At 42.2% G+C, this 57,671-nt stretch carries 62 protein-coding genes (2 of these 62 running past the window's edge); 18 read left to right on the top strand and 44 right to left on the bottom strand.

Features of this window, described 5'->3' with window-relative positions; genetic code table 11:
* Positions 1–267 carry the 5' end (the start) of a methyltransferase domain-containing protein gene (locus tag MORIYA_RS01065; protein WP_112711934.1) on the bottom strand. 1,458 nt of this gene lie to the left of the window's left edge, so 267 of the gene's 1,725 nt are visible here — the first part of the coding sequence; the start codon lies at positions 265–267; its stop codon lies beyond the left edge, outside the window.
* A gap of 94 nt (positions 268–361) precedes the next feature.
* Entirely contained in the window at positions 362–556 is a 195-nt protein-coding gene (locus MORIYA_RS01060; protein WP_112711932.1) for a YwbE family protein, read from the bottom strand.
* Positions 557–793: 237 nt separating this feature from the next.
* Between MORIYA_RS01060 and MORIYA_RS01055 the strand changes: the two genes are divergently transcribed.
* Together MORIYA_RS01055 and MORIYA_RS01050 are read left to right on the top strand one after the other, a co-directional pair.
* Complete coding sequence (locus MORIYA_RS01055) at positions 794–1,777, top strand: hypothetical protein (protein ID WP_112711930.1); 984 nt, start codon at positions 794–796, stop codon at positions 1,775–1,777.
* Entirely contained in the window at positions 1,777–2,169 is a 393-nt protein-coding gene (locus tag MORIYA_RS01050; RefSeq protein WP_112711928.1) for a hypothetical protein, read from the top strand. Before MORIYA_RS01055 ends, MORIYA_RS01050 begins: the two co-directional genes overlap by 1 nt.
* Positions 2,170–2,383: 214 nt before the next feature.
* Here the strand turns inward: MORIYA_RS01050 and MORIYA_RS01045 are convergent, their stop codons facing one another.
* The 11 genes from MORIYA_RS01045 to MORIYA_RS01000 all read right to left on the bottom strand — a co-directional run bounded on the left by MORIYA_RS01045 (position 2,384) and on the right by MORIYA_RS01000 (position 12,503).
* Positions 2,384–3,046, bottom strand: coding sequence for an ABC transporter ATP-binding protein (locus MORIYA_RS01045; protein WP_112711926.1), 663 nt, complete (start codon positions 3,044–3,046; stop codon positions 2,384–2,386).
* Entirely contained in the window at positions 3,043–4,131 is a 1,089-nt protein-coding gene (locus MORIYA_RS01040) for an ABC transporter permease (RefSeq protein ID WP_162629211.1), read from the bottom strand. Before MORIYA_RS01040 ends, MORIYA_RS01045 begins: the two co-directional genes overlap by 4 nt.
* A 114-nt stretch (positions 4,132–4,245) precedes the next feature.
* Entirely contained in the window at positions 4,246–4,722 is a 477-nt protein-coding gene (locus MORIYA_RS01035) for a nitrous oxide reductase accessory protein NosL (protein ID WP_112711922.1), read from the bottom strand.
* Positions 4,638–4,940, bottom strand: a complete 303-nt coding sequence (locus tag MORIYA_RS20690) for a hypothetical protein (protein ID WP_162629210.1) — start codon at positions 4,938–4,940, stop codon at positions 4,638–4,640. The genes MORIYA_RS01035 and MORIYA_RS20690 overlap by 85 nt, the downstream gene beginning before the upstream one ends.
* A 33-nt stretch (positions 4,941–4,973) precedes the next feature.
* On the bottom strand, positions 4,974–5,468 hold the full coding sequence (locus MORIYA_RS01030) for a TlpA family protein disulfide reductase (protein WP_162629209.1): 495 nt from the start codon (positions 5,466–5,468) through the stop codon (positions 4,974–4,976).
* Complete coding sequence (locus tag MORIYA_RS01025) at positions 5,461–6,102, bottom strand: ABC transporter ATP-binding protein (protein ID WP_232011453.1); 642 nt, start codon at positions 6,100–6,102, stop codon at positions 5,461–5,463. Before MORIYA_RS01025 ends, MORIYA_RS01030 begins: the two co-directional genes overlap by 8 nt.
* A gap of 33 nt (positions 6,103–6,135) precedes the next feature.
* Entirely contained in the window at positions 6,136–7,305 is a 1,170-nt protein-coding gene (locus MORIYA_RS01020) for an ABC transporter permease (protein WP_112711916.1), read from the bottom strand.
* Positions 7,295–8,587 (bottom strand): ABC transporter permease, encoded by a 1,293-nt coding sequence (locus tag MORIYA_RS01015; protein ID WP_112711914.1) that lies wholly within the window; start codon positions 8,585–8,587, stop codon positions 7,295–7,297. Before MORIYA_RS01015 ends, MORIYA_RS01020 begins: the two co-directional genes overlap by 11 nt.
* The gene (locus tag MORIYA_RS01010) at positions 8,587–9,984 is read right to left on the bottom strand and encodes a Fe-S-containing protein (protein ID WP_112711912.1); all 1,398 of its coding nucleotides are present in this window, start codon (positions 9,982–9,984) and stop codon (positions 8,587–8,589) included. The genes MORIYA_RS01015 and MORIYA_RS01010 overlap by 1 nt, the downstream gene beginning before the upstream one ends.
* 58 nt (positions 9,985–10,042) lie before the next feature.
* Positions 10,043–10,570, bottom strand: a complete 528-nt coding sequence (locus tag MORIYA_RS01005) for an iron transporter (RefSeq protein WP_112711910.1) — start codon at positions 10,568–10,570, stop codon at positions 10,043–10,045.
* A 34-nt stretch (positions 10,571–10,604) separates the two neighbouring features.
* Positions 10,605–12,503 (bottom strand): FTR1 family iron permease, encoded by a 1,899-nt coding sequence (locus MORIYA_RS01000; RefSeq protein ID WP_232011452.1) that lies wholly within the window; start codon positions 12,501–12,503, stop codon positions 10,605–10,607.
* A 691-nt stretch (positions 12,504–13,194) separates the two neighbouring features.
* Between MORIYA_RS01000 and MORIYA_RS00995 the strand changes: the two genes are divergently transcribed.
* The 5 genes from MORIYA_RS00995 to MORIYA_RS00980 all read left to right on the top strand — a co-directional run bounded on the left by MORIYA_RS00995 (position 13,195) and on the right by MORIYA_RS00980 (position 17,189).
* Entirely contained in the window at positions 13,195–14,706 is a 1,512-nt protein-coding gene (locus MORIYA_RS00995; RefSeq protein WP_112711908.1) for a methyl-accepting chemotaxis protein, read from the top strand.
* Positions 14,707–14,929: 223 nt separating this feature from the next.
* Positions 14,930–15,454, top strand: a complete 525-nt coding sequence (locus MORIYA_RS00990) for a methylated-DNA--[protein]-cysteine S-methyltransferase (RefSeq protein WP_232011451.1) — start codon at positions 14,930–14,932, stop codon at positions 15,452–15,454.
* Positions 15,438–15,851: a hypothetical protein gene (locus MORIYA_RS21155; RefSeq protein WP_232011450.1), complete on the top strand. Its 414-nt coding sequence runs from the start codon at positions 15,438–15,440 to the stop codon at positions 15,849–15,851. The genes MORIYA_RS00990 and MORIYA_RS21155 overlap by 17 nt, the downstream gene beginning before the upstream one ends.
* Before the next feature lie 53 nt (positions 15,852–15,904).
* Positions 15,905–16,051, top strand: a complete 147-nt coding sequence (locus tag MORIYA_RS21150; RefSeq protein WP_232011449.1) for a hypothetical protein — start codon at positions 15,905–15,907, stop codon at positions 16,049–16,051.
* 85 nt (positions 16,052–16,136) lie between these two features.
* On the top strand, positions 16,137–17,189 hold the full coding sequence (locus MORIYA_RS00980) for an aldo/keto reductase (RefSeq protein ID WP_112711906.1): 1,053 nt from the start codon (positions 16,137–16,139) through the stop codon (positions 17,187–17,189).
* Positions 17,190–17,216: 27 nt separating this feature from the next.
* Here the strand turns inward: MORIYA_RS00980 and MORIYA_RS21145 are convergent, their stop codons facing one another.
* Positions 17,217–17,375 carry a hypothetical protein gene (locus MORIYA_RS21145; RefSeq protein WP_232011448.1) on the bottom strand — a complete coding sequence of 53 codons (159 nt, stop codon included), beginning with the start codon at positions 17,373–17,375 and terminating at the stop codon, positions 17,217–17,219.
* Between the two features lie 214 nt (positions 17,376–17,589).
* Between MORIYA_RS21145 and MORIYA_RS00970 the strand changes: the two genes are divergently transcribed.
* From MORIYA_RS00970 to btsR, 3 genes are all read left to right on the top strand, one after another.
* A complete protein-coding gene (locus tag MORIYA_RS00970) occupies positions 17,590–18,045 on the top strand; it encodes a GAF domain-containing protein (protein ID WP_112711904.1) in 456 nt (151 codons plus the stop codon).
* A gap of 385 nt (positions 18,046–18,430) precedes the next feature.
* A complete protein-coding gene (locus tag MORIYA_RS00965; RefSeq protein WP_112711902.1) occupies positions 18,431–20,122 on the top strand; it encodes a sensor histidine kinase in 1,692 nt (563 codons plus the stop codon).
* Between the two features lie 3 nt (positions 20,123–20,125).
* Positions 20,126–20,839: a two-component system response regulator BtsR gene (gene btsR, locus MORIYA_RS00960; protein WP_112711900.1), complete on the top strand. Its 714-nt coding sequence runs from the start codon at positions 20,126–20,128 to the stop codon at positions 20,837–20,839.
* A 456-nt stretch (positions 20,840–21,295) separates the two neighbouring features.
* On the opposite strand, the gene MORIYA_RS00955 is transcribed toward btsR, so the two are convergent.
* Positions 21,296–21,628, bottom strand: a complete 333-nt coding sequence (locus tag MORIYA_RS00955; protein ID WP_112711898.1) for a PBPRA1643 family SWIM/SEC-C metal-binding motif protein — start codon at positions 21,626–21,628, stop codon at positions 21,296–21,298.
* A 596-nt stretch (positions 21,629–22,224) separates the two neighbouring features.
* Here MORIYA_RS00955 and MORIYA_RS00950 point away from each other — a divergent pair.
* Positions 22,225–24,141 (top strand): methyl-accepting chemotaxis protein, encoded by a 1,917-nt coding sequence (locus MORIYA_RS00950; protein ID WP_112711896.1) that lies wholly within the window; start codon positions 22,225–22,227, stop codon positions 24,139–24,141.
* 82 nt (positions 24,142–24,223) lie between these two features.
* Here MORIYA_RS00950 and MORIYA_RS00945 read toward each other — a convergent pair whose 3' ends face one another.
* The 3 genes from MORIYA_RS00945 to MORIYA_RS00935 all read right to left on the bottom strand — a co-directional run bounded on the left by MORIYA_RS00945 (position 24,224) and on the right by MORIYA_RS00935 (position 25,993).
* Positions 24,224–24,622, bottom strand: coding sequence for a hypothetical protein (locus MORIYA_RS00945; protein WP_112711894.1), 399 nt, complete (start codon positions 24,620–24,622; stop codon positions 24,224–24,226).
* Positions 24,623–24,765: 143 nt separating this feature from the next.
* Positions 24,766–25,287 carry a DUF1439 domain-containing protein gene (locus MORIYA_RS00940; RefSeq protein WP_112711892.1) on the bottom strand — a complete coding sequence of 174 codons (522 nt, stop codon included), beginning with the start codon at positions 25,285–25,287 and terminating at the stop codon, positions 24,766–24,768.
* Positions 25,277–25,993: a DNA-3-methyladenine glycosylase I gene (locus MORIYA_RS00935; RefSeq protein ID WP_174216885.1), complete on the bottom strand. Its 717-nt coding sequence runs from the start codon at positions 25,991–25,993 to the stop codon at positions 25,277–25,279. The genes MORIYA_RS00940 and MORIYA_RS00935 overlap by 11 nt, the downstream gene beginning before the upstream one ends.
* Positions 25,994–26,282: 289 nt before the next feature.
* Here MORIYA_RS00935 and MORIYA_RS00930 point away from each other — a divergent pair, with 289 nt between their 5' ends.
* The 4 genes from MORIYA_RS00930 to MORIYA_RS00915 all read left to right on the top strand — a co-directional run bounded on the left by MORIYA_RS00930 (position 26,283) and on the right by MORIYA_RS00915 (position 29,855).
* On the top strand, positions 26,283–27,068 hold the full coding sequence (locus tag MORIYA_RS00930; protein ID WP_112711890.1) for an ABC transporter ATP-binding protein: 786 nt from the start codon (positions 26,283–26,285) through the stop codon (positions 27,066–27,068).
* Between the two features lie 25 nt (positions 27,069–27,093).
* Entirely contained in the window at positions 27,094–28,050 is a 957-nt protein-coding gene (locus tag MORIYA_RS00925; RefSeq protein ID WP_112711888.1) for an ABC transporter substrate-binding protein, read from the top strand.
* Positions 28,051–29,142, top strand: a complete 1,092-nt coding sequence (locus tag MORIYA_RS00920; RefSeq protein WP_112711886.1) for a FecCD family ABC transporter permease — start codon at positions 28,051–28,053, stop codon at positions 29,140–29,142.
* Positions 29,143–29,348: 206 nt separating this feature from the next.
* Positions 29,349–29,855 carry a glycine cleavage system protein R gene (locus MORIYA_RS00915; protein ID WP_112711884.1) on the top strand — a complete coding sequence of 169 codons (507 nt, stop codon included), beginning with the start codon at positions 29,349–29,351 and terminating at the stop codon, positions 29,853–29,855.
* Positions 29,856–29,945: 90 nt separating this feature from the next.
* On the opposite strand, the gene MORIYA_RS00910 is transcribed toward MORIYA_RS00915, so the two are convergent.
* From MORIYA_RS00910 to MORIYA_RS00820, 19 genes are all read right to left on the bottom strand, one after another.
* Positions 29,946–31,169 (bottom strand): beta-ketoacyl-ACP synthase, encoded by a 1,224-nt coding sequence (locus MORIYA_RS00910; RefSeq protein ID WP_112711882.1) that lies wholly within the window; start codon positions 31,167–31,169, stop codon positions 29,946–29,948.
* Positions 31,169–31,894 (bottom strand): 3-oxoacyl-ACP reductase FabG, encoded by a 726-nt coding sequence (gene fabG, locus MORIYA_RS00905; RefSeq protein WP_112711880.1) that lies wholly within the window; start codon positions 31,892–31,894, stop codon positions 31,169–31,171. The genes MORIYA_RS00910 and fabG overlap by 1 nt, the downstream gene beginning before the upstream one ends.
* Positions 31,887–32,348: an ApeP family dehydratase gene (locus MORIYA_RS00900; protein ID WP_112718356.1), complete on the bottom strand. Its 462-nt coding sequence runs from the start codon at positions 32,346–32,348 to the stop codon at positions 31,887–31,889. The genes fabG and MORIYA_RS00900 overlap by 8 nt, the downstream gene beginning before the upstream one ends.
* Positions 32,349–32,362: 14 nt before the next feature.
* Complete coding sequence (locus MORIYA_RS00895) at positions 32,363–33,580, bottom strand: beta-ketoacyl-ACP synthase (RefSeq protein ID WP_112711878.1); 1,218 nt, start codon at positions 33,578–33,580, stop codon at positions 32,363–32,365.
* A complete protein-coding gene (locus tag MORIYA_RS00890) occupies positions 33,577–34,215 on the bottom strand; it encodes a DUF3261 domain-containing protein (protein WP_232011447.1) in 639 nt (212 codons plus the stop codon). Before MORIYA_RS00890 ends, MORIYA_RS00895 begins: the two co-directional genes overlap by 4 nt.
* Complete coding sequence (locus MORIYA_RS00885; protein WP_112711876.1) at positions 34,212–36,692, bottom strand: MMPL family transporter; 2,481 nt, start codon at positions 36,690–36,692, stop codon at positions 34,212–34,214. Before MORIYA_RS00885 ends, MORIYA_RS00890 begins: the two co-directional genes overlap by 4 nt.
* On the bottom strand, positions 36,679–37,332 hold the full coding sequence (locus tag MORIYA_RS00880) for an outer membrane lipoprotein carrier protein LolA (protein WP_112711874.1): 654 nt from the start codon (positions 37,330–37,332) through the stop codon (positions 36,679–36,681). The genes MORIYA_RS00885 and MORIYA_RS00880 overlap by 14 nt, the downstream gene beginning before the upstream one ends.
* On the bottom strand, positions 37,325–37,753 hold the full coding sequence (locus MORIYA_RS00875) for an acyl-CoA thioesterase (protein WP_112711872.1): 429 nt from the start codon (positions 37,751–37,753) through the stop codon (positions 37,325–37,327). Before MORIYA_RS00875 ends, MORIYA_RS00880 begins: the two co-directional genes overlap by 8 nt.
* Positions 37,754–37,798: 45 nt before the next feature.
* Complete coding sequence (locus tag MORIYA_RS00870; protein WP_112711870.1) at positions 37,799–39,346, bottom strand: HAL/PAL/TAL family ammonia-lyase; 1,548 nt, start codon at positions 39,344–39,346, stop codon at positions 37,799–37,801.
* Between the two features lie 13 nt (positions 39,347–39,359).
* Positions 39,360–40,304 carry an LpxL/LpxP family acyltransferase gene (locus MORIYA_RS00865; RefSeq protein ID WP_112711868.1) on the bottom strand — a complete coding sequence of 315 codons (945 nt, stop codon included), beginning with the start codon at positions 40,302–40,304 and terminating at the stop codon, positions 39,360–39,362.
* Between the two features lie 43 nt (positions 40,305–40,347).
* A complete protein-coding gene (locus tag MORIYA_RS00860) occupies positions 40,348–41,085 on the bottom strand; it encodes a glycosyltransferase family 2 protein (protein ID WP_112711866.1) in 738 nt (245 codons plus the stop codon).
* Positions 41,082–41,534, bottom strand: a complete 453-nt coding sequence (locus MORIYA_RS00855) for an ApeI family dehydratase (RefSeq protein WP_112711864.1) — start codon at positions 41,532–41,534, stop codon at positions 41,082–41,084. The genes MORIYA_RS00860 and MORIYA_RS00855 overlap by 4 nt, the downstream gene beginning before the upstream one ends.
* On the bottom strand, positions 41,527–43,008 hold the full coding sequence (locus tag MORIYA_RS00850; protein ID WP_112711862.1) for an AMP-binding protein: 1,482 nt from the start codon (positions 43,006–43,008) through the stop codon (positions 41,527–41,529). The genes MORIYA_RS00855 and MORIYA_RS00850 overlap by 8 nt, the downstream gene beginning before the upstream one ends.
* Positions 43,009–43,011: 3 nt before the next feature.
* Positions 43,012–43,632: a COG4648 family protein gene (locus MORIYA_RS00845; protein WP_112711860.1), complete on the bottom strand. Its 621-nt coding sequence runs from the start codon at positions 43,630–43,632 to the stop codon at positions 43,012–43,014.
* 72 nt (positions 43,633–43,704) lie between these two features.
* Positions 43,705–43,956 carry an acyl carrier protein gene (locus MORIYA_RS00840; RefSeq protein ID WP_112711858.1) on the bottom strand — a complete coding sequence of 84 codons (252 nt, stop codon included), beginning with the start codon at positions 43,954–43,956 and terminating at the stop codon, positions 43,705–43,707.
* A gap of 13 nt (positions 43,957–43,969) precedes the next feature.
* Positions 43,970–44,233 (bottom strand): phosphopantetheine-binding protein, encoded by a 264-nt coding sequence (locus MORIYA_RS00835; protein ID WP_112711856.1) that lies wholly within the window; start codon positions 44,231–44,233, stop codon positions 43,970–43,972.
* Positions 44,226–45,020 carry a lysophospholipid acyltransferase family protein gene (locus tag MORIYA_RS00830; protein ID WP_112711854.1) on the bottom strand — a complete coding sequence of 265 codons (795 nt, stop codon included), beginning with the start codon at positions 45,018–45,020 and terminating at the stop codon, positions 44,226–44,228. The genes MORIYA_RS00835 and MORIYA_RS00830 overlap by 8 nt, the downstream gene beginning before the upstream one ends.
* The gene (locus tag MORIYA_RS00825; protein ID WP_112711852.1) at positions 45,013–45,858 is read right to left on the bottom strand and encodes a beta-ketoacyl synthase chain length factor; all 846 of its coding nucleotides are present in this window, start codon (positions 45,856–45,858) and stop codon (positions 45,013–45,015) included. The genes MORIYA_RS00830 and MORIYA_RS00825 overlap by 8 nt, the downstream gene beginning before the upstream one ends.
* Before the next feature lie 217 nt (positions 45,859–46,075).
* A complete protein-coding gene (locus MORIYA_RS00820) occupies positions 46,076–47,146 on the bottom strand; it encodes a class I SAM-dependent methyltransferase (RefSeq protein WP_112711850.1) in 1,071 nt (356 codons plus the stop codon).
* Positions 47,147–47,583: 437 nt separating this feature from the next.
* Here MORIYA_RS00820 and MORIYA_RS00815 point away from each other — a divergent pair, with 437 nt between their 5' ends.
* A complete protein-coding gene (locus MORIYA_RS00815; protein WP_006030621.1) occupies positions 47,584–47,850 on the top strand; it encodes a hypothetical protein in 267 nt (88 codons plus the stop codon).
* Between the two features lie 140 nt (positions 47,851–47,990).
* Here MORIYA_RS00815 and MORIYA_RS00810 read toward each other — a convergent pair whose 3' ends face one another.
* Positions 47,991–48,632, bottom strand: coding sequence for a hypothetical protein (locus MORIYA_RS00810; protein ID WP_112711848.1), 642 nt, complete (start codon positions 48,630–48,632; stop codon positions 47,991–47,993).
* 173 nt (positions 48,633–48,805) lie between these two features.
* Here MORIYA_RS00810 and MORIYA_RS20685 point away from each other — a divergent pair, with 173 nt between their 5' ends.
* Together MORIYA_RS20685 and hepT are read left to right on the top strand one after the other, a co-directional pair.
* Entirely contained in the window at positions 48,806–49,189 is a 384-nt protein-coding gene (locus MORIYA_RS20685; RefSeq protein WP_162629208.1) for a nucleotidyltransferase domain-containing protein, read from the top strand.
* A 12-nt stretch (positions 49,190–49,201) separates the two neighbouring features.
* Complete coding sequence (gene hepT, locus MORIYA_RS20680; protein ID WP_232011446.1) at positions 49,202–49,624, top strand: type VII toxin-antitoxin system HepT family RNase toxin; 423 nt, start codon at positions 49,202–49,204, stop codon at positions 49,622–49,624.
* Between the two features lie 103 nt (positions 49,625–49,727).
* Here the strand turns inward: hepT and MORIYA_RS00800 are convergent, their stop codons facing one another.
* The 6 genes from MORIYA_RS00800 to nosR form a co-directional block, all read right to left on the bottom strand.
* Positions 49,728–50,222, bottom strand: coding sequence for a nitrous oxide reductase accessory protein NosL (locus MORIYA_RS00800; protein WP_112711846.1), 495 nt, complete (start codon positions 50,220–50,222; stop codon positions 49,728–49,730).
* A 96-nt stretch (positions 50,223–50,318) separates the two neighbouring features.
* Positions 50,319–51,137, bottom strand: a complete 819-nt coding sequence (locus MORIYA_RS00795; protein WP_112711844.1) for an ABC transporter permease — start codon at positions 51,135–51,137, stop codon at positions 50,319–50,321.
* Positions 51,137–52,048 carry an ABC transporter ATP-binding protein gene (locus MORIYA_RS00790; protein ID WP_112711842.1) on the bottom strand — a complete coding sequence of 304 codons (912 nt, stop codon included), beginning with the start codon at positions 52,046–52,048 and terminating at the stop codon, positions 51,137–51,139. The genes MORIYA_RS00795 and MORIYA_RS00790 overlap by 1 nt, the downstream gene beginning before the upstream one ends.
* Complete coding sequence (locus MORIYA_RS00785) at positions 52,045–53,460, bottom strand: nitrous oxide reductase family maturation protein NosD (protein ID WP_112711840.1); 1,416 nt, start codon at positions 53,458–53,460, stop codon at positions 52,045–52,047. The genes MORIYA_RS00790 and MORIYA_RS00785 overlap by 4 nt, the downstream gene beginning before the upstream one ends.
* A 127-nt stretch (positions 53,461–53,587) precedes the next feature.
* Positions 53,588–55,489, bottom strand: coding sequence for a TAT-dependent nitrous-oxide reductase (nosZ, locus tag MORIYA_RS00780; protein WP_112711838.1), 1,902 nt, complete (start codon positions 55,487–55,489; stop codon positions 53,588–53,590).
* Positions 55,490–55,563: 74 nt separating this feature from the next.
* On the bottom strand, positions 55,564–57,671 hold the 3' portion of the coding sequence (nosR, locus tag MORIYA_RS00775; RefSeq protein ID WP_112718352.1) for a transcriptional regulator NosR. Its footprint extends 28 nt past the window's final position; the window shows 2,108 of its 2,136 coding nt (coding positions 29–2,136); its start codon lies off the right edge, out of view — the gene reads right to left on this strand; the stop codon is at positions 55,564–55,566.

Below are 57,671 nucleotides of genomic sequence, written 5' to 3'. Positions count from 1 at the left end.
CAACCCCTGCGTTTGTTGCTGGCCTATTTCGGCTAATAATTTAGCCGGTTCTACAGCAACAATACTAATGTCGTTTACTTGTCCTTGCTCAGCGAGATATCGACTATCACGCCCTGCCCCAGCACCTAAATCGAGAATACGCGCGTTGGGTTTGTTTAAAATTGACGGTAAGAATTCAGACCACGCGGCATGCACTTCTTCGAAGGTTTTTGATAGGTATTGCTCGGCAAGTTGTTGAGCATGATCGTCATAAAAATTGGTGTGCATAGCTAATCTTAACCTCAGATTTGAATGCATGGAGACTGAGGTAGATTAGCATAATCAGTATTCTAAATATATATAGGTAGATCAGTACGTTTGATTAGTCGTTAATCACTTTAACACGCCCAACATCACCACTTTCCAGCCGAACTTTAATACCGTGTGGATGATTAGGTGAATTCGTTAATATGTCTTTCACGATCCCTTCAGTCAAGTTGCCACTGCGTTGATCTTGTTTCAGTACGATTGATACTGCTAAGCCTTTTTTGATATCAGATCTGTTCGTTCCGCTCATGTTTGTTTTCCTATTAAAATCAGTGTTGAATGATACTGGCAGTGAGTTTGCCTTATGGGCCAAGTATGGTCAATATCCAGCAAGTTTTAATCATAGGGTTTCGATACTAGTTACAGCTGAAAAGACTGGTTTTATCATGATATTTTAACCCTGCTCTTCCATATTAACTCTCATCTAAGCTAAACTAATCCCAGCTAATCAAAGGACTTGATTAAACAAGACAAAAAAGGAATTAAAATGAGTACGATATTATTGTGCAACAAGCCAATTAAAGCCGATGCGCTGGCTAGTCAGTGTGGCATCGACAGCAGCATGATCTTTGGCGCACAATGCCGCCAACCATCAATGCTTACTGCTTATACCCCTTACCTTATTGGAACGGATCCATCTAATGCCGCAAAAAGCATGGTTAACCAGCTGACCAATACCGCAAATAATCGAGAACTCACTAATATTGCGCTTTCCTTCGGGGGTGACAATACCCTTGCTATCGCAGACATATCAGCAAAACTACAGGCATTAGGTGTCGGTACTATGGGGGCATCCACCAGCTTTTACGGTAATAGAGTTGGCGGTTTCGCCGATGCAGTTAAAAGCTACCAGGCAGCCTTAATGGAATATCGCCACGTTATCGAGAACAAGGTAACCAATTCTACAATTAAAACCGCAGCCAAACAGAAAGCGATGGCAGCGTTCCAAAAGATGCAGCAAGGCTTTCATCGTGAATTAAAAGCTGTAACAGGTGCGAATAAATCCGCACGCGGCACACCGCTAACCAGTGGCACTCGCGGGACTAACATAGCCAGAAGCAGTCGTAACGTGGCTAAATTAAATATCACCTCACAAATTCAAACCAGTAATTTAGTGAAGTTTAGTCAACATGCTAAGTTCCTAGGTGGTGGCCTTGCTGTAATCGACTTTACTAGCCGTGTCGGTAATATTCACCATAGTTACAAAGCAGGACAAAATTGGGAACGCAAGATGTTCATTGAGTCGAGTAGTTTTTTAGCTGCAACATTTGCAGGTACTGTAGCCGTTGAAGTAGGAAGTGCTGCATTAGCCTTTATCATGGTAGGCACCCCTGTTGGCTGGGTTGGGTTAATTGTTGGCGGCTTAACCGTTGTAGGTGTAGCAGCTGGAACAGCCATGCTAACGAATAGCTTATTCAAAGAAAATAGCGGCGATTTGTACGATGAAATATTAAATTGGATGAATTCATAATGAGCTTATTTTCTACATTACTCGGTATTACTGCTGCATTTGCTTTTGTAGCCTGTATTCTGTATGTCATTTTTGGCCAAGTCACCGTTCGAAAATTAAGAAACAATCCTGAAACCAGAGATAAACTAGGATTTGAATTTGTTAGTGGTTGGGACATCATTAAGGTCGCACAAGCGCTGTCACTGCCGCGTTTTATGACTGATAAATTCAAACAAAGTCCATTATCTGGTTTGTTTGCTGATGCTGATGCATTGCACAAACACACCAACCTTTTTGACCGAATTTTAGCCTTGCTATTTTATTGGTTATTGATGATATCAGGGCTAACCATGATCCTGTTAGTCATACTTGATAGCACCGGATTGTTTAGTTATATAGAATCGCTAACGTAGCTTAAATAGTGCACTTGAGTGCTGGTTGGTTCGATAACTTAGTCAGATGTATACGAAGACTTTCATTAACTGGATCAGCTCTTTATGAAAACAATCACATTACTTGTTGGGATCATGATATTACTGGTTCTTGTATCAATGTTTATGTATCTCATTTTTAGTCAGGTAACGATGCGTAAAATAAATGAAAAAACCAGCATCAGTTTCGAAAATATCAACGCAATTTACCCTGTTCAATATGCAGCACCGTCGCGTCTGGCATCAGGCTTGCAAACAAGGGATCGTGCGTTGCAATAAGCAGTGTCACCCCCTGCTTACTTAACCATTGTAGTAGCTCGATAATAAGAATCGAATTAGCGCGATCAAGATTAGCCGTCGGCTCGTCGGCCAACAACAAGGTTGGCGAGTTCACTAACGACCGCACAATGGCGCAACGCTGCTTTTCACCACCGGATAAATCTTTACCGAACGCATTTTTTTTATGGCTAAGTGACACCAGCTCTAAATACCGATTGATCCGTTGCTCCGCGCCAGTGGTATCTTTAACCGGAACCAATGCCGTACGAATATTTTCCAACACCGTCAACTCATCAAATAAATTAAACTGTTGAAAAATAAAACCTATGGTCTGCTGTCTTAACCTGGAAGCATGATAATCCGGCATCTTGGAAATGGCGGCTTGATTGATCAATACCAGTCCCGAGCAAGGGCGGGTTAATCCGCCGATAATGGCCAGCAGGGTACTTTTTCCGCTGCCGCTGGCACCGGACAGAATACAGGTTTCACCCGCCTTAATGGTTAAACTGATATTATCCAGGATCGGCGCTGAATTTTGGTTATTAGCGGGAGCAAACATGACGTGTTCTAACTGGATCATTTAATCGCCTCACTCGGGGAACTGACCGCGACCTTCCATGCCGGATATAAGGTACTGGCAATAAACGGGATAATGGTAACCAAACAAAGTAAGGCGATATTTGCTATCTCAATGTGCGGCAATAACACAAAATTATTACTTAAATTGTCACCGCCGATAAAAATAGCCAAACAAAGATTACCGGGCACCAAAAATACATACAGATACGCCAGCAACAAACCAAGACTGAATGCCGAAACCGAAATAATCAATGCGGTCAGTAAGCGCCACACAATAATATCGGATATTGACCAGCCTATCGCCCTTAAAATACCGATCTGTTTTTTTTCGGCGCCGCCCTGTGAGCAGGCTTGAATATAAAAAACCATCATAAAACCAAGAAACGCCATCAGGTACAAGCTCAAAAACAGTCTGCCCTGGTATTCAAAAAGATCGAGACCATCAGAGATAATGCGGTTTTTGGTCCGTCCTTCCAAACCTAACAAGGCCAATTTTTCAATGATATTGTCTATTTCGTAAGGGTTGGGCACAATGAGGGTGACATCGGTATATTGATTTTCAGCATAACCCAGTAAGGATTGTGCCAACCCCACATCGACGATCACCGTGTCATTGAGAAACAGCTCAAGACCGGGTTTGAAGGTACGATAGAGTGCAACCTTGGTAAATACCCCGGCCTTATTTTCAAACACAAATTTATCCTGGTAATACTGACGCTCAAATAAAGCCTTTACCTGTTCGTCCACCAACGGGGTAATATTAGCGAGCAGAGCAGCATCAACAAAATCAATGCCGTTAATACTAATTTTATTGCCGCCTAAATAGGCATCGTAAAAACCATAAACACGTCTGGTGACTTTTTTTATCCCCGAGATTAATTCAATTTGTTCTACTTGTGACTCATTGATGACACTATGTCTACCTGCTTGTTCAACACTGACAATAATATCATCTTGATTCTTAATACCCTGCAAAAACGTATATTGCAAAGAACTGGCAGTAAAGATCACCGATGCAATAATAAACACAAACAGTAAATAATAAGCAAAAACTAAAGTGTTTTTACTCGGATTACGTTTCAACATTAAGTATGCAAATGAAAGGAACTTCATTCTACCTCGACAATTGTGTTAGACCTGTGGTTTTGGCGCTTATACTTTTGGTTCTTAGACTGTTGACTCTTATAAACAAAGGTTAATTTATTCGCGGGTTGCTGATGTAAACTGGGCTCTGCATAGCGAATAAAGCCATACTGGGTCGAGAACGCAATATGCGCCGACAGATTCGCCGGCAACTGCAATAGCGGCGCATCTGTACGCCGCATAACAACACCACTTATCCCTATACTCATAAATAGCAAAACAAAAACACCCCATTGCCGCGATGGTCAACAGAAAACGTGTAAGCATCTTGTTTATTTTCAAAGGCGATATATTCAGCCCCATCGGTCCGTTTACATTCGACCCCACCACATAAAAAGCGTGCGTGGCATCAATGCTCTCTTGGGTAAAGTAATCGAGCACGACCACGTGTGTATAGTCACTGGGTTTATAATCATAGCCGTATTTATTCGGGGCTAAATAGAATTTGATCATGTCTTTGACACCATCAAAATAATGCACTTTTTCACCCACTTGCAGCCAGATCGCCCAATGCGGATATTTATAGACAAACATGCCGCAAACCGGACATTTTTCATTTTTCGGTAATGCCCGATGCAGGTTGTGAGTTGACCCATTTTGGTGCGTTTATTCACAATCATCTTATTATCAACATTAAACTCATCATCTGCCGATGCCAATGCCTGCTCGAACCCGGCCAGAGCGGCGGCCGCAACCGGACTAAACATCAGCGGGGTAAATAACACCCACAAGGTTAATAATACTTTATTCATCGAACGCCATTCCTCACTTCGATTTTGGATTAATTACGAATACTTGTTGATTGTGCTACGGATAAATTGCCGTAACGCACGATGACTCATCATGCCCTGAAAGGCATCTCTGACTATGCCCTCTTTATCTATCACAAATGCAGTCGGAGTCCCTATCACCCGGTAACGTTCCTGCGTGATCCCCAGCTGATCCTGCAGCACCGGGAAAGTCAGTTTTGTTTGTTTAACAAGCTCAGCTAAACTATCTAAATCCGTATCTATATTAATCGCAATAATGATTAATGTGTCTGGATTTTCTATTGCCAGAGCCTCTAGAACAGGCATCGCATCCATACAGGCACCGCAGCTACTCGACCAGAACACCAGATATTTTACTGTGTTGGCATAATCACCCCATGCCACCGATTCTCCGTCCAAGGCCACCGCTGCCAGAGAAGGAGCCGGCTGGTCCATCGTCACCACCTCTTCCACACAACCGGATAACAGCACCATGCCAGCAAGTAACATAGCTTGAATAAGGTTACGCACAGATCTGTTCCTCCTTGATGATCCGGCCATGCTGAAGGGTAATGATCCGGTCAGTCTGCCGTCCAAGATCCGGATTATGCGTCACCATAATAATGGTGCGCCCGGCGCGATTTAAATCCTTGAGTAGCGCTAAGACTAATCGCTCATTTTCTTCATCGAGATTACCGGTGGGTTCATCCGCAAAAATAATGGGCGGTTCATTCACCAACGCGCGAGCAATACACACCCGCTGCTGCTCACCACCCGACAACTGCTTGGGTAAATGCGTGACGCGATGTGACATTCCGACACGGTCAAGCACCTCGCGTGCGGCTACTTCATCAACCACACTGTGATAATGCTGAGCCAGCATAATGTTTTCAAGCACGTTTAAGTACGGGATCAAATGAAATTGCTGGAAGATTAGCCCGACCTTGTTGGCTCTAAATTGGCGCTGACTGTCTTCGTCCAGGCTGCCCGCATCCACCCCATCGAGGATCACCTGCCCTTCGGTCGGCACATCCAGACAGGTTAAAATATTCAGTAAGGTGGTTTTTCCCGAGCCGGATGCCCCCATAAATGCAACAAATTCGCCTCGTTTTATTTGAATATTCAAATTATCTAATGCGGTAATATTACCAAATCTCTTGCTCATTGAGCGCGTTTCAATAACAAATTGATTCATCTGTTATTCTCCTTTTAACAAAATAGCGACTTGAACATTAGTGGCCTTTTTCGCAGGAATAATCGCCGCGATCAATGCCGATACCAGTGAGGCCACAACCGTGACCATACAGGCACTAAACCTGAAACTGATACTGGATGAAAACACCGTTTGTCCTAACACCTGCGCTAACACATAACCCAGCACACAACCCAGCACCACCGCAATCGAGGTGATTAACAATGTTTCAATCGTAATTTGCATAATAATTTCTCGGGTGCGGGCGCCGAGGGATTTTTGCAGGGCAAATTCGCGCGAACGCTCCGCGATCATGGCGGTTAGCGTGGTATTCACACATAAGGTGGTCAGCGCAAAGATCATCAGGGCAATAAATGCCATCAAGCCCTTAATTTTGTCCAGCACCTGGCCTTCTGACGCCGATATCTTGCGGATCGCACTGGCACTTAATTGCGGCAGTTCACGATTTATACGCCCGGCAAATGCCTCCACCCGGGTCGATTCATTGACTAAGCTCATTAATATATGCTGGAACTTATCCGGCTTATTCAATAATTTTTGGGCCAGCGATAAATTAACAAATAAATAGTTATCACTGGCATCGCCCGACTCGATAACGCCTTTGATGCGCAGATTAATGTTTTTTTGATCGTGCACAATGGTCACTGTACTGCCAGTAACCACGTCTAATTGTTTAGCCAGGCGGCTACCAATCATGGCATTGCGCTCATCAAAATCTACCGAGACCCATGCCCCCTCGACTTGCCAGTAGGGACTGATCTTTGGTAATACGCTGAAATGCGTTCCCACCAACACTACTTCTCGCAGTGAGGTTCTTACCCGACCAAATAAATAGGGACTGGCCCCAACGATCAAATCATCATCGGCCAGTGCCAGCACCCGATCAAACAATGCAATATCTAACCCGTCATGCTGATTTATGGCGGCACTTCTGACAAAGAAGTTCGCACCATAGGTTCTTAACTCATGACTCATTTTGGCGTTAATATCAAAATACATGGAGGTCAGCGCAAACACCGTGGCCGCGCCCACGATAAGCGCGCCAATCACCACCAGCACACGTTGCTTACGTTGCCATAAGGCCTTAAAAATAAGCGTCCACAAAAATGCGTTTTTGCTATTTCTTGCCAACGCAGTGGTCATATTACTGCCCATGCAACACCTCCACCGGGTATAATTTTGTGATGGCTTTTGCCGGGAAATAACTGCCACCCAGCGCAATCAGTACCGACACCACAATCACAACTGGCACCACTATCCAACTAAATTCCAGCGGGCTGCCAAACAGCGACCAGCCAATGATCCGCGCCAGAATAGCCCCCGCCATACAGCCAAATACAGCGCCGATAACACTGCTGATCATGGCCTCACAATAAAACAGACTATGGATCTCATAATTGCTCGCCCCCAGGGATTTCATTAAGCCAATTTCCGCTGAGCGTTCCAGAATAGTGGTGGTCATCAATGACGCAATCCCCAGACCTGCCGCGACAAATGCCGCGATGGTCACTACCAGTAACAACAACTGCAATTTTTCAATCACCACCCCTTCCGACGCAGCTACCTGCCAGATAGGCTGCACGGATGCACCGGGAATGGCCTCTTCCAGTTGATGGGCGATAGAAGAAACATAAGCCGTGCAATACCATTTATCAAAATCTTCTGCGCTGAGCGCGGCCAGATCTTTCCGGGCGGCTTTCGATAACGCATTTTCCGGTACCGTTAATGCGCTTACTTGCGCCTGTTGTATTTTCCCCGGTAAATTTAGCAATTGTTGCGCTAAGGCCAACGGCACAATAACCGATTGATTTTCCTCACCGCCGGTGGTTAAAATCCCGGTAACCTGCACACGATATTGTCGATCATGATAGGATAGCGTGAGCGGAGTGTTAATGCTCACCCCATATTTAACTGCGATATCTTTTCCTATCAGGACCTGGGTGATGCTCTCATCATTCGGCCAGCTTCCTTCAACCTGCCAATACGGCGCAATAATTTTCATCCCGGTGTGATAATCGGCTTCATCCTCAACCGCTAGCGCCTTATCGAAATAAGTCCCCATCATGGGCATCTGCGACAAGGTTTTATCTGTCAGGATAATATCCACTCTGGCAGTTAATTTTGGCGCAAACCCCATGATATTATTACGCCAGAAAATACCTTTAATATCGCGAAGTGCTGATTCATTCAGAAATGACTGGCCGGACAATGGATTGTAGTTAACCCCGTCAATATTCATGGCAAGGGTTTCACTGGCGCTCTGAATTAAAATATTGGCACCGTAGGCCTTCATCTCGCGGGCCATTTTATCGCCGATATTAATCGATACAGCAAATAACGCGCTCAACAATGCTGCCGACAGAAACAGAGTAAAGACCGCCAACATTTTACGCTTGCGGCCTCGTAACATAGATTGTTTTAAACACAGCAAAAACATTATTTATCTCCTGCGTTATTGCTTACATGCTCAATATATGTCGACGGATCCGCCCGGAAGCGCTCATAATTGTCATCATTAGCAAAAAACCAGGTCTTATCTTGATATTTAAATTGACTGCTGGCTTTGGTATTTAATAATGTTACTTTTGAAACCGGATCGATAACTTCGATTTCCATGATCTGAGAAAAATATTGATAGCCCTTCATCAAGCTGGCTCTGCTGATCCTGACTTCCGTTGCATCCTGACTAAAGGTCATTGGAATGGGATTGCAACCGCCGGCTTTACCAATCGATGGTATAAAAATATGTACCCCACAAGCTAAGCAGATAACCTGGTTACCACTTTGTATGTAACCTGCGTCGCCACATAATAAACAGGCATCAAAAACAACGCCTAACTTAACCCGGTCTTTATACCGGTTAATCACAAAGAAGCGGATCACTTTGCCGTCCGACGCGACCCAGGCAAAACGGTATAATTTACCATTCCCTAAGTTAAGATCTTTTATATTCAGATGTATTTCATTGTCACTGCCTAACTCAACAACGGTCGATTCCGATAACGTCGCCGGTTTTGAGGCAACCAGATCCCAGTACAGGAGTGAAACAACAGCAATAATCAGCGTACACAGCGTTAACCGCAGCAGCCGACGCTGTTGATAATATCGGGCCAGAGCCTGGCGATATGCGATCCCCTGCAGGTCTTTCAGCGGTGTCCGTAACGGAGCCACAAATTTAAAGCGATAATAAAGACTGAATAACAGCATAAATGCGATGGGTATATAGCTCAGAAGATCGGTAAAGTTAATCGTTTTGCTGGCATAAGACAGACGCAGCTTGGTCAGGTCCACAACATGAAGCTTCATCATGGCCAGCAGTAACTCACCGCTTGACGCCATGGCGAGTACCAACAGGATCAACAAACCAAATGTAAACGCCAGCGTGCTATGCAATTTGGCCATCCGGTAGCTGCAGAGCTGACATGACACCAGTATGCCGACCCCGAAAATCAGTGCCGCACAATTTAAAATCAACTCGGTATTTAACACCGAAGCGTTGGTTATTAATGATAAATAAGGTTGTGAGAAAAAGGTAAATCCGGCCAGCGCAAGCAGCACGATCTGCCACAGACCGCACAACATACTTAATACTTTGGGCAGTAACAGCGTCAGCACCATAGCCGCCAACACACAGGCTTCAAGGAGAGAGACAGAGACACGGGCCAGCAATGACGTCGGCATATACAAAGACATCAAAAAGCCGATAACGATACCGAGAGCGGATTGAATGACCACGGCTTTGAGCTTCACCGATGAGGCCCGCGCAGACAGTAACCCGAGTAAAAAAACAAAAATTAGAAATTTATGCAATACACTTGCAGCAAAAAAACTCATACCATCAACCTTCCAGAGCGCCCAGAGATCGGCTGGGCACTCTACTTAGCGAAACCGGTTATTTCAACCCTACATATTTGAAATCATATTTCACGTCAAATGCTTTCCACCAACGACCAACCCCAGTTTCTTTATCGGTATGACGATAAAGACCAGCTTTTGATGGTGGATCAATATGATAAACAACCGTATAGTTACCGATTCCCATCATTTTGACGTTGGCACCATAATGCGTACCGTCAGAGGCGATCATCGGCATAAAGGTACCGGTCTGCTTTTTACCGGTATCATTGTTCGTTAGCGTATACTCAATCGTCAAATAAGGGATCCACTGACCAACACCGAAACCATTTTTATTACCTTTAGTGGCGTGAATGTCGGCTTCTAAGTGGATGTCGGCGAGAGATGGTGCTAATCCCATACCACGCGGTTCCATTAAAATCGGCTGTAAATACACCGCAGCAATTTCCATGTTGTTCATATCAACTGGTTCGCCCGCCGGATATTCCTGAAATGCCATGGCTTGACTTGATGCTACGATTAACGCGCCACCGACTATTGTTTTAATTAAATGGGTATTCACCATTTTTATCTCCTATAATAAATAACTAAAAAAATGATTAACTAGTTGTATCCGATTGTTTTATCTTGTTATATTTTAACGACCAGAGCGCAAGTAGCGCAGCCATAACAATAATAACTTGTGGGATCAGGGTTTCTACATAAGGGAATATGCCCAGTACCGTAATTTGTGGGAATTCACTTATTAATATTGGCTGGAATAGCTTGCCTTCAATTAATTCCAGCATGCCTTTGCCGGCGAAGACGAATGCCATTAAATACAGCAACCCGCCAGTGCAAATAAAGAATGGGCGTAGCGGTAATTTCACCACGGTATAGCGAATTAACAGATACGCTATACCCAGGATCACGCAACCGACAGCAAAACCGGCCGCGATCATGAAATACCCAGCGTGCTGTGCATCCGCAATCAAGGCATAATAAAACAGCGCCGTTTCGGCACCTTCACGATACACAGATAAGAAACTGGCAAACCATAAACCTATAATTGACCCGGTTGTTAATGACTTACTTAATTTGCCGTCAATATAGGCTTTCCATCTGGAGGCTTCCGCTTTGGCAATCAGCCAGTAACTCACTGAGAATAAAACAAGAGATGCAATCAGCATGGTGATCCCTTCTAGGATCTCCTGACTGGCGCCGGAATTATCCAGCGCAAACTTAAAGATAACAGCCGTGACGGCACTGGCTAACAGTGCCACAAACACACTATTTTTAACTATGTGCAGCTTATCGTCATGCTTGTTTTTAACCAGGTAGGCAACAATCGCCGTGACCACCAAAATGGCTTCCAAACCTTCCCGAACAATGATCATCACACTATAGAGAAAGAGTGACCAGGGCGTTTGATTCTCCTCGCTTAATAATCTAACCGCTTGCGTTAATCCGATGCTGAGCTTATCCACTTCATCTTCAATCATGGCGCGGGGTTTATGCGCCTTAATTAAACTGACAATCTTGGTAAAATAACTTTCTAATTCAGCTTTAAAATTAACATCACGCGCCCCGATCTTAGCTTCCATATCACTGGCCTCAAAGAGGTCAAAATAAGTATCTTGAGTCGCAAAAATGGCATCTTGATATTGACCCTGTTCATGCAGTGCTAACACGCGGTCAAATGAGCGCAGAATATCGCCTTTAACCTGCTCCCAGTCGGTCGCTTTATCCGTTGTTGTAATTTCTTGCGTTTGCTGGCTTTGCGGCACTTTTAATCCGGGCAGGAGATCGTTTAATTCCAACACCAAATTCGATGTTTGATAACCAAATTCAATCAGTTGATCATCTGTTGTTGACAGATCCATCAGCAGTTTAAAGCGGCGATTAAAAGCGGAAGATTCAGCATTACTCACTTCGATGCCCAGATACGTTTCCAGTTCTGAGTTTTTGTAACCTTCATATTGCGCTTGCTGTACAAAGATGCGCGTTTTATCATACTGTTTGGCTTTATAGGCAACCACCGCCATCCCTAAGCGTTCATCAATTAATTCAATCTGAGCTAACCAATAGGGTGCAATTTGGTCATTTAAATCATATCGACTTTCCGCAATAATTTGATGTCCGCTACTCAGCAGTTCCGGGAGGGATGATAATTCGTGTTTTAAATCTGCAATTTCATTTGCAACTTGAATGAGAGGAGCCTGTTGCGATATTAATTTACGGATGAGACCAAATTTACTCTCTAGCTGATAACTTTTATCCGCGGAATAATTGATCCTGATCGGACCTTCCAAATTCTCAAACACTTCAAAATACGCCATTTGAACTTTGCGTTTAGCGTCCGTGATCTGACCTTGCTGATAAAGCGTCTGAGTTTGTTCCAGACGAGCAGTAATATCATCAACCAATAATTGATAATCCGGCGCAGCCTGCACATTAACAGACATAAAAGCAGCAACAACGACAGTAAGTGCGGCAACCATAACCTGTATTGTTTTCAAAAATATATCCCACACGATGAGCAACAGATGACTAAATTTAAACGCTAGTAATTATCATTACAATAGTTATTTACGCTACACAAAGGTCACTATGAAGGCGTTTCGATATGTCCCAGAGGGTGTGAATGTATAAAATTCAAACTAAAAACGGTTATTTAATCGCTTAAATGACCAGTTAAATAACACCCGGAGCAGCCATAGCTAGAGAATTAAATAAGATTTTTAATCATATATTTCAATGTCTTAATGGATTACATTCCTGACGGAATAAAAACATCCCGGCAGTAATAAAGTTGTCCGACTTACTCTGACGTGCTGAAAAAAAGTATTGAAAAAAGTGCTTTAAAACATTACACACCACCAATTAACTACCCCTAAATAGTTAGTCAATCATTGATCTAGATCAACTACAGCTAACAGCCACCACACGCTGCCCACTCCCGCGAGACAGGTTAAAGAATGACGAACATCACACTGTAACAACATAACCCCAACAATTAAGAATCCCTTGCTAATCTGAACATACCCAGATATCTGCCTAAAAACACACCGTAATCTTGTAAATCCCCACCACAATGAACAGCCTTCGCATTAATCGAAACTATCAGATGACTAATTGTAATTTCAGTGTTATTTTTACTTTCCTAGTCAATTTATTTAACTAACTTTTTACATTTTCACGAGACATAAAATGGCAAATATATCCTCTCAACTCATTTCGTTAACAAACTGTAACGGTGAATATACCCATGTAAACGACGATTTCTGTAACGCGTTGGGCTACTCTCAAGAAGAATTGCAGGGCAAAGACAGTCGGGAACTTGATTCGCAGGTCATGCCGAAATCAGTCCAAGAGGAAATTAAAAAAACCTTAGCACAAGGTTATTCTTGGCAGGGCATCCTCCCCAAAGCCCAAAAAAATGGTCAGACCGTATGGCTCGATAGTTTTATCACCCCGCAATTTGAAAATGGCAAAATAACCGGCCATCAGGCAGTCAGCGCACTGGCAACACCGCAATTAATCAGCCGTGCCAGCAACATCTATAAAAACCTGAACGGCAAACGCTTTTTATTCGAATTTACCCGCGTACAAAAATTCGCATTTTTAACCCTGCTCAGCTTCACCGCCCAAATTTTTATCTTCACCTATTTGGGCCTAACAACCGCTATCATAGCGGCGGTCGCCGCGCTCACACCCATGATAGTATTCTGGCAAGATATTATCCCAATGGCGCAGAAAGCCCAGCAGATGCAATCCACATTTGACAGTGTCAGTCGTCAGGTATACTTCGGTAAAGGCACCGCCAGCGTATTTGATTTCAACATGGGCTTACTTAAAACCAAGATCAAAGCCATTTTAGAACGCACCTTAGATTCAACAAAACCGATCCAAAAGATTATACAAACTGTGTCAGCAGGTACCGAGCAAATCAGAGCAAATCTGGAGACACAACAACAAGAATTAACCGAAGTCAGCACCGCGATGTCGCAAATGCTGGCATCAACAGAACAAATTGTCACAAACAGCGTCGCAACCTCTGAAGAGATCAACGCCACATTTGACTTATGTGAAACTGCACAAACCAGCATTAATACCACCACAGCAGAAATTAAAATACTGGCCGATGATGTAGAGCAAGCCTCCGCCGCCGCCGATAAATTAAATAGGGAAGCGCAGAATGTGGGGCAGTTAATGGCCGACATTCAGTCGATTGCCGATCAAACTAACCTGCTCGCCTTAAACGCCGCCATTGAAGCCGCCAGAGCCGGTGAGCAAGGCCGGGGCTTTGCCGTGGTGGCCGATGAAGTTCGTACCTTATCATCACGCACCCAAGGAACCGCCGTTCATATCCACACCAGTTTATCCGCCATGCTGGAGACTATCAGTGACTGGTTAGTGATGATGAAAAAGAATAAAGACAATGCTGATAACTGTGTGGCTCACGCGGAACAATCCGATCGGGCGATTGCGATCATCCATGAAAAAATGCAGGCTATGGCCGATCTGTCAATGCAAATTGCTACCGCAGCTGAACAGCAAAGTATCGTATCCAATGAAATTAATCATCATGTCATCGAAATTAAACAAGGCGCAGAACGTAACTGGCAGCATACCGAAACCGTCGTTACGCAAATGGATGAACTAAAAATAGATGTGAATAATATCAGTAACTTGGCGAAAACATTTATGCCAGAAGGTTAAAATAAGTTAGCCGTATTAACCTGATATTCGGTTTGAACAGGGCGAATACGATGCAAAAGTTAACTCAAGCGATAAATAAAAATAACATACTGTATAGATCGATTCAATAACCTATCGATGGTTGCATCGATTTCCGTGAGCTCACGACAACGCTATTTAAGTGTAATTAATCAGACCTAGGTAACAACAAATGTTGTTAATTTAAATTAAACTTTAGGTATCTATGATCCTACCATTTAAGTTGTCAACCTTTATGTATTACGATAAATTCATCGTCTCCTACACCTCTGCCACTGGTGAACAAGAGTCTCATCTTATTTTGGTCGGTAATGAAGAAGGTATCACCCAACTAATGATTGATAACGGCAGCAAAGAGATCAATATTATTGCCGAATGGATGCATTCCAGTACATTTTTCAATGATGCCAAGCAGCAATTACGTGAATACTTTAATAATAAGCGACAAAAATTTGATCTGAAATTGAACCCTGCAGGCACAGTATTTCAGCGCCATGCTTGGCAACAATTAATCAAAATACCGTATGGGGAAACGCGTCGTTATAAAGACATTGCGGCAGGTCTGGGCAATCCCAACGCGTCAAGGGCTGTTGGCATGGCCAATAACAGAAATCCAATCCCGATTATAATTCCTTGCCATCGGGTGATTGGTGCCAATAACAAGCTAGTTGGTTATGCTTACGGATTAGAGTTGAAGCAACAATTGTTGTCGCTTGAACAACGCAATTAGTATATTTATCCTAGGTGCAGTCGCGCTTGCGAATTGGTATATCGCTTACTATGACTTTCCAATCGAAAGTAGTTTGAAGGTGCTGTTGGGTATTGGTTGTTTAGGGACGCTCGTCCGTATCATCAAAGCATTTGTGTTTGTTGCTGTGGTACTCATTATTTATACCTGCACTATCATGTATCACTGGTTGCTGCTATTCCGGCTATTATTAGATAATCAGCAACGGGTATTGATTGCGGCGGCAAATGGCGACCTGACTGCCCGAGTACCGGTTTCACACCAAGGTGAGCTGAGCATTATTGCATATTACACCAATGAGATGCTCAATAGCTGGCTGAAAGTAAAGACGATGTCATACAAACCCGTGATGTCGCTATCGTTGGACTATCGGCATTAGCAGAAGCCCGTGACAATGAAACCGGCGGCCATATTTTACGTACCCAAGAATATGTGCGCGCTTTGGCCATTCAATTGCAGGACCACGTTAAATACCGCGATTATCTGACCAATGATAGTGTTGAATTATTCTATAAATCAGCGCCACTACATGACATAGGTAAAGTCGGGATGGCAGTCATTTCGACCCAGCCGTGGTAGAAGCATTGATTAATTGTGAACAAATGTTTGTTAGTATTGCCTTAACATATAATGATGAAAAAGAACAAGTAGCATAAGGATGACAATGCAATTTTCAATACTCGGTAGTAGCGGTTTGTCTGTATCACGAGTCTGCCTAGGCAGCATGACGTGGGGATTTCAGAACAACCAGCAAGACGCCAACCAACAAATTGACTACGCACTGTCACAGGGCGTGAACTTTATCGATACCGCAGAGATGTATGCAGTGCCGCCATCCGCTGATACCTACGGTAAAACAGAAACCATTATCGGCAATTGGCTAGCGGCAAACCCGCAGCGCCGTAAAGACATCGTCTTAGCGACTAAAATTGCAGGTCCGGGGCTATCTTGGGTACGCAATGGCGATCCCATTACTGGAGATGCTATCGTACAAGCTGTCGATGCCTCATTAAAGCGTTTGCAGACCAGTTATATCGACTTGTTTCAGTTGCACTGGCCAAACCGCCCTAACCCGCATTTTAATCAGCATAACCCTAACAAGATCCGTTTTAGTGACATCAATACGGCCGATCATACCGCGCAAATGCTCGATATCTTACAAGGGTTAAAACGTTGTGTAGTCGCCGGCAAGATCCGCTTTTGTGGTCTGTCTGATGATACGACGTGGGGAATTAATACCTACCTTAAACTCAGTGAGCAATATGACCTGCCACGCATGGTATCGATTCAAAATGAATTCAGTTTGTTGCACGCTAAAGACTGGCCGTATTTAATCGAAAATTGTGTGCATGAAGATATCGCCTATTTACCTTGGTCGCCATTGGCAACGGGATTATTAACGGGAAAATACTTGAACGAGGCGCGACCGGAAGGCAGCCGCTGGACTTTCTCGCAACCCAATAAATTATACAGAAACACTGACAACGTGCACTTAGCGACAGCTGACTATGTTGACATCGCCCACCAACATGGCATCACACCTGCGCAATTAGCCCTAGCCTGGTGCGATCAAGTTGATGGTGTCACGTCGACGATTATTGGCGCGACAACACTGCCGCAACTAACAGAAAACATCAGCGCCTTTGCAACGCCGTTAACACCACAAGCATTAGCGGATATAGCATCGGTGTTTAAACGCTTTCCTGCACCGTTTTAGTCTCATTCAGGGGTATAAAGTCCACAGTCACTTTATGCCCAACTTGTTCATTACCGCAAAATACTGGCTGCGGCCACTTGTGGTCACACCACGTTGTGCATAAGCAATTTGCAGCGCAATCGCGGTTTGTTGCAAACTTGGGTTTTTCAATATGGCTTGTTCGACTAAACTAGTTAGTTCATGCATCGCAATCAATGCTGTTCATTACGTAACGTCAACCGCAGTATTGCTACAACCAACAACTGCTGCTAATGTAAGGTTAACACTGAATATCTTAATGGACTTGAAGTAGACATTTATTTACTGTCTCGTTTGTAAAAGTGAGACCTAGTCTACTAAAATATCACCCTTAAAACGTATAATTAGCGATAACTCCAAATAAGGATATAAGGAATTAAATATGCCATTTGTTAACATCAAACAGTCATTTTCTGAGTGGCAAGCGCGCCTTAATACGCTCGCGGAGCATTCAGGCTTACACTCCATCCTGATTATGGAGTCAAAACCCGATACCATGGAAGTTGTCGTGGCGAATGAACAGCCTATTTACCATGTCGGTGATTGTGGCCCCAAAAGTAGACAATCAGGTTGTCACGAACTGTATTGCGAACGTGTGGTTGATACGGCGCAGCCAGTGTTTATTCCAGATGCCAGTATTGATGATGAATGGAAAGGTAACGAAGATTATGTAAAGTTTAACTTAGGTGTTTACCTGGGTTTTCCGTTAGTCAGTCAAGGCGTAGTTGTCGGTACGATCTGCGCGTTAAACGATAAGACCTTTGATTTTAATGAAGGCTCACCATCGGTATGCAGTGAGTTAGTACAATTAAAGACAGATATCGAATTAGCATTCTAATAATATAAATGAGCAGCATATTAATGTGCGGCTCACCATTCCCACCAGACTTCGTTCCCGAATAAAGTTGATCAATCTATGCTAACCAGCAGAACACATTAAATAACTCATTATCCCCCCCCTTCCAGATATATTATTGAAAATACTCACATTACTCATTTTAGGCGATACAAAACTGTTCCTGATTTAAGCGAACAGTTATTTTTCACTCGAATACGCACTGAAAACAACCTAAACGCTTATATTTAATAGGTTTTTTTGGTTAGTGTGTGTATGCTGATTAATTCATAAATAAACAGCGCATTTAGCCCATTAATGTTAAACAGATAACTTTACAAAAATGGCGTTACTGTTTGTTATACATAAATAAATTTGAGATGTCATGATGGATTTGATCCCCTCTCTATTACAACAAATGTGTGTCTACCTTGTGTTGGCTTATCTGCTCAGCAAAACCCCCCTTTTCATACCATTATTGAATATCTCCTCACGTTGGGAGCATAAGCTTAGCTGTTATTTAATATTCTCAATGTTTTGTATTATGGGCAGTTATTTTGGTCTGCAATATGGCGATGCGATAGTTAATACGCGCGCAATCGGTGCTGTAATGGGCGGTCTATTTGGTGGTCCGGTTGTCGGGTTAGCAGTCGGTATGACTGGTGGAATACATCGCTACTTTATGGGTGGTTTTACCGACCTTGCCTGTGCCATTTCGACATCAGTTGAAGGCTTAATTGGTGGTTTGTTACATGTCTATTTATTACGCAAGAATACGATCCACTACATATTTAAACCACACGTTATTTTTCTGGTGACGTTATTTTCCGAACTGACACAAATGGCGATACTGTTGGTTGTTGCAAAACCCTATGAGCAAGCCTATGCACTGGTGAGTGTGGCCGCACTACCAATGATCACGGCAAATACCATAGGCGCAGTATTATTCATGAGTATCATTGAAGATAGAAAATCTATTTTTGAAAAATACTCAACCGCCTTTTCACAACGCGCACTTAGAATTGCTAATCGTAGTGTCGGTATTCTCAGTCAAGGACTAAATACTGAAAGTGCCCAGACCATTGCGCGCATTATTTATGAAGAAACCAATGTCGGCGCCATCGCGATCACGGATACCAACAATATTTTGGCCTTTATTGGCATCGGCGAACAACATCATCATGTCAATGTCCCTATTTCTAGCTATATTCAGCAAGCTATCGATGAGAATCGCATCATAGATTTGAACAGTAAAACCAATACTTATCAATGCCCAATTGATGACAAATGTCGACTCGGTTCAGCATTTATCTTACCGTTACGTAATGGTGATAATAAAGTTGTAGGCACAATTAAGTTATACGAACCACGCCGGAAACTCCTGTCTAACATCAATATATCAATGGCAGAAGGTATCGCCCAACTCCTGTCTAGTCAGATATTACTGGGCCATTACCAACAGCAGCAAACCCTGTTAACACAAGCTGAACTGAAATTATTACACGCGCAAGTTAACCCGCATTTTCTGTTTAATGCATTAACCACTATCAGTGCCGTTACGCGCCGCGAGCCCGATAAAGCGCGGATGTTGATCCAACATCTTGCCCAGTTTTTCCGCAAAAATCTAAAGCAGAACATTGAATCGGTTAGCTTGCGCGAAGAGTTATCTCATGTGAATGCTTATCTGACCATAGAACAAGCACGACTCACTAATCGTCTTAGCGTTAGCATTGATATTGCCCCTGAATTGATGGATATCAAACTGCCTAGCTTTACCCTGCAACCCCTCATTGAAAATGCGATTAAGCACGGTATTTCAACCATGCTGAGTGCGGGTAAAGTAGAGATATACAGTCAAAACACACCTGAGGGTCCACGTATTTTTGTCACCGATAATGCCGGTACATTTGTCACCAGCAAAAAAGAAAACACGGGTTTAGGACTTAAAATAGTAGATAAGAGACTGATTAATCACTTTAATAAGCACTCCAGTTTACAGATTTCAACGACCAAAAATAAGCTGACCCAAGTATCCTTTTTGCTACCAACCAGCGCGATAACAACGGATAAGGAACACTAACTCATGCTTAATGCCATCGTCATTGACGACGAACAATATGCGCGTGAAGAGTTAATCGAATTATTACATGAAACCAAACTAGTTCAGGTAATTCAACAAGCAGAAAATGCAATCGAAGGCTTACAATTAATTAATAAATTTAAACCTGACATTATATTTTTAGATATTCAGATGCCACAAATAACCGGCATCGAAATGCTGTCGATGTTGAATACAGATACCATGCCTAAAGTGGTATTTTCAACGGCTTATGATCAATATGCCGTACAGGCGTTCGAAGAAAATGCGTTTGACTATCTGCTTAAACCGATTGATCCAGCCCGCTTACAAAAAACCGTTGAGCGTTTGGTCAAATCAACACAACAGCCAAATTATAACGCCATAACACTCGAATATTTAGAGCGTGTGCCTTGTATTGGTCACAATCGTATTTTGATTATCGCCACCCAAGATATTGAGTTTGCACACAGCGGATTGACCGGTGTATACATAAATACCGGCCAGCAAGAAGCGACTAGTCAGTTAACATTGAAAGTGTTAGAAGAAAAAACGCCGCTGATCCGCTGTCATCGTCAATATCTGGTTAATCTAAAAGCCATTAAAGAGATCCAATTATTGGATAATGGTTTAGCCGAGATCATAACTAACAGTGGTCAAACCCTACCCGTTAGCCGCCGTTATTTAAAACTGTTAAAACAAAGCTTAGGCATTATCTAAACTGACACAAAAAAATAGCCTTACCACTAGAGTGAGTAAGGCTATTTTTATGCTAAAGACTGAATATAAAGAAACATTACTTAAGTGTAGAAGTACTTATTTTCATCCCTGCCAGGCTGATTTATATCCAATCTTCTTTGCATCCTTGTCAGCAACAGTGCTGTACGAATTTAGTTGATAGCGGTAAGCCACCAAAAAAAATACAACAAACTCATATAGATCTCCTTATTTATATGCACGTGATTTTAGTAACATAAAACCATATTAATAGTATTGATTAAGTCAGCGGCGATATGGCAAGTTAAGTGGCTAACGTTACCGGTAACATCAGCCAGCAATGAATACCAGCGGTCATTACGCAGATTAAGTAATATAGATAAAAAAAGCCCTTAATCAAATAATTAAGGGCTTAATAATAAATAGTTTAAATATTAAATTTTTTATGGTTAAAATAAATTAAGCACAACATTTTTTGTATTTTTTACCACTACCACATGAGCAAGGATCATTACGTTTCGGTGTTTTTTCGACTACCGTTGTTTTTGGCTTATTTAATATACCGTCTAAATCACGGATATTTTCTTCTGTGTCTGCATTTACTTCAATGTTCACAACCAATTTTGTATCCGCTAAAATCGCTTCAATTTCAGTTTGACGTTCTACCGTTTGCACTATTAAGTTTAAAGGTAACTCTTCAGTTCCAAGTTTGACATCACGCTTAGTGCTATAGCCAACTTTAACGTGATTTAGTCTCGCGTCGATACGACCTTTGAAAAACATTTTAGACATCTGTAGTTCCTAGTTTTGGGATATTCTTAATTCAACCCGCTCTTATACTATAAAAATGCCATTGTTTAAATACCCAGTGGCTTAATTAATGAAAAAGACTTACAAAAATAACTTATTCCCAAGTTATTTCAAGATGCTGATTGTGCATTTTAAAGTGATTTTAGTCTATATAACCGACATTCCGCACGTGGTTTTGGCAATTCTTTCGAAGGAGTTAGCTACACGTTCGTGAAAGATACGTTTTTTGACCATGATAGATTTTTAAGTGTGAATAAGAATGTAATATGAAATTTAAACAACGCACCACCCAATCAATAGCTTAGAAGAAAGACAACATATCAATATGGCATGGAAACTTGCTGATATTCAATACATAATAACCTCAACCTTACTGATTGTGACCTATATCACTAGTAATAATATCTATTTAGGGGTGCGGAATGTCGGATATAACTAAAGGTTTCTCAATTTCAGCCGCTAATTTGTTAAATAAACTGACAACGTAAAAAATAATAACCATTTATTTAATTAATAGGTTAATTATTAGACCTTTTTACACTTGTATTGCCTTATCGATAGGCGAGGACAACACCCGAATGAATTTCAGTCAATTTAGTATTAAACAAAAACTGATCGTCACGATGATTAGTGCCGTCATTACCGCCACCCTACTCGTTGGGTTCGTTAGCCAAAATTTAGCCAGGGAAGTTATCGAAACTCGCTTAACCACATCTGAACTGCCGGCAAAGTTAATGCAGATCCGCAATCAAATTGATAAAGAGATATCAACCTTGCAGCAGGCTGCCCAGCAACTGGCGAGCAACCGGTTTATGCTTGAATTATTGCAAACTGAACGTACCACTGCGCAAGAAGCTCAGCTCGTGCAAGTGCTTAACGATGTAAAAAACCAATATCAGCTTATTGATGCTTCCTTTGCTAACCGTATAACCGGTGACTACTGGAATCAAAACGGTTTTTTACGTCAGCTCAATCGTCAACAAGATGGCTGGTTTTTCGACTTTACCAACAGTAATAAACAGCAGTCTGTGAGTGTATTTAGGGAAAGTAACGGTGAAATGAAACTCTTTATTAACTACCAGCAACGTAATGGGCAAGGCATGTCTGGCCTGTCCAAATCCCTCGATGAAATGGTCGACTTTATCAATCAATTTAAGCTAGAGCAGAGCGGTTTTGTTTATCTGGTGGACGCGGCAGGCATGATCCGTCTACATAATAACAATGCGCTTATGGGAAATACCAGCTTAAGCCAGCTATATAATAATCAACTGGCCACGACCCTACTAAAAAAAACGGCGTTCAATCTGACGGAAACGACCGTTTCGGATCATGCCACATTAATTGCCAGTAGTTATATTCCATCAATGGATTGGTATGTGGTTGCTGAATTACCAACCGAGGAAGCATTCGCCAGCTTATCGCAAGCCAATAACAAGATCATGCTATGGACATTGGCTATTGCCCTGATCTTTACGTTTATCGCAATTTGGTTAGGTAACAATATTACTCGCCCAATTGAACGTATCGCGACCGTGTTTTCGGAACTTGGTAATGGTGACGGCGACCTACGCCAGCGTATTGAAATACATGGCCAAGATGAGATTGCGCAATTATCATTAGGTTTTAACAGTTTTATTACTAAGATCCACAATGCCATGCAAGAAGTATCACGCACTGGTGAAGCACTCCAACAGGCCGCTGCAGAGGTTGCTAGCCAAGCACAGATAACCTTAGATAATAGCCATGAACAACGCGACCGCACCTTCCTGGTGGTCACTGCGATCAATGAAATGGGCGCCACGGTGAATGAGATCGCCAATAATGCATCAGCCGCCGCCATTGAAGCCCAGAATGCAGAAACAGAAACCAAAGACGGTCAGCAGGTTGTAACAAAAGCCAGTGATGTTATTAATCAACTTGCTGGTGATGTCGGAGAGGTGAGCCAGGTCATCGATTCATTGGCCAAGAATACGCAAGCGATTGGCAGTATTTTAGAAGAGATCAGCAGTATTTCGGCGCAAACCAACCTGCTTGCTTTAAACGCAGCAATTGAAGCCGCGCGTGCGGGTGAACAAGGGCGTGGTTTCGCAGTGGTGGCCGATGAGGTACGTAATTTGGCCAGTCGTACTGCGCAATCGACCAACGAAATTCAAACCATGATTGATAACTTACAAAATGAAGCGAGCAGTGCCGTCGTGGCGATGCAGAGAAGCAGTGAGTTAACCACACAGGGGACTATTGCGACAACAGAGACCTCGGCAGCCTTGGTCTCTATTAGCGAGCGTATTGGCCTGATCTCAGACATGAACACCCAAGTTGCAACGGCAACGGAAGAACAATCTACGGTGGTGAATGAAATAAACCAAAATATTGTCGAGATTAATGAGATAACGCAGTGTACTGCGGATACTGCTGAAGGGTTAGCTAAATCAAGTCACGAGCTGCGTGATTTGTCAGTCCGTCTTGGCGACATGGTTGGGGTGTTTAAATTATAACAACGACCAGGTTGTCTGAACTCAATAAGCCCGGTAATACGGGCTTATTATTCAGATAACAAACGGCAACGATGGCATCATTCTAGTGTAAGGTCATCGCCACCACCAATACACTGGCGAAAAAACGACTTAAAATAAGTTTACTCTCGACTTTTCGTTTGATGTCGCAAGGCCATTTAGTCTGGAACAAGTTCGGCTCAGGATATTGATGTACAGTTAACAGGTGTTCGTTCAGGGTATTATCATTTAACTGCTTAACGCTAAGCAGTTTGTCTGACTGACTTTGTTTTTCTAAACAAGCGTGACGGATTTTAACATCACAATCGTCACACTTGTTCTTTATATTATCCATGCCTAAATGCATTAACAGTTGACCAATATTTTCTATCTTGTCACCCTTACAGTTAACCTGTTGAATATTGCCATCGTTCAGTTCAGAACGATGGCGATTACGATCCTGTGTGGACTGTTGAATTGTCAATATAAAATATCCTTACTTTAGAAATCAGATTCTCGATAACAGCTGGTACTTTGCTCATCAGCAAACCTCAAATACCTCGATAGGGATAATACTTAAATGTGACCTAGATCTCAATCTTATTATGTAATTATACTAAATAAATATTAAATTATTTTTAGGGTCGCGAACAAGGTTTTGTTACGCACCTCAATGGTCTCTAATACGGCTTTAACCATAGTTTGGGTTAAGTCATCTTTAAGCTTGTAGATTGGCATTTGATCTAGGACAGAATTAACAACTTGTTCTGCTATTTTAATCACTTGCGGGGTAAAAAAATCAGGTATACCGTCAATCTTAACCTCATGCACTTGCATATTGGTGACATAGAATGCAGCATCTTCAGCTTGATAGCTCAGTGACCCCGTCAAACGCGCATAACCACGCTTTTCTAATCCCGCCATTTCTAACTTAACGTTGAGTTGTAATTCAATTTGATTTTTATCTTTTGCTAATTTGACAATCGGATTAGTTAACTCAACCGCCATAAAAGACGTTTTCTTTACTAGCGGCATCACCTTAGCGACTTTTTCTTGCAACTCGGCTTCACTAAATTTAACCGTGAATGCCTGTGCAGGTAATATCGATGCGCAGATTACAAATACCATTAATATTAACTTATTCATCATTTTTACGCTCTGTGTTAGCACTAAATCCAACGCGATTATCACCCACAGAATAAGCGATAATTTGGCTCAATTCTTGTAAACTATAACCTGATTCCTGTTGCCATTGATTAAAGGCATTTTGGATCGTGGTTAAGCTACGTTTGGTCATTAAACCGCCATCGATAAGCTGATGACCACGGAAATAAGCTTCCACATCACTGCTCAAAATAAAGGTATCTTTACCTAACCGGCGTAATGCATACGGACCGGTATTACCACCTAAACGGCTGCCGTGTTTTTTCATGTATTGCCACAAACCCACCACATCATCGGCTGGCCATTGTGCTAACCATTTCGCCACAGATCCATATTCATCACAGATCTCTTTTAACCACAGCGCATTATCACGCACAGTTTTGACCTTGGTATAGTTGCGAATAATTTTAGTATCGGCCGCTTTACGCTCTAGCATATCATCGGGCATTAGAATCAGTTTTTCGATATCAAAACCCCAGAATACCTCTTCAAAGCCAGCCCACTTAATTTCAATAATCCGCCATACAAAGCCTGATTTAAATATGGCCCGGGTAAACTCAGCCAACACATCGCTGTCCTTTACATTAATAAGCTCTGCATTTGTCAGTGGTTGCGATAATAAATACGCTAACGCCAGATCTCCACCCTTTCGTTCCGCAGCTCGGCTGTATATCTTGTCGAATGATTCCATTACTCTTTATCGCCTGTATTGATATATGCCGTTAGTTTATCGCAATTTTAATCCAACTCGCAATGCTGAAAAGAAAGATGCGTTTGCAATACACCCTTACTACCTCTTAATGATTAACTTAACTTGCATAATTTATCACTTTATTGTTCAATACACTTAGTGATAAACGTCGATGATAGAAAATTTTCGGCATATTGATTCTTATAGTTTACCCACTATCACATGACATTTCCAAGTAGCACTTACTTGGAATAACAATTCACTGCCTTTAATTATTATTGGAGAGCTTATGCACCTGCAGATTAATCAACTTAATTGGTCTGTTACCCATAAAGCCATTTTAAAAAATATAAATATGACTGTTAAACCCGGTCAGTTTGTCGGTTTGATCGGCGCTAATGGTTCTGGTAAGTCATCATTATTACGTTGTGCTTATCGCCGTTACCAGCCAGACTCAGGTCAGGTTTTATTAAATCAAGTAGATATACATACCTTATCTGCAAAACACGTTGCTCAACATGTTGCTGTCGTATTACAAGAAATACCTGCTGAATTTGGCTTCACCGTTAAAGAAGTCATCGCGATGGGATTAACCCCCCATCAAGGGTTATTTTCAAAGTCCACCACATACCAACACCGTATTGATGACGCGTTACATAAAGTCAATTTAACAGCCCACCAAAACCAATGTTTCGATCTCCTGTCAGGTGGCGAAAAACAACGTTGTTTATTAGCGCGGGCCTTGGTGCAACAACCACAACTGCTTATTTTGGATGAACCAACAAACCATTTAGATATTCATTATCAATATGAATTGCTCGATCTTATCGCATCACTTGGTATTTCGGTGTTGTGTACCTTGCATGATTTAAACATCGCGGCACGTTATTGCGATCATTTATACCTAATAGATGATGGTGAAATAGTGCTGCAAGGTTCACCAAATCAAGTACTAACCGAGCATACATTACTGCGCTATTTTTCAATGGACGCTATTGTTCGTCAGCACAGTCATAACAATATACCTGACATTCGTTATATAGCGCCGGTTAAATCGTCTGCTACCTCTTATTAAACATCTCTAATAAAAAGAATTAACTATGAACAAATTTAACGCGCATTTAAAAAAAATTGGAATAATTGCTCTACTCATGCCATCCATCGCTGGGGCTGCCGTATCTATTGACGTATGCGGTCACATGGTGGATTACCCTAACGTCCCCACCCGAGCCGTTGCTAATGATATTAATATGCTCAATATTATGGTGGCTCTAGGACTCAAAGACAATATGGTCGCTTATTCCGGCGTCACAGCATACAACACAATATCACCCACACTCGCCGCACAAATTACAGGTTTACCCGAAATAGCGGTAAAACAGCCCTCAGTTGAAAATTTACTTAATATCGAGGCTGATTTCTTCTTTTCCGGCTGGAATTACGGTATGCCTGTAGGCGGTCCGACGACACCTAAATCATTAGCTCAATTTGGCATTAAAACTTACCTGATTAAAGAGTCTTGTGCCCACGTACAAAACAAGGTTGATGCCAGCTTAGACGATACATTTTACGATATTAGGGCGTTGGGTAAGATATTTGCGATTGAAGCCAAGGCTGAGGCATTAATTTCATCTTTTAAACAGCGCTTATCAGTGATCCAAGCACAATTAAATGGTGTTGATAAAACTACGGTATTTGTTTATGACAGTGGCATCGACAAACCATTTACAGCCGGTAAATTAGCCACGCCAAATGCCATTATTGAAGCCGCCGGTGGGGTTAATATTCTCAGTGATTTAGCCATTAGCTGGGGGACCGTTAGCTGGGAGTCTGTTATTGATGCAAACCCTGAACACATCGTTATAATTAACTATAATAGCTCCAAAGCTGAAGACAACATTGCATTCTTAAAACGCTTTCCTATCACCGCAAACTTGACTGCGGTACAACAAAATCGTTTTACTATTATCGATTATACCGCCGCGACACCAGGCATCGAAAATATCGATGCGATTGATAAATTAGCCCGAGACTTACATCCAGAGCGTTTTAAATAAATGAACAATCAACCTTGTAACAACGCGATAAGCCCAAAATTACAGCAGCATAATCAATGCCAAGATAAACGCGTAATAAAGCTAGCGTGGATATTACTCACCTTAAGCTTTATGTTATTTATGTCTATCGTAGTCAGTACTACATTCGGCTCGAGCGATCTAAAGATACAAACGATCATCTCGATTATAACCAATAAATTAATACCCGATAGTATGCCCGTCATTTGGAACAAGGGACAAGAATCTATTGTTTGGTTTATTCGTTTACCGCGTATTTTACTGGCAGTACTCGTTGGGGCAGGTTTAGCCTTGGTTGGCACTTGTTTGCAGGCTGTAACGCGTAACCCAATGGCTGACCCTTACCTGTTTGGTGCTTCGGCAGGTGCTTCACTTGGGGCGGTATTAGTTATTTCACATGCTGATATTTTTATTGCGCCCTTTAACAATATTCTGAGTATCCCGGTAGCCGCATTTATCGGCGCATTAATATCAATGTTAATGGTGCTATACCTCGCCAAACAAGGGCAATCATTGTCACAACAAAAACTCATTTTAAGCGGTGTTGCTATCCATTTCATGCTGATGTCGGTCACTAATTATTTGATCTTTGTTGGCGATCAAAGGATAGCGGGGTCAGCGTTATTTTGGATGTTAGGTGGCTTAGGTGCCGCGCAATGGTCGCAACTTATTTATCCGCTTATCGCATTGTGTTTAGCATTGCCCATTATGCTGTCCTGGGCTAATTCACTTAATGCCATCATGGCGGGTGATGAAACGGCAATCACACTGGGCATTAACGTCAATGGACTGCGCTTTATGGTCTTCTTATTATGCGCTTTAGTTACGGGAACCATGGTAGCCTTTAGTGGTGCGATCGGCTTTGTTGGTTTAATGGTACCTCATATCGTGCGGATCTTTGTCGGTGCAGATAACAACAAAGTATTACCCGTTAGTGCGTTGGTCGGTGCTTTGTTGCTAGTTTGGGCGGATGCCCTAGGCCGAACATTAATAGCACCACAAGACTTACCGGTTGGCATAGTAACATCCGTCATTGGTGGTGGTTTTTTTGTTTATCTGATGGCAAAAAAATAAGCTCAATCGTTCAAGTTTAATATCCGGTTAAAATACCATTCAACGCCGCATTGAAGATTGATAAACAATATGAACTAAGTCACGGTACATTTTGTACTTTCCTGCTAGTTTTAAAGGTAATATTCAGAGTTAATTATTGGTTTACTGTTGCCATTATATTCGACTACGCTTTATATACTGGCAGTAATAGCATTAAGGAGTAACGCATGAATACTCAGTTTACAATTACTATCGCGGGCCAAGATCATCCTCAATTAGTGAATCAGCTTGCCGCTGCTACACATAATCTCGGCGGTAGGTGGATAGTGAGTAAAATTACTCGCCTAGCACAGCAAGTAGTCGGTATCATCAAAATAGATATTCCAACAACGGCTGCCGAACAGCTAAAACAGGAATTTAACGCTCAGAAAGGCCTGCAGATACGTATCATCGATGCGAACGAATCATGTGTTGTAAGTGTACGTAAGCAGATCAAATTGAAGATAGAATCTGCCGATCGGCTAGGCCTAATCAAAGATATAACCCGTACACTTGAAGATATTGATATTAAAATAATACAAATTGAAAACCATCGAGTTGCGGTGCCTGAATTCGGAGAATTAATGTTTTTCGCTGAATTGGCATTAGATATACCGACAGAAATAAACATTGAGCAATTACTAGATAGCGTACAACAGGTAGAAACAAATATGCGCGTAGACGTTGTCCGTTAAGGTGCATCAACGCTGCCGACGGTTCTCTTGATGAAGTAGCCTGCAATACTGCAGGCATTTGTATTCAACGCTTATATTTTGAATATTTACTTATGACCAACGTTTAAATAGCAACGAAGTATTAATCCCGCCAAAGGCAAAGTTATTGCTCATCACAACGTCAGTGTGGATCACACGGCCTTCACCGCGAATATAATCAAGATCGCCACATTCAGGCGCGATATTGTCTAAATTAAGTGTCGGGGCAAACCAGTTATCCTGCATCATGTTGATTGACGCCCAAGCTTCAATTGCACCACAAGCGCCAAGGGTATGACCGAGATAACTCTTTAATGAGCTGATTGGTTTTTTACCTAAAGCAGCAGCAGTGGCGTTGGTTTCGGCAATATCACCGCGATCTGTTGCGGTACCGTGGGCACACACATAACCGATCTCGGCGATGTCAATGTTGGCATCTTCCACCGCTTGTTCAATGGCAATTTGCATGGTTGCAGCCGTTGGCTGTGTGACATGCTTACCATCTGAATTACAACCAAAACCAATAATTTCAGCATAAATCTTGGCGCCACGCGCAAGGGCATGCTCTAACTCTTCTAGGATCAAGGTACATGCGCCTTCACCAATGACTAAGCCATCACGATCAGTATCAAATGGTCGCGGGGTTAACTCAGGTGTGTCATTTTTCACACTGGTCGCATACAAGGTATCAAATACCGCCGCTTGGGTAATACACAACTCTTCAGCGCCACCAGCAACCATCAGGTCTTGACGACCAAATTTAATCGCTTCATACGCATAACCAATGCCTTGTGAACCCGACGTACAGGCCGAACTGGTGGTAATAACACGCCCCGTCAAACCGAAGAATATACCGACATTTACTGGCGCTGTGTGTGACATAGTTTGAATGTAGCTCGTTGCAGTAACACCTGACATGTTACCTGTGTCCATCATCCGGCTAAAATTAATCAGTGGCTCAGTCGAACCCACAGATGAACCATACGAGATCCCGGTACGACCATCGGTTAATGCGGGGTGGTCTAATAACTGCGCTTGTTCTAATGCCAATTCTGTTGCCCGGGTCGACATTAACGATACACGCCCCATTGAACGCACTTGTTTACGCTTATAGTGTGCCGGTTTTTCAAAATGCAGGACAGGCGCCGCTAAGCGGGTATTAAGTCCATCAAGATAATCCCATTCTGGCATCACTTTAACGACATTTTTACCTTGTTCTAATCCAGCTTTAAACGTAGGCCAATCATCACCAAGCGCGGTGATCGCAGACATACCAGTAATAACAACTCTTCTCATTAGATCAGTCCGCCGTTTACAGAGATAACTTGGCGAGTAATATAAGCCGCGCAATCCGACATTAAGAATGACACGGTACCCGCCACTTCTGCTGGTTTGCCCATACGTCTTAATGGGATCATTTTTTTGATTTCATCGAGCGGTAAATCATGGGTCATGTCCGATTCAATCAAACCTGGTGCCACACTGTTTACGGTGATCTTACGTTTTGCTAATTCCAGTGATAGCGCTTTTGATGCGGCGATAATACCGCCTTTGGCCGCGCTGTAGTTCACTTGACCACGATTACCCATGATCCCAGAAACAGATGCCATAGTAACGATACGACCGCCTTGTTTAGCGCGTACCATTGGCATTACCGTTGGGTGGATCACATTGTAAAAACCGTCTAAGCCAGTACGGATCACGTCATCCCAGTCTTCGCCTTCCATGGATGGGAATGCCATATCACGGGTAATACCAGCATTGCAGACTACGCCATAATACGCGCCATGTTCAGCGATATCCGCTTCGATGTTGGCTTTTGCCGCGGCTCTGTCACACACATCAAACTGTAATAAGCTGGTGCGTTGACCGAGTTCAGCAATCTGAGCACAAGTATCCTGCGCAGCTTCAACGCCCGAACGACAATGCACCGTGATATCAAAACCGTCTTTGGCTAATTGCAGTGCGATCGCTTTGCCCAGTCCACGACTTGAGCCTGTTACTAGAATACGTTTACTCATGATTATCCTTTAAAAATTGTGCTGGATCCTGCGGTTGAAATACATTGATTTTAGCTTTTGCTAGCACCGCATCGTCTTCATCTTTGATGACGCAATCAAAAACACACAGTCCTGATTCGTCTTGAATTAGTTTTTTTGCTTCGATTAACAAGGTCTGCGCGACTTTAAATACCCCAACTTCGGCGTTATATTTACGCGAACCTAACAGAAAGCCAATTTTAACCTCGCCCGCCTCATCCAGTGCATGTGCACCACCATAAGCCGCAATGGTCTGCGCCATATATTCGCAGCCAACATAACTTGGTACACCCTGTTTGGCGCTATCAAAGAAAGGGTTCGTGGGCGTGATAGTCACTCGGCAACTGACATTTTCGTCGTCATAACTCACCAATTCATCAATTAAGATCATCGGTGCGCTATGCGGTAAGACATCCGCTATTGGATATTTTCTCATTACTGGAGATTGGTTCACGACTGTTTTCCTATCACTAAACTGATATTGTTACCGCCAAAAGCAAATGAATTACTCATGCAGGTTTGTAACTTATTTTTAGCCGTACGCTCGGCATTGGCCTTGGCATTCACTAAGTTTATCGTCGCAAGGCTGTTATCTACCTCACCATCGCTGACATTGACCGGCACTTTATGCGCTGGGTTATATTCATCATGCAGTAATAACCAGCAGATACCCGCTTCCAATGCACCTGCGGCACCTAATGTATGCCCTGTCATACCTTTTGTTGAACCACATAATACGTCACTCCCACAAGCGTTAAACATGGCTTTGGCTTCCATGTCATCATTCTTTGGCGTGCCTGTACCATGTAGGTTGACATAATCTATTTGTGAGCCTTGTAACTGCGCTTCGGCCAATGCACCTTGCATCGCCCGTAATGCGCCCTCACCTTCTGGATGCGGTGCCGATAAATGGTGGGCATCAGAAGTTTCAGCCGCCCCTAATAATTGAATCCCACCTTGCTCTTTAGTCATCACGAATAACGCTGCCGCTTCACCAATATTAATACCATCACGGTCTGCCGCAAACGGGTTAGTCTGTGTGGCTGCTGTGGATGCTAATGCCTTGAAACCATTGACGGTCAGTTTTGCTAAGCTATCAACACCACCCGCAATCACCACATCGGCTAAGTCCGCTTCCAGTAATGCTTGCGCACTCACCAACGCTTTACCACTGGATGAACAGGCTGTCGAAATACTATAAACAGGTCCTTTGGCTTGACATAAATCCGCAATAAACTGCGCTGTGGTGCCCATTTCCTGCATTTTGTAATGGTAATTATCCGGGTATTCGCCTGTCGCGAGTTTTTGCTTTAAGGCTTGTTCGCCATATTCAATGCCTGAAGTACTGGTCCCTATCACTACCGCGATACGTTGCTGGCCAAATTCAGCGATTAACGGCGCTAGCGTATCGGCAATTTGTAAATAAGCCAACTGACCAAGCTTATCATTACGCGTAAGCATTTTACCGTTAGTATCCGTCTCTAAGCCAGCTACTATTTTATCAAAAGTTGCATCAGGTACACGACCCACATACTGAGGATCTGCGTTTGGCAACTCATTATCAAGCACTAAACCACGACGGCTACCTGCTAGTAATCCAGCGGTCACAGCGGCTTTCGAATCACCTAAAGCACACACCACACCAAAATCTTTTAGACAGATACTCACAATGACACCTTCGTTAATTCTGTTATTGTTATTTGATAATCGCGCAGTAAATGCTTAAGGATATAGCGATTATCGAACTTTTCGACGGTCAAAATAACCTGACCATTTTGAGTTAACGTGCGGGTCCAATCCGTGGCAGTTTGACCTGTACTTTTGCCAAATTCTTCTTTGAACGACCCATTGGTCGCTGACTGTAATTGCGCAAACGGCCAGTTCACCCATTGTAAATCGGCGATCACATAACTGATATCCAATCCTGGTACGGGCACATACTGATTAATCACAGCCTCGTCAGTCACGCTCCACAATACATCAAACAACGGAATACCTGAGGGTGTCATTGCGACTAATTTAATTTGCGTGTCAGTAAACTCGACTTGGGCTAATAAACTGTGGATTTCACCATTAAACTCTGCTTCAATTAATTGCGTTTTCGCCTGCATCTGTAATGCTGTTGGTGGCGCAGTAAGTTGCAAGGTGACACCCGGTGCCATGGTAACCAAATGGCTTTGTGGCATGCTAATACAGCCAGTTAAGAGTGATAATACCAGCAGTAAAACAAACCTTAATCGCTGAGTCATCGACTTTAATTCAAGAATACCACATCTTAATTTCAGTACAGTTTGCCACGTCATTTTACTACCTCGACATTTTTATCATTACACGTGTTTTCAGTGTCATTGAACAGCTGTTGTTCGCTAACTACTTTTTTTGCACTTAAAGGGGCGAGAATAAAGACTAATAAAATCCCAAACATAACCGTTAAGCCGAAACTTTCTACCGCAGGGGTCACACTTAAGGCAAGTACACCAAATACCAGCGCAGATGAAATAGCCGACAAGGTTATCGCTAAAACGGTATTACGCTGTAATCCATGTTCTTGATAAAAAATAACATAATCAATGGCTAAGGCGAGAATAAGTAATACCGCTAACAAATTGAAAATATTAAGATGGCCTAAGGTTAATTGCGTTAATAGCAAGGCACCGCCAGCACTGAGCACAATACTTAATAGCCCTAACAAGCCTTGCGCTAAACCAAAGCGTAAACACAACACCATAGTCACCACTAATATTGCCCCTGCGAACAGTAACGATAACGCTTGGCGATAATGACTTAATGCCGCAGACACTTCCGCTGGTTTATTATCAATGCTCATGTCAGGTTGCGCTGCGATCCATTGCTGTAAGTCGCTATTTAATGCCACACCAGAGGTTTCTACCCATAGCGCGTACTTATCACTGTCATCGTGTGTTTGGTATTGGTACTTATATTGATAAATGTACACCGCTGATAATGCCTGTAATGGACCAGAATTAAACGCAGCTAACGTTAACGGCTTAAATTCATCTACCGTATCGGTTAAGCCTAAGATCGCTAACCCCTGCTGGAAAACCTGTCGTTGCTCAGCGTCTTTAAGCAGGTGGTTATTTGCTTGCTGCTTGGCAACGGACGGCAATAAGCTGGCAATACTCTTCACAGTTAAACCTTGCGGTTGTGAATGCTGTAATCGTGCAAGCAAGACTTCTTGACGTTGCAATAAGGTTTCACTGTCATCCGCACTGATCACAATACGCTGACTATGTTGATAACCCATCAACTTCGCCATCTTAATCTCGTTATCAATCAAAAATGCGGGGCTGGAATTGAGTAACCGAATATCGTCATTAAAATTAATATCATCGATGACGATCACGCTAACTAACCCTAAGCTCAATACGACAAACACGAGTCGACGTTGCTGGTGCAGTCTTGTTAACCAAATATTTAGCTTATCTGTTAATATCCAAACACTTGGTGTTACGCTGATGTTGCCACTTAGATTGAAATAAGGCAGTAATAGCAGCACAGTTAACAATGCACCGAACAAACCAAAGATCATGAATACCGCCACTTGGCTCAATAAGGATAACGGCGACATGATCAGTGCCGCATAACCCAGCGCAGTGGTGATAAACCCTAAACACAAGGCGGTGCGGATCGATTTAATTCCGCCTTTACTATTGTTATTGCTACAGCTGCTATTGTTACTAACACTGAAACTAACAAAGGCATGAAAACAGTAATCAATCACGATACCAATTAAGGTCACCGCAAAGACTAAAGTGAGTAAATGCAATTGATTGAATAAAGTAACGACTGCCGTTAATCCATAAACTACCGAGATGGTTAATACCAACAGCGCCAAGTTCACCGGTTTTGCACTGCGAAATACCATCAATATCATCAATAACACAGCGAGTAATGAGATAACGCCAAAAGTCGACATTTCATATTCAGCTTGCTGACTGGATTCTGCGGTGTGGAATAACACCCCACTGTAAAGCACATCCACATCAAACTTGCTTTCTAATCGTTGGAACTCTGCTTGTAACTGCTGCGAAAAGACTTGAGTTTGCTTCACCGAGAAACCATCAACATCAACCTTAATTGGCATGATGTAATGCTTTGATCCATTTTGATTGACGACAATAATGCCCTGTTCAGTTGCAAACGATTGTAACTGGGTTAAACCTGTCGCCAAAAAATCAGCCAAATTCAGTCGTGGGGCAATAGCTAGACTACCGCTAACGAACGGATCGCTTACTTGCGTCAGTTTACCTAATACAAAATTATTAATCGCTTGAGGATCTGTTAACAAGGTTTGATAGTCATCAGTGATGACGCTATCACGGTAAGGTTGGTAAAACGCAATCACCTCGTTGATATCAGGGACTGCCATTGCTTCATTTTCAATACCATCAAATGACGTAATTTCTTTCGCTAACTGGCGATATGCCGGGATCGCCTGTTCACCCGATATCGCCACCAACACCCGTTGATTAGCTTGCTGGAATAATGCTGCCTTGGCTTGCTGTATATTGTATTTCTGGCTTGCTTGCGCTTGGCTATCGGTCGGTAATAACGACAAGATATTAGTCTCTATCTGCCATTGTCCCCAACCAAGTTGATAACCCGCTAATAGCAATACCACAGCCAATTGCAGCAAGTAACATTTAAGCCCGACTTTGTTGTGAACGCTATGTTTACTGTTATTGATACGATTACTGTTACGATTATTGTTAGCACAGTGACGAATATTACTGTTGTTACTAAGATTAGAGTTGCTCACTAATAGCCTTTGGCAGTTCATCAACCGCAGTCAAACTAAGTTCAATCTCGGTACGGTTACCCGAGGTTTCAAATAATACTACATGCTCGACAGTATCTTTCCCGCATAACTCAATCACCCGTATCACGTTGGCTATCGTCGCGTCTTTTGGCGTTAACTCAATGCAAGTTCGGCCTGAAGATACTGTTTTTGTTAATGATGCTGTTGTTAATGAAGTGACCGCTAAGCTAAATTGGCTTTCAAGCGCAGTAAGATCCCCAGACAAGGCACTCATGAGTACGGTGGCAATGGGGGTGGCATTATTGATCTGCGTCTGCTGCTGACGATGATCAATAGAAAACAACCCATCGTCTTTGAGTATCATGGTCGAGGCAATCGGTTTACTGGTATGCCAGACAAAACCCAAGGCTTGATCTAAATACAGTTCACCCGTTGACGTGATAGGGTTTTTCAGTATCGTGAAATACTTGTTTTGCACAAACGTGCCACTGGCTATTGTCAGCGGTTTAAACTGCGATAATAGTGCCCGTGGTGTCGCCAAATCTGAGCTTAAGGCTTCAATTTCATCTGCATTTAAGTCAGCAGCTAATACGTTGCCAGCCAATGACATTAACAGCAGCAGCCGTAACCAATTACCCATGCAATTCACCGTTCAATTTATCAGTAAAGACAGCTGGCGTCACAAATTGCAATTCTTGGGTTTCTAGATCAACCGCTAACTGAATAGTCGATGCTTTAGTTAACGTCTTACCCGTTTCTAAACAGGTGATCAGGTATTCCATTTTCAAGCGCGATTCCACTTCCACTAAATGTGCATCCACTTTGATCTTCTGCGCATAACGCGCCGAAGCAATGTACTTCACGCGCATATCGACAATCGGCCACACGTAACCTGATTTACTCATCTCTTCATAATCGTAATTCATTTTACGTAATAGCGCGCTGCGAGCCACTTCAAAGTAACGCGCATAGTTACCGTGCCACACGACTTGCATCGGATCACAATCATGAAACGGTACGTCAATAATAACGGATTCCGATAACAGACTATTTTTGCTCATTTATTTATTACCTTGCTTGTTTCTTACATGTATTTTGTATAGCGATTATTGATAAAGCGCCCAACGCTGGGTTTGAATCGCATCAATTGTAAAGCGTAATAGACTTTCCATTGGTCGGTCTTCTACTAGCGGTTCGAAGAAGCTGCAAATGTCGTTATACATAGCTTGCACAGCGACAGGTAAACTGGCTAAATCTAACTCTTTACGTTCAATACGAATGCGTAGACCTTGTACTGTCGCCAATAATGTCGTCGCTAATACTTGCTCTGTCAATTGTAAAACCCGCATTGCATCGCGTGCGGCAATCGTACCCATGCTTACTTTGTCTTGGTTATGACATTCTGTAGAGCGTGAGAACACGCTGGCCGGCATGGTTTGTTTTAATGCTTCTGCAGTGTAGGCTGACGCGCCAATTTGCATGGCTTTAAAACCGTGGTTAATATAACGGCGCGATTCATCACTCATCGATAAGTTTGATGGCAAGCCATTATTGTATTTGGTATCAACCAAAGACGCTAACTGACGATCAGCAAGATCTGCAAGGTTAGCAACCGCAGTTTTCATGCTGTCCATCGCCATCGCGATATGACCACCGTAAAAATGACCACCGTGTAATACGTGCTCACCTTGACCATCAATGATCGGGTTATCATTCGCCGAGTTCAGCTCGTTCTCAATCATTTGACGGAACCAAGGCAGTGAATCTTGTAATACCCCGATAACATGCGGCGCACAACGGATCGAATAACGGTCTTGTAAACGGTCAGCATTACGTGGGTGCTCAGCGTGGTTTAAATCATTACGGATCCACGTAGCGACTTGTTGCTGACCTGGGTGTGGTTTTACCGAGAATAAGATCTCATCAAAATGATGGCTATTACCTTGAATAGACAGACTCGCCATGGCAGTAATACGCGCCGCCAGTTTAGTCAGATAGTTAGCACGATCAAACGCTAAACAAGCAACAGCCGTCATGACCGCCGTGCCGTTCATGATCGCGAGCCCTTCTTTAGGTCGCAATACCAATGGCGTTAGACCCACTTCAGTCATGACTTCACCACTGTTGCGGATCTGGTCTTTGTAATACACATCACGTTCGCCAATTAATGCGCCAGCTACATAAGATAACGGGGTTAAATCGCCACTTGCGCCTACCGAGCCTTCTTGCGGAATCGCCGGAATAATATCGTGCTCTAAGTAGGCTGCGAGTAAATGCAGCAATTCCCAGCTTACGCCAGAATAACCTTGGGCTAACGAAGTAAGACGCGTCGCTAACACAGCACGGCCTTCGGCAACACTGAATAACTGCCCTAAACCACAACCATGAAAACGGGTAAGGTGTAATGGCAATTCATGGACGAGATGAAGGGGTACTTTGACTGTCACTGAATCGCCATAACCAGTGGTTACGCCATAAATAACGCCGTCTTCTTTTAATAATCTGTCTAAGAAGGCCAGCGCTGAATCGATCTTATTGGTTAATTCAGGTGCATGACTGATACTGACATGCTTTTCTTGTTTCGAAATTGCAACGATATCTTCAATCGTTAAACGTGATTCGCCAAACTTAATTGTTGCTTTAGTGGTAGCCACTGACTTCTCCAAACTATTTCTTACGTTCTACTTTATGGTCTTCTTGCCAAAAATCAAAAAAGTTAAACCATTGATACGGGTATTGCAGACAAAAGTGTTCTAACCTTTGCGCATATTGATTAATTAACTCGCCGATATCGGCTTGTCTGGTTTTACGTGCAAACTTCAACTTATCTGATACATGCTCGAAAATAAGGCGATATTTATCACCGTCTTTCAAACAAAACAGATAATACACAGGACATTCCAGCAACGAGGCGAGAATAAATGGCCCTTGTGAAAACGGCGCTTGCTGACCTAAGAAATCGGCATAAACCACGCGTCCAGGAGATGTCGTACTGGTGCGGTCCCCGACAATCACGACCTTCTCACCCGCTTCTACGCGTTGTTTTAATAAAATGGCTAAATCAACACCCACATCTGACACTTGAATGAAGTTAACATTCACATTGGGGTTAATCTTTTGCATTATCTTATTAAACTCAATCGCATGATGCGTAAAAACCAATACATTAATACGGGTTTTATACTTACCCACACTGAGCGTGCGACATACTTCTAAGTTACCGAGATGCGAGCCAATAAAGACCGCACCTTGATCAGTTTCTAATACCTGCCTAAATTTATCGCAATAATCATACGCAACTTGATCTATGCTGATCTTGCCTGTCCAAGCATCGATCTTATCAAATGCGCCTTGGGCAAAAGTATAGAAATGTTTAATACCTTCTCGATGACCCGGCTGTTTCGAACTGCCTTTGCGCTTGGCAATCTTACCAAGGTAATTTAACGAGGCTTTTTTACTTTCCCCACCAGTGAAATACAAATACACAATCACGGGATAGAGAATAATAGATAAACCGGTACGGCCTAGAATACGGTAACAAAATAGCAGTGTTTTCATACCAAAGTAGGTACCGCGTTCTTGCATTTTGGACCAGTGTTTTGTGGTTGCCATATTGTCACTCTTTCCTAAATGATTTTCTAAGCTATTCTCTAAATCAGGCTCTAAATTTACGCAATAATAACTGCGGTAAACGTTTTAACATGCCAAACACTAACCGGGTGTGCATCCATGATATAGCCACGTTGTCTTCCCATAAACGGAAGTGCGATACGCCATTTTCAGGGTAGTTAACCTTGGTTGGTAAGAACGTCGTTTCTACACCATTCCAATATAAACGCACCATGATCTCGGTATCAAACGCCATGTAGTGGCCAAGACTGCCATGTTTCGCTAACAAGCCTAATGTCTCAGCCAGTGGATACACCCGAAAACCACACATGGTATCTTTGATATCAAATGATAGCGTTTCAATCCACACCCAAACATGGGTTAAATAACGGGCGTAATAGCGATGCTTCGGTACCGATTCATTATAAATTGGTCGGCCACTGATTAACTGATTTGGCTGTGCCTGTGATAATTCAACCAGTTTACTGATATCAGAAATATCATGCTGACCATCGGCATCCACTTGGACCGCATGGGTAAACCCCATACTATCCGCGTGTTTTAAGCCGGTTTGCACCGCCGCACCTTTCCCTTGATTATGAGGGTGATTAATCAAGGTAACATAACTGTATTTTTCCGCTAACGTCAGCATAAAAGCACTACTGTCAGCATCACTGCCATCATTAACCATGATCACAGGTAACTGGAATTCCGCTAAAGACCCTAATAACTTATCAATCACGACCGTGTGATTATAGTTAGGAATAACAATGCAATAACTCACACTTCACCTGCTTTATTGTCTTCTGAAATAGTTAGCGTTATTTCTTCTAAAACAGGATGAACGGCTGTTTCAGCAAAAATAAGTCGACCAGAAGAATAGGATTTAATATCACCGTTTGCCATTCTTGATTGAACACTGGATTGATAACTGAATAGCACTTTCTCGGTTGATTTTTTAGTTAACGTCAGCACCACATCTTGACCCGGTAAGATCATTTCTTGGAACTTAAGCACTTTAATGTCCATTACATCAGCCACGCCCATGTTCAAATATTGTCTGGCATACTCTACCGCCCAATGCAATTGCACCACACCCGCTAAAATTGGTGCTTGATCGAAATGACCTTTAAAGTAATCTAGGTCTGCTGGGATATGCAAGGTTAATACAGCACTTTTATCGCTTAGCACTTTATTCAGGATCCTTGCATCCACTTTTACTAATTCAGTCAAACAATTTCTCCAATTCTTTAATCACTAATTTACCTTGAGAATTAAATGGCATTTGCGCTGGGTAGCGCCATTTCTTAGGTAAACAGATACGTTCAAATTCACCGAGTAAATGCTGTTTAAAGCTATCATTCAGTGACTTTTTACTCTGTTCGTTCAGTAATACCTGCCCTGCTTCGGTCAATTCAATCACGGTTGCTAACACTTGCTTTTTGACGCCATCGAGTACGAGCACACGCACTTCATTAACCAGTACATGTTGCTGTAAACAGCGTTCCATATGGTCAAGGTTAATACGTTTTTCTTCGTGTTTAATCGTGCGATCGGCGCGGCCTAACATTGCAAAGTGCTGCTTATCAATGCGCTGAACGCGATCTTCAGTCACGTAATTCGCTTCATTAATGTAGGGTGATGTTAACACTAGTTGCGCAGTTTCAGCCATCACGCTATAGCTAATATTAGGGAAAACCTGCCACGCACTAGGGGTGCTACCTTGACACTGTCGCCAAGCGATACCGCCAGTTTCGGTACTGCCAAACACTTCAATAGGTGCTTGCGATAATTGCTTAAATAACGTTTTCGCAATTTCAAACGGTAACGGGCCGCCCGAACTAAACACAGCTTGTAATTGGGCTTTGTTAACCATCAATACATTGTCTAAACTCAGCCGTTTTAGATGCGCAGGGCTTGAGATCAATAATGCAGTTTGGCGGTTATCATCCGTTAACTCATGACCTAACGCTTCAGTTAACTCTTCAGTTAACTCTTTACTAAACTCTTTACTTAAATATTGACTAATATGTTCTGGGTATTCAAAGGTATCATTGACAATGGCCAAGCCAGATTTTAACGGTAACAAGAGTTTAAATAACAGCCCATAGATATGCTGATGAGAAACAGTGCTTAATAACAACTGTGAGGCATCTAACCGCGCAGTAAAAGTATTGATTAATACATCAACTTCGCAGTTAAGCTGACTAAACCGCTTCACAATCGGTTTATGTTGTCCGGTTGAACCTGAAGTGTAAAAGGTAATTTGACAGTCTAATGGTGTAAACAGATCAGCTCTATTTTGTAATGGCTGGATCTGAGTAGCAATCACATTATGTCCAGCGATACTACTCTCGTTGATTAAAGTCGTATTAATTAAAGGCACATCGATTAATGGCGTGTTGATCGCATCGAGACCTCCAACATTAATATCACCTAACGTAGCCTGACATTGCGACGCGATATGCATGAGCGTTTGCGGCTGTGCATTCGGTGGCATAACAATGTGACGACTTTCTAGTGCGAGGGCAAAAAAGCCAACACTAAACTGATAGCTAGATTGGTGAAACAGTAGCACACTGTCGGCATGCGTTTGGCGGATCACCTGTCTAGTTTGGCTAATATCCGCATTAAACTGCTCAAAACTATAGGCTTGCTTGTTAAGATAAAAGCAAATATCACGCTGACATAGCGACAGACCAGTCATTACTTAAGCTTCCTTGTTCGCAGTTTCAATGCTTGGGTTGTCACTGTTATCGGCATTATTTTTAGCGTGTTGACGCTGCACAAATAGGCGCACAACAAATTCAACCGCACATAGACTGCCAATCAGAATATAGGCAATGAAACCGTTATAAATAGTCCACACTTTAAATGAGCAATATAACGCCGTGTACAATGAAATACTGGCGTTAATAATGAAGAAACCACACCACACCAAGGTAACTTTACGTGTGTAACCCACCGCATGTTCAGGTAAGTTCGGATCTTGTAATCGCGCAAACGTTTCAATAACAGTGGGCGGTTTAAAGTATGAATAGGCAAATACCGCCAGCATGGCAAAGTTGACCATCAGCGGATATAGTTTAAAACCAATATCAGAATCCGTGAATAACGAGGTAACTATCGCTAAGCCGCCCAGTGTGGTTGCAGGTAATAACCACGGCATTTTGTTTAAGACACCACGTAACATCACTAAACGCGACAATAACAAGGCTAACAAACCCAGGGCAAGCCAAAAAGGACTAACATAATTTAGTCCTAAATAGACAGCAAAGGGATAGAGCAATAAGCATAATCCCAACAGCACAGTCAGCGTTTTTTTCAACATAAGTTTTTCAACATAAAGTCTTCAACATAGCGTCTTCACATGTCATAGCACGATGAACTAAGCAGACAGCGATTATTTCGCTAACGTTAGTTTTTCGATTTCGTTAACAACGTCTTCGACTGTACGTACTAATTTAAACACTTCAGGTTCAATTTTTTCGTTAGTTATGTCGCGTAATTTAATCACTAAATCAATGGCATCAATACTGTCTAAATCTAAGTCAGTATATAAATTAGCTTCGAGGCTAATATCATCGGCTTCAATCTCAAATTCTTCAATTAAGATATCGGCTAGTGTTTGGTAGATCTGTTCTCTTGATTGCATGGGAAATCCTTAATTAAGCCACAGCGCGAGTCTGAGTAATGAATGCACTTAATGCATTAATCGATGAAAAATGGTGTTTAATCTCTTCCGAGTTTGCATCGATTTTGATGTTGTAATGTTTCTTTAGGATCAGACCTAATTCCAGTGCATCGATGCTATCTAAACCTAAGCCTTCAACAAACAATGCATCCGCATCGTTAATATCTTCAACTTCAATATCTTCAAGGTCTAGTTCCGCAATAATAAGCTGCTTTAGCTCAGTTTTTAATTCAGTCATTAAGCTGTAGTTCCTGTTTAAAATAACGTTCAAGTTCACGGCAATAATGACGAACTTGTTTACTCATGGATGTTCCTGCTGCAGTTGAAATTGACGGCACATTGCGTGTTAACCGCAGCATAAATTTAGCTTTTTCGCTTGGAATTTGATACCAAGATTCTGCTTTTGTTAATGTACTTGGCATGACATTAATTAATACAGTGGTAATTGAAGCCTGACAACGTAAGGCTATATTGGCTGCGCCACGTTGAAAAACTACTTCTTTTCCTGGTACGGTACGTGTGCCTTCAGGGAAAATAATCAGATTGTTACCCTGCTCTAATGATGATTTACACGCATCGAGCAGTGCTTCGGGGTCAGCGTTACTGATATAACCGGTATTTTTTATCACCCCACGAATAAAGGGATTACTAAATAAATGTGCTTTAACCACGCAATCAGCATTGGGAATAATAGAAAGCAACACCACCACATCAATCAACGAGGGGTGATTAGCAAGCACTAATTGACCTTGCAACTGAGCCAACTTTGCTCTATCACGCAGATCAAATGCGAAGATCCGCGTAAACGCCATCATGGCAATAAAAAACCGGAAACTATAATGTACGGTTGTACGTGCTGCACGTTTTTGCGCTTGCTCACCGCGGATACACAATTTCTGAAGCGGAAATACCAACATCGTCAGTATCAACCCACCCACACCAAATAAGCTAAAGCACGTAGCCGTAGCAAATAAACGCCAAAGATAATTAAGCGCTTTATAAACATAGTTAAGCGCCTTAAACATCCATCGTTCCGGAAATTAAATCACAAGTCCAAATATGGCGATCAGACGTATATTGTAACGTTGATTTTGGTACTATTTTTGGTGTTAAACCTAAGTTGGTATCAAACCAGTTCATAAAACACAAGGCTGCGGGCAAGTTCAATTCAGCCGTATCTTGTTGATCGCCTTGCTTACCGCCGTTTTCAGCGCCTTTTTCAGCGCCCGAGAAGGCGCTAAAATTAATGTCGATATTGGCAATTGTTGCTGGCGTAGGTATTAGCGTCACCACCATAGCAACCGCGTGATCCACTTGTTGTTCATCTTGAAACTGGGAATACAATGCTGGCAGTTCACGGTCGACATGCACGATAAGTAGCTTATTCGCACGACCCGATTTTAACCGCGCATAGGCATCAACAAACGCATAAAAGAAGCTATCTTTACCCGCAGATATGGCGTTAATTGCTTGTTTGTTGTGCTTGATAATACTGTATAAACCCGGCACCGCATTATGGACAGAAGTACTAAATGCGGTGGGTGAAATGTCTTGCTCTGCGGCAAGATCAGTCAGTAATACTGATGTTTTATGTAAATCACCATGACGACTCGAGAATACAATATCAATTTGTGCAGACTGTTCTGGTGTTTTAGATTCTGATGTTTCGGACAGCGCAGCGAGTGCATTTTCAGCCGTATACAGCGCAATCTTAGCGAAAGGGCTTAAGCGACGACGTTGCATTGCTGGCACAAACGCTAACGTTGGCCAAACTGATGATTTTTGTTGCATGCCGTCGGGTTTATTAGTTTTTTCAGCACCGGAAGTTGACCAAGCGCTAATACTTTCTAGATGTAACTTCAACGGTTTCTCCTAAACTAAAATGGCAGCAATAAATATGCCGCCATAATAATTAATCGTTAACAAAAAATCAACAGCTAAATTAAAAATATAATAACTATCAACAAGTTACACTATATGGCTTATTCTACTCTATAAGCTGACAATGGTTATTTGATTGTAAATGCAACAATAACAACGCTTACTTTCGCTTACAAAATATTACTTTTAATATTCTCGATTATTTTTTCTTACAAGCGAGAAGCGTATGGCCGAGACCCAAATCATCGGTATCTTGGTCGACATACAAACCCGCTTCTTGGATCAAACGCATCATATCTTTAGAGTGATACATACGACTATTACCATTGGCCATAGCAGTAAAGTAGATAGACGTGGCATTGACACAATAAGCACCCGCTTCGTAGGGCTGTCTATCCCAGAACGTTTCTAAAATATATAAACGGCTATCGGCAGTCATGACATCTGCAGCTCGCTTTAGAATGCTTAAAATTTCACTTTTACTAAAGCAATCTAAAAACTGACTCATCCAGATGGTATCGGCACCAGCAAAAAAGGTACGGCTTTCATCAAGTAAATCGGTTTCATGGCCGTGAACACGATCGCCAACACCCGCCGCTTTCGCATTTGCCAACGCCACATTAAGCTGTCCCGGTAAATCCATAATAGTCACGTTGACGTTTTCATCATGCTTGGTACACGCTAATGACCATTTACCGGTATTGCCACCCACATCTAAAATGTGTTTTGGCTTGTGTTCAAACAATAATGCCAGTACCTCAGGAAAGGCGTGGTCTGAATAGTAATGATCAAATTCAAACCAACTTCTTTTCGCTTCTTCCGGTAATTGACTTAAACCCGGATAAATCGTTTTCCAATCACCAAATACCTGCAGGCCTGCAGGCGTACCGGTTTCAATGGCTTTATCTAAATCAAACAGACCTTGGTAACAAACATGGTGGGTAAAATCGAGGTTCTTTAATGCCATATCATCGTTAAGCAAAAAGTAACCCACTTTATCTAAAATAAAGTTGTCATCTTGTTGCCACACTAGCCCCATGCTTAGTCCCATATCAAGCAATACACTGATACCGTATTCACTGGTGTCGAGCTTGTCTGTCAATGCTGATAAACTGATGCCTTGTTTACCTGCGTCATCAACTGCTTTTAAAATATCAAATTTTAATAAACAGCGCGCCACTTGAAACGCCACTGGTGCAAATGCGATTTTCTGCGCTTCAAATTTTGCATTAAAAGCTGATATTTCAGCCGGTTTATCATAAAATGCCATTATTACTCCATGAGTTAATTCAACACGCTAATATATGTTTACGAGTCTAATATAAATTACTATTCGTTTCCTTATTAACATTATGTTTTCCGTCATAAAAAAGCGATGACCACTAAAACTGTAATCATCGCTCATTCATTAATATATGGATTCACCTCGTTAAACTCAATAATTTACCTCACGGTACAATGTCGGTTCGGGTGTACATAACAGACAATGCCAACGGTATGACCCAGATTATGTCGATACAAGCGGGTTAATTACTTAAACCATCCGCGTTTAATACCTATTGCATTAAATAAGTGGTTCTGGATTCAAGCAATAAGTACAATTGGCTCGGTGCGAGATCTAAGTAATTATGTTTAACACTCCAAAAGCTGTCATACTAGATCGATAAAATTTAGTATTTTGATGACGAAGATTAAAGTGAGAACAAAATGATCAATATTTACCGTGTATCTTTTCCTGATGGTAGTGTGTATATCGCAGCGAAAAAAACGCCACCAGCAAACGCAGTGAAAAGCTATGAATGGGCTAAAAATCACGCAGATCCAACACGTCCATTAGTTGTCGCGTACCTGAAAAGTAAAGGTCAAAGCACGTTAGAAATGTTGCATTCAGATCTAACACCAGACATGGCTAAAAAGCTAAAAAGAAGATATATCGTTGAAGCAAGACAAGCAAAACAATACGTAGTTGTTTAATTAGGCGATACCGTCTGCAACAATGCACACCGAAAACACACATGACAAGGGAACTGTATGTGTGTTTATGACTGCCACTGATTATTTGTGTTTAATGATTACTGAGTCGTTGTTACTAATCCATAGTTACTGACTCATTTTCACACGTCCTCCCGTTGAAGATAAACTCGGCATGTTCTGAAAAAAAATATAAACCAGGTAACAATCCCGAATAACTTCAAGCCATCCTCGAGCAAAAATTCAAACCCTTGTTGTTCTAACAATAAATCAGCCAACACTGACAGTGCAAAGAAACTAAAAGCGATAAATAAAGTTGCGTACTCGTGGTTTAATATTTCAGTTCTGAATTTCACCAAATAGGCTAGAACGATTGTTACGTAGCCTAAGTAAACCAGTTTTTCAGGTATCATCAAATGATTCGGTAACAATGAATCATGCAACATAAACATATCATCCAATAACAACCACAAGGTAAGTAAACCTGAGTAAAGCAAAAATTTAGAGGTGGTTTGGTTATTGCTATGCTTATGAATAACTGAAGAAAAAAGACAGATTGCTGCAGTAAAAGCCCAAAATAATATACCTATGTTAGATATAAAACCAATATACGAAGGCCCCCCCAGCACCACAGTTGGATCACGGGTAAACGACGATATCGGTATATTGTAATAGCCGCTTATCATAGTGACAGTAAACAATAAGCCAAATAGAACAATGTAGGTTGCAGATAGCAGCTGAACACTACGTTTCACTTGCGTGATGATGTTTTCGGTTGATAGCATATACTCTCCTAACGTTTGAATATATGATTCAAAGATAGCAGCTGAACACTTGCATCGCCAATAAGGATACCGCTTAGCATGTGACTTGGAAAATGATTATATTTCTACTTCTATCTAAGTTATTATTACTCATATTTACGTTAGATATATTTTACAGCTGGTATAAAACTTAAATGAACGATCCTATTATTAATGGGCTAATATCATTAGCACAAAAAGATAATGATATCGCAGCACTTTGGCTGTATGGCTCTAGAGCAAAAGGCAACTTTTCCGCAGAGAGTGACTACGACTTAGCGGTACTGTTTAACAATCGCATTGCAGACAAATTAGACTCAAGATTAAGACCTGAATTATTAGCAATAGATTGGCGCTCTTCATTTCAAAACCGTAAACTCGAATTAAGTATCTTAGATGTAAACCAAGTAATGATCCCACTCGCCTTTAATGCAATTAACGGGAAATTACTTTATTCAAATGATAAAGGTTTACGCATGTGTGCCGAAGCAATAATCTGTTCTAAAGCTGAACTCGATTTCAAACACAATAATTTGTAAACAGGACAACTGATGGACAATATGTATATTGCTTCCATGCGGATCAATACAAGCCGCTATGAACAAGAACTAATAGAATTACAAACTCTATTACAACAGCGTGATTTATCAAACCTTGAATACCGCGCAGCTGAACGCAGCTTACAAATAAGTATCGAAGCATGCATCGGCATTGCAAAACACTGGGCAAAACACAAAACAGGTCATAGAGCTAATGATGCATATCAATCATTTGAACAGTTATCACAAACGGGTGAAATTACATTAGACGACTTAAAGAATTGGCGAAAAGTGATTGGTCTACGCAATGCGCTTGTTCATGATTATTTAAATATTGATGCTGAAATTGTTCGCTCCATCATTAAAAACTCTTTTTATAAACAGTTATTTGATTTTATAAAAATAGGCTTAATTGCGCTAGAGAATATAGAATAACCTGATGTAATAACCATTTATGCCATGCCAAACACGGCAGGTTTAACCGCCGTAAACGCAGCCTGTTCATTACAACATAAGCCTCGTTCACAGGGGGAATTAATTACAGATCAGCAAGCGTGATGTCATCAAATTGATACAATTGACCACCGAATTCCTGCATAAAGACTTCGGCATCCGATTTTACGCTAAAACTCGCTAATGTTTTCCCCATTGCGCCAGTCTTGCTAGAACCGATGACAAACCAAGCCTGTTTGGCATCCATGAAGTGCTCGTCGTTCGGTTGGCCCCAAGGGGTTTTACTCATATCATGCACAAATACTTCTTTCACTTGGCGTTTATTCTCAGGTTGCAAAATAAAACCAAACAGATCCCGTGTAGAGCAAAATTTATTAATATCGTCTTGGGTTGATGCATAGCTTTCCCCCTTCGGCCCAGGGAAATTACTGATTGTCATGCCACATAAATGACAGCTATCTGCTTGTTCAATCTTCATCGCTTGCTGCACCATTACCTGCTGCTCAGTTTGTTCACCACAACCGACCACAAATGCCAGCAACATACCGAGAGACAAGATTCTTAATTTTGAGTTAAACATAAATTTTCCTTTATTAATTTAATGCAATTTAGTAGTTTTGGTTAAAAGTAATGTCTAGTTAATACCGCGCTAGCTTAAAAATAGGCTTGGTTATAGCTAAAGTTTTTTATTGGCAAACACAACTCTCGCCACTGTCAACGGCACCACTATCCACGCCACCATGATCGTCATTAATACGGTAATAGATTGACTCGAATTAATCGCCACTGCAATTACGCCATTCACATCACCACTATCAAGGGCGGCAAGGTTAATCAACCGAAACACATCGGCAGGATTAAACATCATCACATTCACTAACCCCTGCGGGGTCAAACCATCGTCCACACTCACCAGTGCAGCCAGCACCGCCAGATCAAATACCAATACAAAGAAAAACCACACCAATAAGGCAATGCCGGCGGCTTGTGATTTCTCATCCACAGCAATACTGATCACGTAAGCCACGCTAATAAATACCAGCCCGAGCAAGGTAGCGGTAACAATGAATAACCCAAAGGCAGCAAATACCCCCTCAAAACCAGATTGAACGCCGAGCATCACCGCGGCACTACCAAAACCCAGTGCCGTCGCTAAAGTAATAATCGCGCCCTGTCCGACAAATTTACCCAGTAACAGCTGTCCCTTACTAAGCGGATAAGTCAGTAACAATAGCAAGGTGCCCGCTTCCTGTTCCCCGACAAAACTGTCGTAACTCAATAATAACGCAATGAGCGGGATCAGAAATACCGCCAAACTAGACAAACTCGCAATCGTTGAAGACAGCGAACCGCCCCCTTCCCCACCAGATGCAGCCGCGCCGTAATAACTCAGCCCTAAAGATAAAATGGAAAACACCGCCGTAATAGACACAAACCAACGGTTTCTTAACCCATCTTGAAACTCTTTACTCGCAACAACTAAAATAGCATTCATTATGCGGTTCCTTGAATTGGTGTACCATTAGCTAAATAGTACTGATACAACTGCTCTAAACTCGCAGTTTCCACACGCACATCAACCACACTGTCATATGACATAATTTGTTTTAATGCGGCCATCTTCTCGTTTTCCTGCACATGTAAGCTATCCTTGCAGCTCTTGTAACACGTTAACAATGGGTCTGAATTTAACTGTTCCGTGATACCTAGGGTATGGATCACCACAGGTAAACTGGCTTGTGCACGTAATTGCGCCAAGCTACCCATCGCGATCACTTGCCCTCCCGATAAGATCATCGCCCTGCCAATATGTTGCTCAACCCCAGGTAACGCGTGGGAGCATAAAATGATGCTGGCGCCACGCTGTTTCAAGCGATCAACAGAATGATAAAACTCTTGGGTCGCAGTGGGATCTAAACCTACCGTTGGTTCATCCAATAACAACAGCTTAGGCTCGCCAAGAAAGGCTTGCGCTAACCCTAAGCGTTGTCGCATGCCTTTGGAATAGGTTTTAACCTTACGCTGCATTGCATGAGTCAGCCCAACTAATTCCAGTAACTCGGCAACTTGTCGACGTGGTACCGATTTTAACTTGGCAAAATAACTCAGTACTTCAACGCCGGTTAAGTGATCATAGAAACTCACGTTCTCAGGTAAATAACCGATATGACGGCGGTCTTGCCAGGCTTGTTTCGATTGTGGATCACGACCAAAAATAGCGAGCTCACCCGTTGTCGCTTTTTCAATCCCCAAGATAAGTTTCATCATGGTGGTTTTGCCGGCACCATTGTGGCCAAACAACCCCAGTACTTCACCTTCTGCAAGCTGTAGTGAAACATTGTTTAAGGCTTTTAATTGCTGAAAATACTTGCTTACATTGGTCATTGATACGATTGAAGCGGTCATAATAAGTCGGTTGCCTCGCTACTGGTTGTGAACGTATTTTTTGTTAAAGAATTGTTTGTTACAGAATCGCTCGTTGCAGCGTTATCGTGTAGAACATGATTGTTAGCCGTCGCACGGTCTGGATCTAGGGGGATGATAATACGACTCGGCGTCATTAATGGATGACTGTCTTTTACACCGCCGGGTTTTAATATCGGAAATTGATTTTGCACCCAACGTAATAACAATACCGCCGGACTATCAAGCAATACTTTCGCTTCTGGATATTGCCATATCATCTTATCAATACCGTCATTCGGCTCAAATGCGGTATCACCTTTACCGTCACCATCGAGATCCCAGCCCAAATAGTTGCTCCAGTAATTACCGACGCCATCAACACTCCATTCTTGGCGTTGGTTGGACACGTATTTCACTTGGATGGGGTTATTAATAAAGTTGTTACCGTATATTTTTGAATGCTCAGAACCGGCGGTTAAATGAATGCCTATCTCGGCAGTATCAACCGTATTGTATTTGATGGTGTTATAGCCCGAGTTATAGATGAATAAACCTTTGCCATCTCGCCCTAAAACCTTGTTTTCAGGCTTGGTCCACACGTCTTTTATATGATTGTTGGAGATTTCCGAAAAGGTAATGAAATTCAATAAAAAACCATAGTTTTCAGTATTCAAGCTGCGATTACCAGACACCACCAACTGACGAGAGCTCATTAAGGCATAACCAACTCGGTTATTATAAGAAAAGTTATTCAATATCTTGTTGTTATGCGAATACATGTAATGCACGCCAAAACGCAGATCGTGCAGGGTATTGTCTCTCAGTTCATTATCTTGGCTGGAAATAACATATAAACCATCTCGCGTTTCGCTCACCGTATTGCCTGCGACTAAGGCTTTTTGAACCATAGAAAGTTGAATGCCATTGCCGCGATCAGACGAACGCAATTTGGCATTCCCTTTAATGATATTGTTTTTAATAACGACATCTTGACTCCGTTGGATCCAGATGCCGAAGCCATCACCACTGAGGTTATTCTCTTGTATGGTGATGTTAGTGGATTTTTTATCCGTATAGATACCTGAATCCTGCTCCGTTAAGTCACGGCCCCAGTTAATGATGGTCAGGTTTTGAATGGTAATATTTGAATTGCGTAACTCAATGGCATGACCTTCACCATTAGCATTGATCACAGCGCCCGCTTCACCGGTGACGGTTATGGCGTGAGCAACGATAAAGTTACCGATATACTCACCCGCAGCAATAACAACCACATCACCGTCATCCGCCAGATCTAACGATGCTTGCAGATTATCATCGCTGGTAACATAAATATTTTTCGCAAAAACAGCCAATGGCAAGCAGAGGAATAAAATCAATGATGTTAATACGGTAAATGCATGTTTAGCCATTAACACTCTCTTTTCTATAATTAATATAACAACAACAATAATAAAAATACAACAAAGGGGAGCAATAATAATGCGACTCCCCTCATTTACCCGGCCTATTACTCGGCCTTATTACGCTTATTAACGGTTATGCTTCAACGAACATACGACCACGCATTTCCATGTGTAGTGCATGACAGAACCAGTTACAATAATACCATTGCACCCCAGGTTTATCCGCGGTGAAGGTAATTGAAGCCGTGGCTTGTGGACCGATCTCCATCTGCACACCGTGATTGGTCATACAGAAACCATGGGTAACGTCTTCAACCATATCCAAGTTAGTCACCACAACAGTGACTTCATCACCTAATTTAACCTTGAATTCGCTCATGCCATAGACGGGCGCAACAGATGTCATATACACACGTACTTTGTTACCATCACGAATAACTTTGTTATCCGTCATCACGTTAACACCGTCCGCTTTTGCCATCGCCACCGTTTCAGCAAACATAGTATCGTCACGCGTCCACAGTTTCTGTGGTTTCACTTTACTGCGATGAACAATGATAACGTCATGCGGTTCAGCGAACGCGGGACCATCATGTACCAGCTTCATTTCGTCGCCAGAAATATCAATTAACTGATCGTTTTCTGGGCGTAAAGGTCCCACATTTAAGAAACGGTCTTTCGAGAATTTACATAAAGAGACTAACCATTTACCATCAGCGTCACGCGTTTCACCTTGTGATGTATGGTTATGGCCTGGTTGATAATGCACATCCAATTTTTGTTTTATATAATTAATTTTTTCACCATTGTGGGCACGGATTGCTTCTTCTACATCCCATTTCACAATTTGGCTATCAAGGAATAAGGTTGTATAAGCAAAACCACGGTTATCAAATGCCGTATGTAGTGGACCTAAACCCAGTTCTGGTTCAGCAACAATGGTGTCACGCGGTTTGATCTTATCACTGAACAGATCATCGAGTTTATCAATAGCTATAATTGAAACCGTTGGCGATAACTTACCATTGGCGACAAAGTATTTACCGCTTGGCGAAGTATTAATGCCGTGTGGTGATTTTGGCACTGGAATGTAACGGGTAAGATCTGAGCCTTTACGACCATCAAGTACAGGCACATTATTACCATTATAAGTTTTAAATTTACCGGCTTTTAGCGCCGCTTCACAACGCGCTAGGCTGAATACCACCACATGATCACGCTCAGAAGAGATCATTTCCCCTAAGGTCATGCCCATTTCGGAGTTGTAACAGGTTGATGCGAAATATTTACCATCGTAATCGGCATCGGTATTATCAAGGTTACCGTCTACCATCACTTGGAAAGCCATTTCCATTGTTTCTGCATTTATCACATTAAACAGCGAACGGTATGTGCTTACGTCTTCCATTGATGTTTTACCATCATTGTTCATTGGAATTTCGAACTCACCGTTACAGATCACGTATTTAGTGTAAGGTACTTTTTGCACACGTAAACCATGCACACCTTGTACGTTTGGAATAGTGAGCATTTTATCTGTTTTCATGACATCACAGCGAATACGAGCAATACGTGAATTGGCTTTATCATTAATGAACACATATTTACCGTTATAACGACCATCCGTCATACTCATGTGGGGGTGATGCGCATCACCAGTCAGAATATGAGCACTTTCGCCTTTAATGCGTTTACTTTCTTCTGTTAAACCCCAGCCTGTCGCGCTGTCGATATTAAAAACAGGAATACGCATTAATTCACGCATTGAAGGTAAACCCATGATACGTATTTCACCAGATTGACCGCCACTCCAGAAGCCATAATATTCATCCAGTTCCCCTGGGTGTACAACTGGGCTATTTGCATATTCGACACGTTTTGCTTGTGCCGCTGACGAGAACATTACCGCAGACATCGGCGCTAATACCGCGCCCGCACCTAACATAGCCGTTTTGCTAAATAAACTACGACGATCTGCATTTTCGAGGGTTGTTTCTTCAGATACTTCAATATTGTTATTTTTATTATCTATCATAAGATTCTCCGTGATATTAAAATTGTGTTTATTTTTATTCGATTAGCTTCTATCTATTCGGTATTAGCTGCTCTTTATTCAGTATTCGTAATAGCAATAATTTGCTCATCGCTTATTTTTCTTTTCTTTCTAGCCAATTTTTTCAATGGTGGACATTTTTCCTCGTTAAAATATGTCACCTGGCAATCTAGACAGTAATGGCATTCACGCATATTGATCTCGCCGTTTGGTTGTATCGCCTGGATCTCACATTCTTTGGCACATGTTTTACAGGGCTGACCACATTCAGAACGGCGTTTAAGCCACTGGAACAAACTCAGTTTGCTGGGTACGGATAATGCCGCACCTAACGGGCACAAATAGCGACAGAATGTTTTGCGATTAAATAAACTCGATAAGAGTAACAAGCTTGCCCAGGCAACAAATGGCCATTCACGATCAAATTTTAATAAGAACGTGGTTTTAAACGGTTCAATTTCAGCAAGCTGTTCTGCGGCTGCCAGTGACTCGAGTGAAACACCAAATAAAGCCAATAGAATTAAGTATTTGATTGCCCACAAACGCTCGTGCACGGCATACGGCAATTCAATTTGCGGTAATTTAATAAACCGGCCAAACACGTTGACCAGTTCTTGCAGGGCGCCAAATGGGCATAACCAACCGCAATATACTGCGCGTCCCCACAACAGCATGGTGACTGCCGCTGCGCACCATAGGATAAAGATAATCGGGTCAAGTAAGAACAGATCCCATGAAAAGTCATGCATCAGGGCTTGCAAGAAGGTAAACACATTAACAATGGATAACTGGCCGCCCCATGACCAACCGATAAGTACGACGGTGACCACCAGAAAACCATGACGCAAGTTATGCATGAACTTAGGATACCTAACCAACACATCTTGGAAAAACAAGATCAGCAGTAATACCACCATCAGTCCAATGAGGAGGATGACTTCGGTATTGCGCTCTTGCCATACCTGTTGAGTCAGGGTTAACTCAGGGGGCCGTATGATAGCTGGCGGGGTATCAACATACTTATCCAGCATGTCATATTGACCTCTAAAGCTATTAAACAAGCTATCGACAGGACCGGTTTGACGGCGAACTAACAGTTCAAACGCCCACTCGGCACCGGGATCAAACTCGTGATGAGCTGCGATTCTAAATACCGACATCTCTTTAAATTTTGGTGCCCCAGCAATAAAAATATCGGTGACACGTTCATGCTGCAGATCCCGAAAAGAGATAGCATTGTCCTTTTGATGAACTTGAATACGATCAAAAATACCACCACGCACATAACCCGAGCCTTTAAATGAGTAACCGTTACCAAATACCCCAACCAGATGCTCACCGGGTTTAAGGTTGGCGGTTAACCATCGGTAATCAGAGGCACTAAATAAGTTTTTACCAATGGTGGGAATATCAATCAGGGTGTAATAGATCTCAGCAAACATATCTTGTTTTTCATCACTGCGAGCTTCATTTACATGCTCTGCAGCAGTGCCGAAAAAACTGTTATCGATTGTTTCACGGCTCAGGAATAACTGCCGAATAGAGCCATCACCGGTTAGTTGCGACCAGTTAGCTGGTTCAAATAACTCCGTTTTAATCGTTGAAATAGGTTGGATCATACCGCTGGGTTTTTTGATAATAGCCAGTGCTTGGGCGACTTTCTTGGTTGCCTTTGTGATCCCGACGTTCATCACCATCACGGTAACAGTCGCGCCAGAAAGGCCATCAATCGCAACGTAATTTTCACTATTATTACCACCGACTTTTAGCCTGTCTCGCACCGATAAACCGGTATATTGATCAGTAAAAGCCCATAACTTGCTCTCTGGAATACCGGCTAGAATAATCGGTTCATGATGTTCTAATACTTTTACAATGAGGTATGTGCCTTGTGGGTCGATTGCCACCAGCATATTAACGGGTTCACCAGAGTAAGCAGGGATCCTAGCGATATCGTTGGTTTCAAAGGCATAACCTAAGATGTCATCGCCGTTACGAATAGTCCAGATAGGATAACCACCGACTTCCGTTGGGGTTTTATCAGAAATAGCGGTGGCATCCGGGAATTGCGCTTGAATAAACGGCATCGGGTCTTTTGGCGGACTGACAAATAATGCATAACTTGACGGTATAAAAAAAGTAGCGATCAGCAGCACAGTGATCA

The organism is Moritella yayanosii (genome assembly GCF_900465055.1).
GTDB classification, from domain to species: Bacteria; Pseudomonadota; Gammaproteobacteria; order Enterobacterales; family Moritellaceae; genus Moritella; species Moritella yayanosii.
Note: the sequence above shows the minus strand (reverse complement) of the source record. Positions and strands in the feature narration are given on the sequence as shown.

Bases quoted from the DNA above. Each gene is read 5' to 3' on its own strand.
- MORIYA_RS20685 (WP_162629208.1), top strand. From the start codon at position 48,806: ATGAACGATCCTATTATTAATGGGCTAATATCATTAGCACAAAAAGAT.
- MORIYA_RS00935 (WP_174216885.1), bottom strand. From the start codon at position 25,993: ATGGAATCATTCGACAAGATATACAGCCGAGCTGCGGAACGAAAGGGT.
- fabG (WP_112711880.1), bottom strand. From the start codon at position 31,894: ATGAGTAAACGTATTCTAGTAACAGGCTCAAGTCGTGGACTGGGCAAA.
- btsR (WP_112711900.1), top strand. From the start codon at position 20,126: ATGCTTAATGCCATCGTCATTGACGACGAACAATATGCGCGTGAAGAG.
- MORIYA_RS00980 (WP_112711906.1), top strand. From the start codon at position 16,137: ATGCAATTTTCAATACTCGGTAGTAGCGGTTTGTCTGTATCACGAGTC.
- MORIYA_RS00880 (WP_112711874.1), bottom strand. From the start codon at position 37,332: ATGGGTAATTGGTTACGGCTGCTGCTGTTAATGTCATTGGCTGGCAAC.
- MORIYA_RS21145 (WP_232011448.1), bottom strand. From the start codon at position 17,375: ATGCATGAACTAACTAGTTTAGTCGAACAAGCCATATTGAAAAACCCA.
- hepT (WP_232011446.1), top strand. From the start codon at position 49,202: ATGGACAATATGTATATTGCTTCCATGCGGATCAATACAAGCCGCTAT.
- MORIYA_RS01050 (WP_112711928.1), top strand. From the start codon at position 1,777: ATGAGCTTATTTTCTACATTACTCGGTATTACTGCTGCATTTGCTTTT.
- MORIYA_RS00915 (WP_112711884.1), top strand. From the start codon at position 29,349: ATGAATACTCAGTTTACAATTACTATCGCGGGCCAAGATCATCCTCAA.
- MORIYA_RS01025 (WP_232011453.1), bottom strand. From the start codon at position 6,102: ATGAGCAAGAGATTTGGTAATATTACCGCATTAGATAATTTGAATATT.
- MORIYA_RS00910 (WP_112711882.1), bottom strand. From the start codon at position 31,169: ATGAGAAGAGTTGTTATTACTGGTATGTCTGCGATCACCGCGCTTGGT.
- MORIYA_RS00810 (WP_112711848.1), bottom strand. From the start codon at position 48,632: ATGCTATCAACCGAAAACATCATCACGCAAGTGAAACGTAGTGTTCAG.
- MORIYA_RS00875 (WP_112711872.1), bottom strand. From the start codon at position 37,753: ATGAGCAAAAATAGTCTGTTATCGGAATCCGTTATTATTGACGTACCG.
- MORIYA_RS20690 (WP_162629210.1), bottom strand. From the start codon at position 4,940: ATGAATAAAGTATTATTAACCTTGTGGGTGTTATTTACCCCGCTGATG.
- MORIYA_RS01010 (WP_112711912.1), bottom strand. From the start codon at position 9,984: ATGAGTTTTTTTGCTGCAAGTGTATTGCATAAATTTCTAATTTTTGTT.
- MORIYA_RS01060 (WP_112711932.1), bottom strand. From the start codon at position 556: ATGAGCGGAACGAACAGATCTGATATCAAAAAAGGCTTAGCAGTATCA.
- MORIYA_RS01055 (WP_112711930.1), top strand. From the start codon at position 794: ATGAGTACGATATTATTGTGCAACAAGCCAATTAAAGCCGATGCGCTG.
- MORIYA_RS00835 (WP_112711856.1), bottom strand. From the start codon at position 44,233: ATGACTGAATTAAAAACTGAGCTAAAGCAGCTTATTATTGCGGAACTA.
- MORIYA_RS00890 (WP_232011447.1), bottom strand. From the start codon at position 34,215: ATGACGTGGCAAACTGTACTGAAATTAAGATGTGGTATTCTTGAATTA.
- MORIYA_RS00795 (WP_112711844.1), bottom strand. From the start codon at position 51,137: ATGAATGCTATTTTAGTTGTTGCGAGTAAAGAGTTTCAAGATGGGTTA.
- MORIYA_RS01040 (WP_162629211.1), bottom strand. From the start codon at position 4,131: ATGTTGAAACGTAATCCGAGTAAAAACACTTTAGTTTTTGCTTATTAT.
- MORIYA_RS00850 (WP_112711862.1), bottom strand. From the start codon at position 43,008: ATGACTGGTCTGTCGCTATGTCAGCGTGATATTTGCTTTTATCTTAAC.
- MORIYA_RS00950 (WP_112711896.1), top strand. From the start codon at position 22,225: ATGAATTTCAGTCAATTTAGTATTAAACAAAAACTGATCGTCACGATG.
- MORIYA_RS01005 (WP_112711910.1), bottom strand. From the start codon at position 10,570: ATGGTGAATACCCATTTAATTAAAACAATAGTCGGTGGCGCGTTAATC.
- MORIYA_RS01020 (WP_112711916.1), bottom strand. From the start codon at position 7,305: ATGGGCAGTAATATGACCACTGCGTTGGCAAGAAATAGCAAAAACGCA.
- MORIYA_RS00815 (WP_006030621.1), top strand. From the start codon at position 47,584: ATGATCAATATTTACCGTGTATCTTTTCCTGATGGTAGTGTGTATATC.
- nosZ (WP_112711838.1), bottom strand. From the start codon at position 55,489: ATGATAGATAATAAAAATAACAATATTGAAGTATCTGAAGAAACAACC.
- MORIYA_RS00790 (WP_112711842.1), bottom strand. From the start codon at position 52,048: ATGACCGCTTCAATCGTATCAATGACCAATGTAAGCAAGTATTTTCAG.
- MORIYA_RS00800 (WP_112711846.1), bottom strand. From the start codon at position 50,222: ATGTTTAACTCAAAATTAAGAATCTTGTCTCTCGGTATGTTGCTGGCA.
- MORIYA_RS00995 (WP_112711908.1), top strand. From the start codon at position 13,195: ATGGCAAATATATCCTCTCAACTCATTTCGTTAACAAACTGTAACGGT.
- MORIYA_RS01045 (WP_112711926.1), bottom strand. From the start codon at position 3,046: ATGATCCAGTTAGAACACGTCATGTTTGCTCCCGCTAATAACCAAAAT.
- MORIYA_RS00785 (WP_112711840.1), bottom strand. From the start codon at position 53,460: ATGGCTAAACATGCATTTACCGTATTAACATCATTGATTTTATTCCTC.
- MORIYA_RS00940 (WP_112711892.1), bottom strand. From the start codon at position 25,287: ATGATGAATAAGTTAATATTAATGGTATTTGTAATCTGCGCATCGATA.
- MORIYA_RS00920 (WP_112711886.1), top strand. From the start codon at position 28,051: ATGAACAATCAACCTTGTAACAACGCGATAAGCCCAAAATTACAGCAG.
- MORIYA_RS00990 (WP_232011451.1), top strand. From the start codon at position 14,930: ATGATCCTACCATTTAAGTTGTCAACCTTTATGTATTACGATAAATTC.
- MORIYA_RS00820 (WP_112711850.1), bottom strand. From the start codon at position 47,146: ATGGCATTTTATGATAAACCGGCTGAAATATCAGCTTTTAATGCAAAA.
- MORIYA_RS00930 (WP_112711890.1), top strand. From the start codon at position 26,283: ATGCACCTGCAGATTAATCAACTTAATTGGTCTGTTACCCATAAAGCC.
- MORIYA_RS00845 (WP_112711860.1), bottom strand. From the start codon at position 43,632: ATGTTGAAAAAAACGCTGACTGTGCTGTTGGGATTATGCTTATTGCTC.
- MORIYA_RS00830 (WP_112711854.1), bottom strand. From the start codon at position 45,020: ATGTTTAAGGCGCTTAACTATGTTTATAAAGCGCTTAATTATCTTTGG.
- MORIYA_RS00840 (WP_112711858.1), bottom strand. From the start codon at position 43,956: ATGCAATCAAGAGAACAGATCTACCAAACACTAGCCGATATCTTAATT.
- MORIYA_RS00900 (WP_112718356.1), bottom strand. From the start codon at position 32,348: ATGAGAAAATATCCAATAGCGGATGTCTTACCGCATAGCGCACCGATG.
- MORIYA_RS01015 (WP_112711914.1), bottom strand. From the start codon at position 8,587: ATGTTTTTGCTGTGTTTAAAACAATCTATGTTACGAGGCCGCAAGCGT.
- MORIYA_RS00865 (WP_112711868.1), bottom strand. From the start codon at position 40,304: ATGGCAACCACAAAACACTGGTCCAAAATGCAAGAACGCGGTACCTAC.
- MORIYA_RS00925 (WP_112711888.1), top strand. From the start codon at position 27,094: ATGAACAAATTTAACGCGCATTTAAAAAAAATTGGAATAATTGCTCTA.
- MORIYA_RS00965 (WP_112711902.1), top strand. From the start codon at position 18,431: ATGGATTTGATCCCCTCTCTATTACAACAAATGTGTGTCTACCTTGTG.
- MORIYA_RS01035 (WP_112711922.1), bottom strand. From the start codon at position 4,722: ATGTTTGTCTATAAATATCCGCATTGGGCGATCTGGCTGCAAGTGGGT.
- MORIYA_RS00955 (WP_112711898.1), bottom strand. From the start codon at position 21,628: ATGTCTAAAATGTTTTTCAAAGGTCGTATCGACGCGAGACTAAATCAC.
- MORIYA_RS00970 (WP_112711904.1), top strand. From the start codon at position 17,590: ATGCCATTTGTTAACATCAAACAGTCATTTTCTGAGTGGCAAGCGCGC.